The 56,514-nt window shown below is 68.7% G+C and carries 53 protein-coding genes (1 of these 53 only partly in view); 33 read left to right on the top strand and 20 right to left on the bottom strand.

The features are described from left to right. The 4 genes in view from Q8Q85_07105 to Q8Q85_07090 are tightly spaced (at most 40 nt apart) and all read left to right on the top strand, a layout consistent with a single transcriptional unit that may run on beyond the window. Positions 1-710 carry the 3' portion of an ATP-grasp domain-containing protein gene (locus tag Q8Q85_07105; protein MDP3774022.1) on the top strand. Its footprint begins 535 nt before the window's first position, so the window shows 710 of its 1,245 coding nt (coding positions 536-1,245); its start codon lies off the left edge, out of view; it ends in the stop codon at positions 708-710. Between the two features lie 6 nt (positions 711-716). Beyond that, on the top strand, positions 717-2,129 hold the full coding sequence (locus tag Q8Q85_07100) for a M28 family metallopeptidase (protein MDP3774021.1): 1,413 nt from the start codon (positions 717-719) through the stop codon (positions 2,127-2,129). A gap of 40 nt (positions 2,130-2,169) precedes the next feature. After that, a complete protein-coding gene (gene rsgA / locus Q8Q85_07095) occupies positions 2,170-3,252 on the top strand; it encodes a ribosome small subunit-dependent GTPase A (GenBank protein MDP3774020.1) in 1,083 nt (360 codons plus the stop codon). Positions 3,253-3,280: 28 nt separating this feature from the next. Beyond that, positions 3,281-4,453, top strand: a complete 1,173-nt coding sequence (locus Q8Q85_07090; protein MDP3774019.1) for an MFS transporter — start codon at positions 3,281-3,283, stop codon at positions 4,451-4,453. 117 nt (positions 4,454-4,570) lie between these two features. Here Q8Q85_07090 and Q8Q85_07085 read toward each other — a convergent pair whose 3' ends face one another. From Q8Q85_07085 to Q8Q85_07060, 6 genes are all read right to left on the bottom strand, one after another. Next, the gene (locus Q8Q85_07085) at positions 4,571-5,023 is read right to left on the bottom strand and encodes a S1 RNA-binding domain-containing protein (GenBank protein MDP3774018.1); all 453 of its coding nucleotides are present in this window, start codon (positions 5,021-5,023) and stop codon (positions 4,571-4,573) included. After that, entirely contained in the window at positions 5,020-5,436 is a 417-nt protein-coding gene (locus tag Q8Q85_07080) for a hypothetical protein (protein ID MDP3774017.1), read from the bottom strand. Before Q8Q85_07080 ends, Q8Q85_07085 begins: the two co-directional genes overlap by 4 nt. Positions 5,437-5,629: 193 nt before the next feature. Continuing rightward, a complete protein-coding gene (locus Q8Q85_07075; protein MDP3774016.1) occupies positions 5,630-6,328 on the bottom strand; it encodes a hypothetical protein in 699 nt (232 codons plus the stop codon). A gap of 165 nt (positions 6,329-6,493) precedes the next feature. Then, positions 6,494-6,928, bottom strand: coding sequence for a hypothetical protein (locus Q8Q85_07070; GenBank protein MDP3774015.1), 435 nt, complete (start codon positions 6,926-6,928; stop codon positions 6,494-6,496). Positions 6,929-7,297: 369 nt separating this feature from the next. Beyond that, a complete protein-coding gene (locus Q8Q85_07065) occupies positions 7,298-7,735 on the bottom strand; it encodes a nuclear transport factor 2 family protein (GenBank protein ID MDP3774014.1) in 438 nt (145 codons plus the stop codon). After that, positions 7,732-8,841 (bottom strand): NAD(P)H-dependent oxidoreductase, encoded by a 1,110-nt coding sequence (locus tag Q8Q85_07060; protein MDP3774013.1) that lies wholly within the window; start codon positions 8,839-8,841, stop codon positions 7,732-7,734. The genes Q8Q85_07065 and Q8Q85_07060 overlap by 4 nt, the downstream gene beginning before the upstream one ends. 98 nt (positions 8,842-8,939) lie before the next feature. On the opposite strand from Q8Q85_07060, the gene egtD reads away from it, so the two are divergent. From egtD to Q8Q85_07020, 8 genes are all read left to right on the top strand, one after another. After that, positions 8,940-9,935, top strand: a complete 996-nt coding sequence (egtD, locus tag Q8Q85_07055) for an L-histidine N(alpha)-methyltransferase (GenBank protein MDP3774012.1) — start codon at positions 8,940-8,942, stop codon at positions 9,933-9,935. Further along, positions 9,932-11,269, top strand: coding sequence for an SUMF1/EgtB/PvdO family nonheme iron enzyme (locus tag Q8Q85_07050; GenBank protein MDP3774011.1), 1,338 nt, complete (start codon positions 9,932-9,934; stop codon positions 11,267-11,269). Before egtD ends, Q8Q85_07050 begins: the two co-directional genes overlap by 4 nt. Further along, complete coding sequence (locus Q8Q85_07045) at positions 11,253-12,011, top strand: ATP-binding cassette domain-containing protein (GenBank protein ID MDP3774010.1); 759 nt, start codon at positions 11,253-11,255, stop codon at positions 12,009-12,011. Before Q8Q85_07050 ends, Q8Q85_07045 begins: the two co-directional genes overlap by 17 nt. Further along, entirely contained in the window at positions 12,008-12,649 is a 642-nt protein-coding gene (locus tag Q8Q85_07040) for an ABC transporter permease (GenBank protein MDP3774009.1), read from the top strand. Before Q8Q85_07045 ends, Q8Q85_07040 begins: the two co-directional genes overlap by 4 nt. 122 nt (positions 12,650-12,771) lie before the next feature. Further along, positions 12,772-13,632, top strand: coding sequence for a glycine betaine ABC transporter substrate-binding protein (locus Q8Q85_07035; GenBank protein ID MDP3774008.1), 861 nt, complete (start codon positions 12,772-12,774; stop codon positions 13,630-13,632). Between the two features lie 86 nt (positions 13,633-13,718). Continuing rightward, the gene (locus Q8Q85_07030) at positions 13,719-15,836 is read left to right on the top strand and encodes a xanthine dehydrogenase family protein molybdopterin-binding subunit (GenBank protein MDP3774007.1); all 2,118 of its coding nucleotides are present in this window, start codon (positions 13,719-13,721) and stop codon (positions 15,834-15,836) included. Beyond that, positions 15,833-16,291 carry a (2Fe-2S)-binding protein gene (locus Q8Q85_07025; GenBank protein MDP3774006.1) on the top strand — a complete coding sequence of 153 codons (459 nt, stop codon included), beginning with the start codon at positions 15,833-15,835 and terminating at the stop codon, positions 16,289-16,291. The genes Q8Q85_07030 and Q8Q85_07025 overlap by 4 nt, the downstream gene beginning before the upstream one ends. Further along, on the top strand, positions 16,288-17,127 hold the full coding sequence (locus Q8Q85_07020; protein MDP3774005.1) for a xanthine dehydrogenase family protein subunit M: 840 nt from the start codon (positions 16,288-16,290) through the stop codon (positions 17,125-17,127). The genes Q8Q85_07025 and Q8Q85_07020 overlap by 4 nt, the downstream gene beginning before the upstream one ends. A gap of 3 nt (positions 17,128-17,130) precedes the next feature. Here Q8Q85_07020 and Q8Q85_07015 read toward each other — a convergent pair whose 3' ends face one another. Beyond that, positions 17,131-17,703, bottom strand: a complete 573-nt coding sequence (locus Q8Q85_07015; GenBank protein MDP3774004.1) for a nucleoside deaminase — start codon at positions 17,701-17,703, stop codon at positions 17,131-17,133. Positions 17,704-17,970: 267 nt separating this feature from the next. Between Q8Q85_07015 and Q8Q85_07010 the strand changes: the two genes are divergently transcribed. Both Q8Q85_07010 and Q8Q85_07005 read left to right on the top strand, forming a co-directional pair. Then, positions 17,971-20,772, top strand: a complete 2,802-nt coding sequence (locus Q8Q85_07010; GenBank protein MDP3774003.1) for a multifunctional oxoglutarate decarboxylase/oxoglutarate dehydrogenase thiamine pyrophosphate-binding subunit/dihydrolipoyllysine-residue succinyltransferase subunit — start codon at positions 17,971-17,973, stop codon at positions 20,770-20,772. A gap of 37 nt (positions 20,773-20,809) precedes the next feature. Next, the gene (locus tag Q8Q85_07005; protein ID MDP3774002.1) at positions 20,810-22,111 is read left to right on the top strand and encodes an ectonucleotide pyrophosphatase/phosphodiesterase; all 1,302 of its coding nucleotides are present in this window, start codon (positions 20,810-20,812) and stop codon (positions 22,109-22,111) included. 100 nt (positions 22,112-22,211) lie between these two features. Here the strand turns inward: Q8Q85_07005 and Q8Q85_07000 are convergent, their stop codons facing one another. Beyond that, positions 22,212-23,105 (bottom strand): hypothetical protein, encoded by an 894-nt coding sequence (locus Q8Q85_07000; protein ID MDP3774001.1) that lies wholly within the window; start codon positions 23,103-23,105, stop codon positions 22,212-22,214. Positions 23,106-23,298: 193 nt separating this feature from the next. On the opposite strand from Q8Q85_07000, the gene Q8Q85_06995 reads away from it, so the two are divergent. The 3 genes from Q8Q85_06995 to Q8Q85_06985 all read left to right on the top strand — a co-directional run bounded on the left by Q8Q85_06995 (position 23,299) and on the right by Q8Q85_06985 (position 25,477). Beyond that, the gene (locus Q8Q85_06995) at positions 23,299-23,874 is read left to right on the top strand and encodes a hypothetical protein (protein MDP3774000.1); all 576 of its coding nucleotides are present in this window, start codon (positions 23,299-23,301) and stop codon (positions 23,872-23,874) included. Positions 23,875-24,365: 491 nt separating this feature from the next. Beyond that, positions 24,366-24,659, top strand: a complete 294-nt coding sequence (locus Q8Q85_06990) for a hypothetical protein (GenBank protein MDP3773999.1) — start codon at positions 24,366-24,368, stop codon at positions 24,657-24,659. Positions 24,660-25,234: 575 nt separating this feature from the next. Continuing rightward, positions 25,235-25,477, top strand: coding sequence for a type II toxin-antitoxin system Phd/YefM family antitoxin (locus Q8Q85_06985; GenBank protein MDP3773998.1), 243 nt, complete (start codon positions 25,235-25,237; stop codon positions 25,475-25,477). A 61-nt stretch (positions 25,478-25,538) separates the two neighbouring features. Here Q8Q85_06985 and Q8Q85_06980 read toward each other — a convergent pair whose 3' ends face one another. From Q8Q85_06980 to Q8Q85_06970, 3 genes are read right to left on the bottom strand one after another with little or no spacing between them, the layout of a single operon-like run. Next, complete coding sequence (locus tag Q8Q85_06980; protein MDP3773997.1) at positions 25,539-26,276, bottom strand: di-trans,poly-cis-decaprenylcistransferase; 738 nt, start codon at positions 26,274-26,276, stop codon at positions 25,539-25,541. 39 nt (positions 26,277-26,315) lie between these two features. Next, positions 26,316-26,711, bottom strand: a complete 396-nt coding sequence (locus Q8Q85_06975; GenBank protein MDP3773996.1) for a transcriptional regulator — start codon at positions 26,709-26,711, stop codon at positions 26,316-26,318. Then, positions 26,704-27,318: a hypothetical protein gene (locus tag Q8Q85_06970; protein ID MDP3773995.1), complete on the bottom strand. Its 615-nt coding sequence runs from the start codon at positions 27,316-27,318 to the stop codon at positions 26,704-26,706. The genes Q8Q85_06975 and Q8Q85_06970 overlap by 8 nt, the downstream gene beginning before the upstream one ends. Before the next feature lie 252 nt (positions 27,319-27,570). Here Q8Q85_06970 and Q8Q85_06965 point away from each other — a divergent pair, with 252 nt between their 5' ends. Genes Q8Q85_06965 through Q8Q85_06950 form a run of 4 tightly spaced genes read left to right on the top strand, consistent with a single transcriptional unit; the run spans position 27,571 to position 32,011 of the window. Further along, complete coding sequence (locus Q8Q85_06965) at positions 27,571-29,475, top strand: EAL domain-containing protein (protein MDP3773994.1); 1,905 nt, start codon at positions 27,571-27,573, stop codon at positions 29,473-29,475. Between the two features lie 54 nt (positions 29,476-29,529). Continuing rightward, positions 29,530-30,408: a hypothetical protein gene (locus Q8Q85_06960; protein ID MDP3773993.1), complete on the top strand. Its 879-nt coding sequence runs from the start codon at positions 29,530-29,532 to the stop codon at positions 30,406-30,408. Beyond that, on the top strand, positions 30,405-31,115 hold the full coding sequence (locus tag Q8Q85_06955) for a VTT domain-containing protein (GenBank protein ID MDP3773992.1): 711 nt from the start codon (positions 30,405-30,407) through the stop codon (positions 31,113-31,115). Before Q8Q85_06960 ends, Q8Q85_06955 begins: the two co-directional genes overlap by 4 nt. Positions 31,116-31,129: 14 nt before the next feature. After that, complete coding sequence (locus Q8Q85_06950) at positions 31,130-32,011, top strand: alpha/beta fold hydrolase (GenBank protein MDP3773991.1); 882 nt, start codon at positions 31,130-31,132, stop codon at positions 32,009-32,011. A gap of 2 nt (positions 32,012-32,013) precedes the next feature. Here Q8Q85_06950 and Q8Q85_06945 read toward each other — a convergent pair whose 3' ends face one another. The 3 genes from Q8Q85_06945 to Q8Q85_06935 are packed head-to-tail and all read right to left on the bottom strand — an operon-like array spanning position 32,014 to position 35,008. Further along, positions 32,014-33,420 carry an NAD(P)(+) transhydrogenase (Re/Si-specific) subunit beta gene (locus Q8Q85_06945; protein ID MDP3773990.1) on the bottom strand — a complete coding sequence of 469 codons (1,407 nt, stop codon included), beginning with the start codon at positions 33,418-33,420 and terminating at the stop codon, positions 32,014-32,016. After that, the gene (locus tag Q8Q85_06940) at positions 33,417-33,830 is read right to left on the bottom strand and encodes an NAD(P) transhydrogenase subunit alpha (protein ID MDP3773989.1); all 414 of its coding nucleotides are present in this window, start codon (positions 33,828-33,830) and stop codon (positions 33,417-33,419) included. Before Q8Q85_06940 ends, Q8Q85_06945 begins: the two co-directional genes overlap by 4 nt. A 20-nt stretch (positions 33,831-33,850) precedes the next feature. Continuing rightward, entirely contained in the window at positions 33,851-35,008 is a 1,158-nt protein-coding gene (locus tag Q8Q85_06935) for a Re/Si-specific NAD(P)(+) transhydrogenase subunit alpha (protein ID MDP3773988.1), read from the bottom strand. A 307-nt stretch (positions 35,009-35,315) separates the two neighbouring features. Here Q8Q85_06935 and Q8Q85_06930 point away from each other — a divergent pair, with 307 nt between their 5' ends. The 3 genes from Q8Q85_06930 to Q8Q85_06920 all read left to right on the top strand — a co-directional run bounded on the left by Q8Q85_06930 (position 35,316) and on the right by Q8Q85_06920 (position 38,535). Further along, positions 35,316-37,667, top strand: coding sequence for a S9 family peptidase (locus tag Q8Q85_06930; GenBank protein ID MDP3773987.1), 2,352 nt, complete (start codon positions 35,316-35,318; stop codon positions 37,665-37,667). Between the two features lie 89 nt (positions 37,668-37,756). Further along, positions 37,757-37,960: a hypothetical protein gene (locus Q8Q85_06925; protein ID MDP3773986.1), complete on the top strand. Its 204-nt coding sequence runs from the start codon at positions 37,757-37,759 to the stop codon at positions 37,958-37,960. 95 nt (positions 37,961-38,055) lie between these two features. Beyond that, positions 38,056-38,535, top strand: coding sequence for an NINE protein (locus Q8Q85_06920; GenBank protein ID MDP3773985.1), 480 nt, complete (start codon positions 38,056-38,058; stop codon positions 38,533-38,535). 51 nt (positions 38,536-38,586) lie between these two features. On the opposite strand, the gene Q8Q85_06915 is transcribed toward Q8Q85_06920, so the two are convergent. Next, complete coding sequence (locus tag Q8Q85_06915) at positions 38,587-41,160, bottom strand: ABC transporter permease (protein MDP3773984.1); 2,574 nt, start codon at positions 41,158-41,160, stop codon at positions 38,587-38,589. Further along, positions 41,157-41,852 carry an ABC transporter ATP-binding protein gene (locus tag Q8Q85_06910; protein ID MDP3773983.1) on the bottom strand — a complete coding sequence of 232 codons (696 nt, stop codon included), beginning with the start codon at positions 41,850-41,852 and terminating at the stop codon, positions 41,157-41,159. The genes Q8Q85_06915 and Q8Q85_06910 overlap by 4 nt, the downstream gene beginning before the upstream one ends. On the opposite strand from Q8Q85_06910, the gene Q8Q85_06905 reads away from it, so the two are divergent. The 4 genes from Q8Q85_06905 to Q8Q85_06890 all read left to right on the top strand — a co-directional run bounded on the left by Q8Q85_06905 (position 41,851) and on the right by Q8Q85_06890 (position 45,266). Then, complete coding sequence (locus Q8Q85_06905) at positions 41,851-42,615, top strand: arylesterase (GenBank protein ID MDP3773982.1); 765 nt, start codon at positions 41,851-41,853, stop codon at positions 42,613-42,615. The two genes, Q8Q85_06910 and Q8Q85_06905, sit on opposite strands and share 2 nt — an antisense overlap. Before the next feature lie 96 nt (positions 42,616-42,711). Next, the gene (locus Q8Q85_06900) at positions 42,712-43,536 is read left to right on the top strand and encodes a cyclase family protein (protein MDP3773981.1); all 825 of its coding nucleotides are present in this window, start codon (positions 42,712-42,714) and stop codon (positions 43,534-43,536) included. Between the two features lie 67 nt (positions 43,537-43,603). Continuing rightward, complete coding sequence (locus Q8Q85_06895) at positions 43,604-44,866, top strand: Glu/Leu/Phe/Val dehydrogenase (GenBank protein ID MDP3773980.1); 1,263 nt, start codon at positions 43,604-43,606, stop codon at positions 44,864-44,866. A 70-nt stretch (positions 44,867-44,936) separates the two neighbouring features. Continuing rightward, complete coding sequence (locus Q8Q85_06890) at positions 44,937-45,266, top strand: DUF971 domain-containing protein (protein ID MDP3773979.1); 330 nt, start codon at positions 44,937-44,939, stop codon at positions 45,264-45,266. 18 nt (positions 45,267-45,284) lie between these two features. Here the strand turns inward: Q8Q85_06890 and Q8Q85_06885 are convergent, their stop codons facing one another. From Q8Q85_06885 to Q8Q85_06875, 3 genes are all read right to left on the bottom strand, one after another. Next, positions 45,285-45,779, bottom strand: coding sequence for a hypothetical protein (locus Q8Q85_06885; protein ID MDP3773978.1), 495 nt, complete (start codon positions 45,777-45,779; stop codon positions 45,285-45,287). Between the two features lie 349 nt (positions 45,780-46,128). Then, positions 46,129-48,957, bottom strand: a complete 2,829-nt coding sequence (locus tag Q8Q85_06880) for an insulinase family protein (GenBank protein MDP3773977.1) — start codon at positions 48,955-48,957, stop codon at positions 46,129-46,131. Between the two features lie 127 nt (positions 48,958-49,084). Further along, positions 49,085-51,043 (bottom strand): M1 family metallopeptidase, encoded by a 1,959-nt coding sequence (locus Q8Q85_06875; protein ID MDP3773976.1) that lies wholly within the window; start codon positions 51,041-51,043, stop codon positions 49,085-49,087. Between the two features lie 84 nt (positions 51,044-51,127). On the opposite strand from Q8Q85_06875, the gene Q8Q85_06870 reads away from it, so the two are divergent. Both Q8Q85_06870 and Q8Q85_06865 read left to right on the top strand, forming a co-directional pair. After that, on the top strand, positions 51,128-52,660 hold the full coding sequence (locus Q8Q85_06870) for a M20/M25/M40 family metallo-hydrolase (protein ID MDP3773975.1): 1,533 nt from the start codon (positions 51,128-51,130) through the stop codon (positions 52,658-52,660). Between the two features lie 29 nt (positions 52,661-52,689). Further along, positions 52,690-54,228 carry a serine hydrolase gene (locus tag Q8Q85_06865; GenBank protein ID MDP3773974.1) on the top strand — a complete coding sequence of 513 codons (1,539 nt, stop codon included), beginning with the start codon at positions 52,690-52,692 and terminating at the stop codon, positions 54,226-54,228. Positions 54,229-54,231: 3 nt separating this feature from the next. Here the strand turns inward: Q8Q85_06865 and Q8Q85_06860 are convergent, their stop codons facing one another. Next, positions 54,232-54,774, bottom strand: a complete 543-nt coding sequence (locus Q8Q85_06860) for a hypothetical protein (protein MDP3773973.1) — start codon at positions 54,772-54,774, stop codon at positions 54,232-54,234. Positions 54,775-54,888: 114 nt separating this feature from the next. Here Q8Q85_06860 and Q8Q85_06855 point away from each other — a divergent pair, with 114 nt between their 5' ends. The 3 genes from Q8Q85_06855 to Q8Q85_06845 are packed head-to-tail and all read left to right on the top strand — an operon-like array spanning position 54,889 to position 56,414. Beyond that, on the top strand, positions 54,889-55,242 hold the full coding sequence (locus Q8Q85_06855) for a VOC family protein (protein MDP3773972.1): 354 nt from the start codon (positions 54,889-54,891) through the stop codon (positions 55,240-55,242). 26 nt (positions 55,243-55,268) lie between these two features. Further along, positions 55,269-55,871, top strand: a complete 603-nt coding sequence (locus Q8Q85_06850) for a hypothetical protein (GenBank protein MDP3773971.1) — start codon at positions 55,269-55,271, stop codon at positions 55,869-55,871. Between the two features lie 57 nt (positions 55,872-55,928). Further along, positions 55,929-56,414, top strand: a complete 486-nt coding sequence (locus tag Q8Q85_06845) for a DinB family protein (GenBank protein ID MDP3773970.1) — start codon at positions 55,929-55,931, stop codon at positions 56,412-56,414. Positions 56,415-56,514: the final 100 nt, after the last annotated feature.

The raw sequence follows: 56,514 nt of genomic DNA, 5'->3' as shown, positions 1-56,514 counted from the left end.
TCCTGGAAGAGCCCGAAGCGGCGGCGTGCGGCGAGCCGGCGCGGCAGATCCTCGTCGAAGAGTTCGTTCCCGGTGGGGAGGTCGCGCTCGAAGGGCTGTTAGCCGAGGGCCGGCTGCGTCTCCTCGCCTTGTTCGACAAGCCCGATCCGCTGGACGGGCCGTTCTTCGAGGAGACGATCTACGTGACTCCGAGCCGATTGCCGGATGCCTCGCAGCGCGCCATCGCTGAATGCGCCGAGCGCGCGGCCTTGGCACTCGGACTCACCAGCGGGCCGATCCACGCCGAGCTGCGCGTCAACGAACGTGGGCCGTGGGTGATCGAGGTCGCCGCGCGCCCGATCGGCGGGCGGTGCGGAGCGGTGCTGCGTTTCGGTGAGGGGAAGGGGTCGTCGTCGCTGGAGGAGCTGCTGCTCCGCCACGCGCTCGGCCTGCCCATCGCGTCGTTCGAGCGGGAGCGCGCGGCGTCGGGGGTCATGATGATCCCGACCCCGAGGGCGGGCGTCCTAACGGAAGTGCGCGGAGTGGACGAGGCGCGCGCCGTGCCAGGCGTGGACGATGTCGTGATCACCGCCCATCGGGGCCAGCGGCTCGTGCCCCTGCCGGAGGGCTCGCGCTACCCGGGATTCATCTTCGCGCGCGGTGACACGCCCGAAGCCGTCACGCGGGCGCTTCGATCGGCGCACGGGACACTGGAATTCGTCGTCGCCTAGGGGACCATGAGACCGCCATTCGCTTTTGCCGCTCTCCTCGCCGGTGCGCTGGCCGCGCCGCACCGGCTCGCCGGGCAGGCCGCCGCGGGCGGACCGATCGCCGACCGCTACCAGGCCGTGGCGGGCCGCATCATCGCCGAAGCGACGCGCGACAGCGCGGCGTGGCAGCGCCTCGCGCGGATGGTGGACACCTTCGGCCATCGCCTCAGCGGCTCGGCGAGCCTGGAGCGCGCCATCGACTGGGTCCTGGCCGAGATGCAGCGTGACGGGTTGCAGAACGTGCGCGGCGAGCCGGTGATGGTGCCGCACTGGGTGCGCGGGAACGAGTCCGCCGAGCTGGTGTCGCCACGGCCGCAGCGCCTGGCGATGCTGGGCCTCGGCGGAAGCGTCGGCACGTCACGCCGCGGCATCACGGGCGAAGTGCTCGTCGTGACCAGCTTCGCCGACCTCACGGCGCGCGCGGCGGAGGCGCGCGGCAAGATCGTCCTCTTCGACGTGCCGTTCACGAACTATGGCGCCACGGTGCGGTACCGGAGCGACGGCCCCAGCGCGGCAGCGCGGGCAGGCGCGGTGGCGTGTCTCATCCGAACGGTCGCCTCCTACTCCATCGGCTCGCCGCACACCGGCGCGCTCCAGTACGACTCCACGGTACAGCGCATCCCCGCGGCGGCGCTGAGCGTCGAGGACGCGATGATGCTGCACCGGATGAGCGATCGCGGCGAGCGAGTCGTCGTCCGTCTCACCATGGAAGCGCGAATGCTCCCGGACGCGCCGTCGCGGAACATCGTGGCGGAGCTGGTGGGGAGCGAGCGTCCCGAGGAAGTAGTGGTACTGGGCGGACACATCGATTCGTGGGACGTGGGGCAGGGGGCGATGGACGACGGCGGAGGCGTGGTCGCCGCGTGGGAGGCGGTGCGGTTGCTTCAGCGCCTGGGCCTCAGGCCGCGCCGGACGGTGCGGATGGTGGGCTGGACCAACGAGGAGAACGGGCTGCGCGGCGGCAACGCCTATCGAGACGCGCACGCCGCGGAGCTCGACAACCACGTTCTCGCGATCGAGGCCGACGGCGGCGTTTTCCGCCCGCTGGGCTACGGCTTCACCGGCTCCGACTCGGCGATGGCGCTAGTGCGGCAGGTGGCGAGCCTGCTCCGGCCCATCGGTGCGGATTCGATCTCCCGCGGCGGAGGCGGCGCCGACATCGGCCCCATCATGCGGCGCGGCGTCCCCGGACTCGGCCTCAACGTGGACGGCACTCGCTACTTCTGGTTCCACCACAGCGACGGCGACACGGTGGACAAGCTCGACCCGCGCGAAATGGCGCAGTGCGTGGCCGCACTCGCGGTGATGGCGTACGTCGTGGCGGACCTGCCGGAGCGGTTGCCGCGGGGGACGGCGCCGGCTCCGGCACCGGCGCGGTAGTACAGGAAGACTACCGGCGGATGATCGGGCGGACGAACTGGTGACGGGACGAGCCGAGCTCGAGCGACTCGGCTGGAGCGAACGATTCGCGGCGCACTTCGCGCCGCACGCCACGGCTGGACGGACCCCCGCGCGCGTCGCCGTGGAGCATCGCAGCGTCTACGAGCTCCTCACCGAGCAGGGCGAAGCCGAAGCCTCGGTAGGCGGGCGCATGCGCCACGCCGCCGGCTCCCGCTCGGACCTGCCCGCGGTCGGCGACTGGGTCGCGTTCTCCCCGTCGTCCGGCGACGGGCCCGGGATCATTGACGCCGTGCTGCCGCGCTCGAGCCTTTTCACCCGCAAGGCCGCGGGACGCGAGCATGGCGACCAGACCATCGCGGCCAATGTCGATGTCGTCTTCATCGTCACTTCGCTCAACGCAGAGCTGAACCTGCGCCGCCTGGAGCGCTACCTCGCGCTGGCCTGGGAAAGCGGTGCGGCCCCGGTCGTGGTCCTGTCGAAGGCAGACCGCATGGTCGATACCGCGCCGATAGTGCGAGAGGTCGAGGCTGTCGCGGTCGGCGCGCAGGTGCACGTGACCAGCGCCAAGACCGGGCTGGGGGTGGACGCGCTGCGCGCGCACCTGCTCCCACACCGCACCGGCGCGCTCCTCGGCTCGTCCGGCGTGGGGAAAAGCACCCTGATCAATGCGCTCGTCGGCTTCGAGCGCCAGGCGACCGGCGAGATCCGCGAGGGGGACGACAAGGGCCGCCACACGACCGCGCGCCGCGAGCTGGTGCTGCTGCCGGGGGGTGGGATACTCATCGATACGCCCGGCATGCGCGAGCTTCAGCTCAGCGGCGCCGGCCCCGGGCTGTTGAGCGCCTTCGACGATGTCGAGTCGCTGGGCGAGCACTGCGCGTTCCGCGACTGCGCGCACGGCCCGGAGCCCGGTTGCGCCGTGAAGGCGGCGCTGGCCGAGGGGCGGATCGCCGCCGACCGGCTCGAGAGCTACCACAAGCTGGTGCGTGAGCTCGCGGCGCGCGCGCGCGGCGAGCACCAGGGCCCTGCCACGGCCGATCGAAAGGAGCGGTCGGCGGGTCGCGCGCTCCACAAGCATGTCAAGAAGAAACGCGATGGGTGAGCCCCCGCTTCCCGCCCCCCCGCCGACGATGAGAGGCCGCCTCGGCGTCATCTTCCTCACGGTCCTGATAGACCTCATCGGATTCGGGATAATCATCCCCATACTGCCGTACTACTCGCAGCGGTTCGGGGCGAACGCGCTGGGGTTCGGCGTGCTGATGGGCGCGTTCTCGGGCATGCAGTTCATCGCGACCGCGCTGCTAGGCCGTTGGTCGGACCGGGTGGGGCGGCGGCCGATCATCCTCGCGACGACCGTCATCAACGCTGCCGGTTACATCATGTTCGCGTTCGCTCCCTCCTTCGGCGTGCTGCTCATCGCGCGGCTGGTCTCCGGCTTCGCGGGCGGCAACATCTCCGCGGCGCAGGCCTACATCGCCGACGTCACCACCAGCGCGGAGCGGTCGAAGGGGATGGGGATGATCGGCGCGGCCTTCGGCATCGGCTTCACGCTCGGGCCGGCGATCGGCGGCATCGCGGGACACTATTGGGGGCACACCGGCCCCGGATTGGTGGCCGCGGGGCTCTCCCTCGGGAACTTCGTGCTGGCCTACCGGATACTCCCGGAGTCGCTCAGGGAAGAGCACCGGACCGCCACCGACTTCTGGCCGTTCAGGCACCTGGCGGAGGCGTTCAGGAACGCTCGATTGCGCCCGCTCCTGATCGTGTGGGCGCTCGCGCCCTTCGCGTTCGCGGGCTACACGGTGGCGCTGCCGTTATTCGCCAACACGACCTTCGGGTGGCACGAGCGGGACCTGGGGTTCCTGTTCACCGTCATCGGGGTCACCGCGGCGCTGGTGCAGGGTTGGCTGTTCGGGCGACTGGTGCGCCTCACCGGTGACCGCGCGCTCTTGATCCTCGGTCTGTTCGGTATGGCGGCCGGCGTCGCCGCGGTGCCGTTCCTGTCTCGGGTGCCCGTGCTCTACGGCTGGACGGTCGTGCTGGCCTTCTCGCAGAGCGTGTTCTCTCCGGCGGCCACCGGCATGGTGTCCGTCCTGGCGGGCCCGGCGGAGCAGGGAACGGTCCTCGGAGTCGCGCAGTCACTCAGCGCTCTGGGGCGCCTGCTCGGCCCTGTTGCGACCGGAGCATCATACGACCGGGCCGGCCCGATGACGGCGTTCGTCGCGGCGGCGGCGGTAATGGCTATTGGCGGCTTGGTCGCGTTCGGCGTGCCGCGAAGCAATCCCGCGCGAGGCAGTGGCTGACTCCCCAATGCTTTGCTTCATGAACCGCTGTTGCACTTCAAACTTGATACTAAACAGCAGCGAGGCGGCACCTAGGTGCGGGCACCTACCGGGCGTGGGTGCCTTCAGTAGGAGGTCCTACTTCTCGAGCACCGCCTTGCGCGAGAGCCTCATCTTCCCGTGCTCGTCGACCTCCAGCACCTTGACCGTGACCGAGTCGCCCTTCTTCACGACGTCTTCGGTCTTCTCGGTGCGGCCGTGCTGGAGCTCCGAGATGTGGACCAGTCCCTCCACCCCGGGCAAGATCTCGACGAACGCCCCGAAGGCCGTCGTCGTCTTCACCTTGCCTTGGTAGGTCTTCCCGACCTCCGCCTCCTGTACCTGCGCCTCGACCATCTCGTGGGCCTTGGCGCCCGCCTCGCGGCCAACCACGAGGGCACTGCGGAAGGCGTGGAGCCGACGGGTTTGCTCCAGGATCTGTTGGGCTAGGCTTGCCGAGGTAAAGGAACTGGAGCTCGGGATCTGGGTTGCGAGCGTTTCGATAAGCTCAATTGCATCGATATCGGGTGCCTTTGGAGTGCCGTCCGTCATTGTCTTACCTCCTCAGCAAGGCTCTTAACAGCAGTTGCAAGAGCGTCCTTCGTATCGGTGAGGGCCTTCTTCTCTCTATCGAACACGCGCCGTTCGACCTCCGCAGTAAGTAGTCTACCGCCGCCGATTCCCGTGAGCAATGCCGCGAACAGCTCAGAGACTCGAAGTAGAGGCTGCGGAGCCGCCGGATCGATAGGGCCCATGAGAACTGCCGCGGCCATCGGGCCGTATAGGCCCCAGAAGACGAGAGCCGCTATGCCCCCTATGAGCACGTTCCCGACCCAGCCAGGCCTGTAGACCCGCGCTTCGGGATCGGTGTACGGCAAGCGCAACTCGCCAGCAATCGCCGCATTGGTAATGCCACCGATACACCCGGCAACGAAGATGATTAGGAGAATGAGCCACGCGGTCATGGTGCCGCCTAGGTGCGTGTGAGTAACCGCTGCTGCCTAACAGAGTGGTTTTAACCTGTGAGCCGGCGTCGTGGCCGCGCCGGTGCGCGGTTCCTGAACCACTTACCGCCTGGTCGCCGGCGCGGCCAGCCGGCTCCGCAGGTTCAAATCCTAACTAGGCGGCCCACCCGGAGACTGGCCTCAGGGCATCGATTCAAGACGGCGCTCGAAGTCTTGCAGATTTCCCGTTTGCGGGGTCGAATATCGTGACCCAGACGCCGCCTTCGGCCGCGACCTCTGAGGACACGCGTAATCCAGCCGCAGCGAGGGCCCGCATGAGAACATGGGGCTCGAGCTCACCAACGCGAAAGACGTTCGTCTCGTAGCTTAAGCCCTGCTGGTGAATCTGTACGAGCACCCCAGGGCGTGCGTCGTTCTGCCCGGAAGGAGAAGGTAACCCGACAACGATCTCGACAAGCAACTCGTCGTTCGCTACACCTGGGTAATCCTGCTGAAAGACTCGCGACAGAACTGCGAGACCGGTCGGGAACTCGCCAACGCCTGTGCCGGAAAAAGTGACCGTATCGGCCACTCGGCTAGAGAGAGAAGATTGCTCACCAATAAGCACCGCGAGCGCCGAGAGGAGCGCAAGGAACTGCTCGTCCTGCTTGCCCTGAACTGATGATAGGGCAGCGGACTCGAGCCGACTTCGTAGCTCGGCTTCCTCCTCCATCAAGCGAGCGCGGCTCCGATCCGCAGCTTGGTCGAGCAATGCAAGCACAACAGCTACTATGAGAGAAACGACTGAAATCGCCGCGCCTATCGCCGTCAATCGGCTGGGAAGGCTCCAGTTACGCCATTGGGACGATGAAGGCAAGTAGCGCACAATCCTTCTCCAGTCAATCGCGTCCAACGGACAGTCCTCGATCTCTAGCGGGCCGCCTAACGCGCCGGATAACCCGTGGGTGGAGCCGGCACGCGCGTTGCCACGGCGAAACGGGAATCGACTCCGCCATCGGGTTCGTCCGGAAGTTAGGCCGCATACCGCTCGAGTGCCTTTCCGACCCTGATGAGTTGCTCATAAGATAATGCGACGTTCGCGGCAAACCAGGCGTCGTCCATTCAGGGCGCTCGCCACCACTGTCACTGTCCCGGCGGACGGTTTGTCGAACTTCACGATCATCAAGGTCGCCGTGTCGTCGGCTGAGCCAGCGACACGTCCGTGAGCCAGCAGATCGCGAACGTCTACCACTGCGGGGTCGACGCATAGTGAGGTGTCGCGCGGGCGGACGTCGTCGTTGAATTTCCTGACGAGAGTGCCGAGGGTGTCGTAGTTCGAGAATTCGTCAGCGTTGATTACGTCGCCGACGACGAGATCCCAATACGAATGCGACTGTTGCTTCGCCGGTCTCGGTTTCTCCCCAATCTTGAGCAGATAGACGCGAAGAACCGCCTCCAGGGATTGGAGGTTGCCAACAAGCTTCCCCAGTTTCAGTGCGTGGTCTGTCGCCATGCCTGGCTAACCAGGTCTTTACTAGCAATTGGGCTTCACGTCCAAAACCACAACCGCTGCGAAGCTCGCGTGATAGCTCGGCCCCGTAGCCGAGTTAGCCTGCAAGACTCGCGATGATATGCAGCGGCCGGCGCCGGCGCCACCGTTCCCCCGGGCCGGTCGCAGCGACGCCGTTCAAGGTGCGCTCACGCCACCAACCGGGCAAGCCGGCCCGCCCACCCGGCGCCTATCCGCTTAGGCATAGGCGCGTCGCGCGTGCGGCGCCATCGGTGGTCGAGCGTGAGGCGCGCCCTGGCGGACTACTACGTCGCGATGCGGCACGCCCTCATGCTCGCCGAACGGCCAATGGCCATCGGCCAACGGCCGCTCTCAGCGCCCCGCGAACTTCGGCAGCTGACCGCGGTGCCGCTTCAGAAACTCCTCGTACAAGTGCGAGTCGGTGTAGTCGCGCATTTCGCAGATCTTTTCTCCGCGGAACCGGATCGCGGCGCAGGTCCGCTGGTCCATCACGTCGGACGGCGCGCTCTTGAGCCAGCTGCGCTCGCGGATCTCGACGATCACCCGGTCCTCGGCATCGTACCACGAGCGCTCGAGGTCCTCATACCCCCAGTCGGCCGCACCCAGTCCGGGTTCGCGCTGGTCGAAGGCGCGCAGCACCGCCTCCTTGCCACGCCACTCGCCGCCGATCGGCGGTGCGCCCGCGACCCAGTACACGACGTCGTCGGTGAGGTAGCCCGCTACCTCGTCCATTCGCCCCGCGAAAAGCGCCTTCTCGTACGCCTTCGCTACCCGCATGCGCTCGGTCATGTCGTCGCCGCCTCTCTCGCCACCAACGATTGTGCTTTCCGGCCCGCGCGCTCCATCGGCTTGCCCATCTCTGCGCGGTGGCGGTCCACGATCCCCCAGAAGTCGATCGCGCGCCCCGCCAGCTCACGCGCGGCGGTGCGGAGCGCTTCGCTCGCCTTCACCTGCCGCACGTTGGTCTGCATGTCCTCGGCGTCCCATCCGCGCGAATGGGCGATGAATGGGAAGGGCGGGAAGACGAAGCCCAGCTCCGACCAGAAGGTCATCATCCCGCCCGCCACCGCCTGGATGTTGTCCTGCCCGCCGGTGATGATGAACGACGCGACCTTGTTCCCGATCAGGACGTTGTTGTGGATGGTGATCTGGTTCTGGATGCAGTTCATGCGCTCGATCATCTTGAAGTACAGCGACGAGGCGCTGCCCCACCGGATCGGCGTCGCGATGAGCACCACGTCGGCCCAGTGCACCAGGCCCTCGTACACTACGGTGAGCTGGTCATCGGGGTCGCGCTCGGTGATCGCGCACGGCCAGGTACAGGCGCGCGCCGCTTTCGAGTAGTTCCCCTCGCAGGGACGGAACTTCAGCTCGTTCAAGCGCACCAGCTTCGTCTCGGCGCCCCGCTCGCGGGCCAGGTCCAGGGCGTGGCCGAGCAGCGAGTCCGATGTGGAGTAACGCGGATTGGCGTCGTCCATCGCGGTGGTGGAGATGCCCAGTACCCGGGCCGGCGCGCCGGCCGGCTTTTGGTGCCCCTCGAGGAGGTGTGACGGCTTGTGCTTGACGAGCTTGCGGGGCATCACGGGCGGCGTGGCGACGTAGACGCCGTCCTCTCGGTCCTCTACCTCGAAGACCGGCACCTGCTCCTCGTCGTAGCCCTCGGGTCCCTTGCCGGTGATGACGCTGTACTCCCAGCCGTGCCACGGGCACATCACGAACTCGCCGCGAACCTGCCCCTCGCACAGCGGTCCGCCCTGGTGGTTGCAGCTGTTGCCGATCGCCCGGAACCGTTCCTCGTGGAAGAAGACCGCGATCTGGTGGCGCTCCAGCTTGACCGTGAACGGGACGCGCGCCAGCAACTCGGACTTGCCGCCGAGGAGATGCCATGCGGGCATATGGGGCTCCTTCCTTGACAAGGAACTTCTTGGGGGGAGAATACGTTTTATTACTGGTCCCCGCATCTACCGCTCCGATTCGCCATAACGGAGATCACATGGCAGAGGTTCCCGCACCGGTCGAGGCGGCTCGGCGGAACGGAGCGCGGACGGAGCGCATGGCGGCGGAGGTCCGCGCCGGCCTCATGGCGCCGCGGCCCTGGCTCCCCAGCAAGTACTTCTACGACGACCGCGGGAGCCGGCTCTTCGAGGCCATCACGGCGCTCCCCGAGTACTACCAGACGCGCACCGAAGAGCGCCTGCTGGAGACCATCGCCGCCGAGGTCGTCGAACGAGTGCGACCCTCGGAGATCGTGGAGCTCGGTTCAGGCGCCGGCCGCAAGATCGGCCTGCTGCTGGATTCGATGACGCGCGCGAAGCGGCAGGCACGCTGCCGGCTGTTCGACATCAACGCGTCGTTCGTGGCCGAGTCGGTGCGCCGCCTGGCGGCGCGCTATCCGGCGGTGGACGTCCGCGGCTTGGTGGGAGACTTCACCGAAGATCTGTCGGCCTTAGGGCCCGGCGGCGGGCGCCTCGCGGTCCTCTTCGCGGGCACTATCGGGAACCTGCATCCCGATGAGGTCCCGGCTTTCCTCTCGCGGGTCAGCGCGCAGCTGGCGCCGGGCGACGGGTTCCTGGTCGGCGTGGACCTGGTGAAGGACCCGGTGCGCCTCGAGGCCGCGTACAACGACACGGCGGGCGTCACCGCCGAGTTCAACCGCAACATCCTGCGGCACCTCAACACCGAGCTGGGCTCTGACTTCGATCCTGACGCGTTCGCGCACGTCGCCTTCTACGACCGCCGGCGCGCGTGGATCGAGATGAGGCTCGCGGCCACGCGCGTCTCGCACGTCCGCATTCCCGCTGCGGGCCTCGTCCTCGACTTCGCGCCCGGCGACGAGATCCGAACCGAGATCAGCTGCAAGTACACGGCTGAGTCGTTCGCGGCGCTGCTGGCCGGCACGGGGCTGGCGATCGAGCGGTGGTACACGGACCCGGAACACCTCTTCGCGCTGGGGCTGCTCCGCCGCATGGCGAACGGGGCGGCGGCATGACGGCCGTGCTCGCGTCCGACACCTCCCTCCGCGAGCGGCTCGAGGCCGCATGGGAGCGCTCCGACAGTATCTTCGCATTGCTCACCGACCAGGCACTGCTCGCGCGGCCGATCGCCCTCCGACAGCCATTCATTTTCTACGTGGGCCATCTCCCCGCGTTCGGATGGAACCAGGTGTGGCGCGGGGTGCTCGGCCGCGAGCCCTTCGACCCGGCCTTCGACGCGCTGTTCCAGCGCGGAATCGATCCCGTGGGAGTGGATGCCTACGAGCCCGCTAACCCCGCCGACTGGCCCCCGCCGGCGCAGGTGCTGGCGTACCGCGACCGGGTGCGTGACGCGATACGTGCCGCGTTCGGCGACGTGGCGGCGCTCGAGGGGCGGGACGTGCTCGCCGACCGCGGGCGGATCTGGCAGATCGTGATCGAGCATGAACTGATGCACCATGAGACTCTCCTCTACATGATCCAGCAGCTGCCACCGGCGCTGAAGCTGAAGCCGCGCGATCTCCCGGCGTACCGGACCCAAGGGGCGGCAGCCAACGGCGACGTCCCGGTCCCAGGCGGTGCGGTGACGCTCGGCGCCGACTTCGAGCGGACTCAGTTCGGCTGGGACAACGAGTTCCCCGAGCACCACACGCGCGTCGCGTCGCTGACCATGGACCGAACGCCGGTACGAAACACCGAGTACCTCGAATTCATGGAAGCGGGCGGGTACGAGCGCGCGGAGCTCTGGGCCGAAGACGACTGGGCGTGGCGGTTGCGCGTGGGGCACGATCATCCGACGTTCTGGGTCCGGGGCGGCGCAGGATGGCGCTACCGCACCCTCTTCGACGAGCTGCCGCTGGATCAGGTCGCCGATTGGCCGGTGTACGTGAGCTGGGCGGAGGCGAAAGCGTACGCGCAGTGGAAGGGGGCCGCGCTGCCGACGGAGGCCGAGCTGCACCGCGCGGCGTATGGAACGCAGGACGGAGGCTCGCGCGCCTATCCGTGGGGAGACACCGCGCCTGCCCCGGAGCACGGGAACTTCGGTTTTCGAAACTGGGCGCCGACGCCGGTGGGCGCGCACCCGGCGGGCGCGAGCGCCTGGGGCGTGCTCGACCTCGTCGGTAACGGGTGGGAGTGGACGGAGAGCCGGTTCGGGCCGTTCCCCGGATTCAAGGCCTATGCGCGCACCTACGCCGGGTACTCGGCCGATTTCTTCGACGACCAGCACTACGTGATGCTCGGTGCGTCGTACGCGACCGACCCGGCACTGGTGCGCCGCAGCTTCCGCAACTGGTTCCAGCCGCACTATCCATACGTGTTCGCCAAGTTCCGGTGTGTGCGCCGCGCCTGAGGGGGCCGTAGCAGAACCCGTCGTCTCGCTGCGGGGCGTCGCCGTCCGGCTGGGCGGGCACGACGCCGTGCGCGACCTCACGCTCGACGTCCGCCGGGGGGAGACCCTCGTCCTGTTGGGCCGCAGCGGCTCCGGCAAGACCACCACGCTCAAGCTCATCAACGCCCTCCGGAGGCCGACGGCCGGCGACGTGCTCGTCGAAGGCCGGTCCACCCGCGACTGGGAGCCTCACCGGCTGCGGCGGCGCATCGGCTACGTGATCCAGGAAACCGGGCTCTTCCCGCACTTCACGGTGGAGCGCAACGTCGGCCTGGTGCCGGCGCTTGAACGGTGGGAGCCCGCGCGGACCCGCGGGCGAGTGCGGGAGATGCTAACGCTCGTGGGACTCGACGCCGATCGCTACTCGGCGCGGTTCCCGCACGAGTTGTCCGGCGGCCAGCGGCAGCGGGTGGGAATCGCCCGGGCTCTCGCCGCCGACCCGCCGCTCCTGCTGCTCGACGAACCGTTCGGCGCCCTCGATCCGCTCACCCGTGCCGAGCTTCAGCGGGAATTCGCGGACCTCGCGGGGCGACTCGGCAAGACGATGGTGTTCGTGACGCACGACGTGCGCGAGGCGGTCCGCCTCGGCTCGCGGCTCGCGCTGTTCGCCGAGGGCCGCGTCGTGTTCCTCGGGACGCCACCCGAATTCCGCGGCGCCGAGCATCCGGAGGCGCGGGCCTTCGCCGCGGTGCTCGCGTCGTGAGCCTGCTCGACTTCCTCTCCCGGAACCGCGCGGAGGTGCTGCACCTCGCCGGCCAGCACCTGCTCATCGTGGTCGCCGCGACCGGCGCCGCCGTCCTGGTGGGCGTGCCGCTCGGAGTGCTGCTGGCCAGGCGGCCCTCGCTGAGCGGCCCGGTGCTGGGCGCCGCCAACGTCCTCCAGACGATCCCGAGCCTCGCGCTGTTCGGCTTCCTCATCCCCCTGCCTTTCCTGGGAGGGATCGGCGCGCGGACGGCGATCGTTGCGCTGATCGTCTACGCGCTCCTGCCGATCATCCGCAATACCTACACGGGGATCCGCGGCATCGATCCGGCGGTGCGCGAGGCCGCGCTCGGCATGGGGATGACCGATATGGAGATCCTCCGCCAGGTGGAGATGCCGCTCGCGATGGGCGTCATCATGGCCGGGATCCGGGTGGCCACGGTCGTGGGGATCGGAATCGCCACGATCGCGGCGGCGGTGGGCGCCGGCGGTCTGGGCGTGTACATCTTCCGCGGGGTGGCCATGGTGAACGACACGCTCATACTTGCCGGGGCGCTGCCGGCGGCGCTGATGGCGCTGGTCGCGGATTTCGTATTGGGGCGCTTGGAGAAGGTGTTGACGCCGAGAGGGATGAGGTGACCTACAAGGTGATGAGGTGATAGGTATAGGTGATAGGTGATGAGGTGATAGGTGATAATAGGTGATAGGTGATCATAGGTGATAGGTGATAGTTGATAATAGTTGATGAGGTGATGGGGGTCATGATGCGAAGGTCGGTACTGGTGGCGCTCGTCGTGGTCTCGGCATGTGGGTGGGGCGGCGACCGCATCGTGGTGGGATCGAAGAATTTCACCGAGTCGGACATCCTGGGCGAGATCGTCGCGCAGCAGATCGAGCGGCGTACGGCGCTCACTGTCGAGCGGCGGTTCCACCTGGGCGGGACGTTCGTGTGCCATCAGGCACTCACGGCCGGCCAGATCGACCTGTACGTCGAGTACAGCGGCACTGCGCTCGTTGCGATCCTCGAGCAGCCCGTCATCACGGACCCCGACACGGCGTTCGCGAAGGTCCGCGGCCTCTACTCGCGGCGATTCGGTGCCGACTGGCTCCCGCCGCTCGGCTTCAACAACACCTTCGCGATGATAGTCCGGGCGAACGATGCGGCTGGGATCAGCACGGTTTCCCAGGCGGCGCTGCGGCCAAGGCCGTGGCGCGGCGGCTTCGGCTACGAATTCATGGAGCGCGCCGACGGGTTCGCCGGCCTCCAGAGAGCATACGGCCTCCCGTTCGCAGGCCCACCGCGGGTGATGGACCTCGGACTGACGTATCGCGCCCTCGCCGACAGCCAGGTCGACATGATCGCCGGGAACTCCACCGACGGGCAGATCGAGGCGCTGCACCTCGTGGCACTGGAGGACGACCGGCACTACTTCCCACCCTACCAGGCCGCGCCGGTCGTACGAGTCGAGACGCTGCGGCGCCATCCCGAGGTCGGCGCCGCGCTGCGGGAGCTGGCGGGCCGGATCGACGACGCCACGATGCGGCGGCTCAACTACCTCGCGGACGTGCGGCACCGGGACATAGTGGCGGTGGCGCGCGAGTTCCTGGCCACACTCCCCTGAAGGCCGAGGGCCCGCTAGCCGCTTCGGTTTCTTGCCGCCCGTCCAGAGGCGCCACATCTTTGCGCATCCCAACCCGAGGGCGGTCCGTGTCCGTTGTCGGTCAGAGCGTTCCCCGGAAGGACGGCCCCGCGAAGGTCGCCGGCTCCGCCAAGTACGTGGACGACATCACGTTCCCGGGCATGCTCCACGGGCGCACCATCCGCGCCACCATCCCCTGCGGCCGCATCCGCGGGATCCGCCTCGACTTCGATATCACCGGCTTCACCATCGTGGACCACCGCGACATCCCCGGGCACAACTCCGTGGTCTCGGTGGAGGACGACCAGCCCTGTCTGGTCGAGCGCGAAGTGCGCCACTCCGGCGAGGCGATCCTGCTGTTGGCACACCCGGACCGCGAGAAGCTGCTGGGAGCGAAGGTCCAGATCGACTACGAGCCGGCAACGCCCCTCTTCGACCCTCAACTTTCGACCACCGACCACAAGCGCATCGTGATCGAGAAGGGCGACCTGGCGAAGGGCTTCGCCAAGGCCGATCTGGTCGTCGAAGGCGAGTACCGCACCGGCCACCAGGAACACGTGTACATCGAAACGAACGGCTTCATCGCCGTGCCGGAAGGCGGCGGGGTCACGGTGCACGGCTCGCTCCAGTGCCCCTACTACGTGCACCAGGCGCTCACTCACCTGCTCGGCATGCCTAACGACAAGGTGCGGGTGATCCAGACCGAGCCCGGCGGCGGGTTCGGAGGCAAAGAGGAGTACCCGTCCATGATCGCCGGGCACGCGGCGCTGCTCGCGCTCAAGGCAGGGCGCCCCGTGAAGATCGTGTACGACCGCGCCGAAGACATGTGGGCCACCACCAAACGCCACCCCTCGATCGTGCGGCACCGGACCGGCGTCATGAAGGATGGGCGCATCGTGGCGATGGAAGTGGACGTCCTGCTGGACGGCGGCGCCTACGTGACCTTGAGCCCGGTCGTGCTCTCGCGCGGGTGCATCCACGCCGCCGGCCCGTACCGCTGCCCCAACGTGCGCATCGAGGGCCGGGCGGTGTTCACCAACACCAACCCGAACGGCGCGTTCCGCGGCTTCGGCGCGCCGCAGACCCAGTTCGCGGTGGAGGTGCACATGGACCGCATCGCCGAGCAGCTCGGGATGGACGCGGTGCGGCTCAGAGAGATCAACGCGCTCCGCCCCGGCGACACGTCGGCCACCGGTCAGACGATGCGGAATGACTGCAGCGCGCTCATGGTCCTGAAGGAGGCGGTGAAGCGCTCGGGCTATCGCCGCAAGCGGCGCGCGTGGCAGGGGACCAACCGGGGGATCGGACTGGCGCTCTTCTACCACGGCTGCGGCTTCACGGGTTCCGGCGAAACGCGCCTCGCGTCGAAGTGCTCCCTGGCGACCACCGAACACGGCGTGCTGATCCTGGTCGCGAGCACCGAGATCGGCCAGGGCACGCGGACGATGCACGCGCAGATCGTGGCCGACACGCTCGGCATCCCGTACGAACTCGTGGACGTGGCCGTACCGGACACCGCGATCGTCCCCGACAGCGGTCCCACTGTCGCCTCGCGCACCTGCATGGTGGTGGGCCGGATCCTGGAGCGCTGCGCCAAGGAGATGAAGGAGCAACTGGGCGGCCTCCAGCCGGCCGAGCATTTCCGGCGGCATGGTCCGATGTTGATCACCAAGCAGTACGAACCGCCGCCGGGTATCGCCTGGAACGAAACGACCTACCGTGGCGACGCCTACGCCACGTACTCGTGGGCCTGCGACGTCGCCGAAGTGGAGTTGGACCCGGTCACGTACGAAGTGAAGACGAAGCGGATGACGATCGTGCACGAGTTCGGCCGGCCCATCCATCCGGTGATGGCCCGCGGCCAGATCGAGGGCGGCACGGCCCAGGGCGTGGGCTTCGCCGTGCTGGAACACGTGGTGATGAAGGACGGAGCGATGGCGAACGCGCAGCTCACGAACTATACGATCCCCACCACGCTCGACACCCCGCGCATGGACGTCGTGATGCTGGAGAACCCGTACCCCCATGGTCCTTTCGGCGCCAAGGGAGTGGGCGAGCTCCCGATGGACGGCCCCGCGCCGGCGATCGTCAACGCCGTCCGGCACATCGGCCTCGACCTCCGCGAGGTCCCGGCGATACCCGAGAAGGTCATGGAGGCAGCCGCCGCGAGGGGATCGGCCGCATGAAGCTGGTCCTCAACGGCGCGCCGGTGGACGTCGCCGCACCGCCGATGAAGCGGCTGCTCGACGTGCTGCGCGAGGAGTGCGGGCTCACCGGAACGAAGGAAGGGTGCGGCGAAGGGGAGTGCGGGGCCTGCACGGTGCTGGTTGACGGCGAGCCGGTGTGCTCGTGCCTCGTGCCGTTCGCGCAGGTGCGAGAGTGCGAGGTTCGGACGATCGAGGACCTCCAGGGCGCCCATCCGCTCCAGGAAGCCTTCATCCGCGAGGGCGGGGCGCAGTGCGGCATGTGCACGCCGGGGATGATCATGGCGGCGCTCGCCCTGGGCCCCAAGCCTTCGCTCGAGAAGATCCGCGTCGGGCTGGCCGGGAACCTGTGCCGCTGCACCGGCTACGAGGCGATCTACCGCGCGGTCCTGACGGCCGGGAACGGACGCCCCGCGCCCGAGGGTACGAGCGCGTGAGGACCGCGATCTCCGCCCTCGAGCTCCTCGAGCCGAAGACGCTCGGCACCGCGCTCAAGCTGCTTCGCACCAAGGGCCCGCTCGTGCCCGTCGCCGGCTGCACCGACGTCTACGTCAACCTCAACTTCGGCACGTTGCCGGCGACGCGCTTCCTCGACCTCTCGCGGCTGGGCCCGCTTCGGCGCATCCGCGAGACGGGGGACCTGCTCTCGATCGGAGCGCTCGCGACGTACACCGACATCATCCGCTCGCGCCTGGTGCGACGCCGGCTCCCGATGCTGGTGGCGGCAGCGCGCGAAGTGGGCGGCGTGCAGGTCCAGAACCGCGGCACTCTGGGAGGGAACATCGCCAACGCGTCGCCAGCGGGGGACCCGCTGCCGGTGCTGGCGGCCGCCGAGGCGAGCGTGGTCCTGGCGAGCGTGGACGGGGAGAGGCGGGTGCCGTTCACCGCGTTCTACACCGGCTACCGCACGAGCGTGATGCGACCGGACGAGTTGATCGTGGCGGTGGAGGTCCCGCCCGTAGAGGGGGCGCAGTGGTTTAGGAAAGTAGGTACGCGTGTGGCGCAGGCGATCTCGAAGGTCGTGATGGCGGCGGTGCGCGCGGACCGGCCGCGCATCGCGCTGGGAAGCGTGGCGCCGACCGTGGTGAGGCTATCGAAGACCGAAGCGGCGCTCGCGGCCGGTGGCTCACTCGACGACGCGAAGCGCGCGCTGCGCAGCGAGGTCCGCCCCATCGACGACATGCGGTCCACGGCGGCCTATCGCCTCAAGGTCAGCGAGAACCTCCTGGAGCAGTTCTGGCGCGAAACGGCGGGCTCCGCAGCGCAGGCCTAAGGCTCAAGCGTTGTAGATCTTCCCGCTTCGCCGGCGGTAAAGCTCTATCACCTCGCGCGCCTCGTCGCGACACACGCCGTGCACGATCGTGATGCCGCGATCTTCCAGGTAACGGTACGATTCGGGAAAGACGGGTCCTTCCTCGAAGTTGAGCCGAGTGGCGTCTTCCCGCGCCGCGCCGCACACCATCCGCTTGACTCCGCTCCACAGCGTCGCGCCGAGGCACATGGCGCACGGCTCGCACGAGGTGACCAGCTCATGGGCCGGCATTCCGGGCGCCCCGAGCGTGAACGAGCCCAGGCGCCGCTGCGCCATCATGAAGGCGACCATCTCGCCGTGCAGGGTGCAGTTGTTGAGGCGCACCACACTGTTCATGCCGACGGCGACGAGACGTCCGGTGTCGCGCTCGAATATCGCCGCGCCGAAGGGGCCGCCCGTGTCGCGCACGACGTTCTCGCGCGCGAGGGCGACGGCGAGGCGCATCTTTTCCTGGTCGGTCGCGTAGCGCCGGTCCCACTCCACGACGTCGTCCACCCACGCGGGGTAGTCGATGCGGATCGGGTCGGGGCCCGTCACCACATCACGCCCCCGAGCCCCGATACCGGCACACCGGTGCGCCCGCGGCGGCATTCCTCCTCGCCGAACGCGAGCCGCGACTTGAGGACGGTTCCCTTGACCTGCTGCAAGACGGACGCCTCCGCGCTGGACGCCAGAGAGACTAGCCGCGGCGGTCTGGCGGCGCCAGCCGCGAGCCCGGCGCCGCCGGCCGCCGGCGGGGACGCGTAGGGCGCACCGACCCTGTATCTTTCAGCCCAACGCTCCGACAACGAAAGAGATCCCACCGTGTTTTCCGACGTTTTCCGCACGATGAACGCGGGCTACGCACAGGCGATGTACGAGCAGTACCTGCGCGATCCCGCTTCGGTTGATGAGGCGTGGCGGCAGCTGTTCGAGAACGGGACCAGCGGGCTCGAGCCCCTCGCCCCGGTCGCCGCATCGCCCGCGCCCGACGCGTCGCTGGGAGTGGCACCGGAAGGTCCGGCTCCCGCCTCCCGGCTCCCGGCATCTCCCGACGACCTCGGCCATGCGGCGGCTGCCTTCGCCCTGATCCGGGCGCACCGCATCCACGGCCACAGCGCGGCGCGCCTCGACCCGCTCGGAGCCGAGCCCCGTGGCGACCCGGCGCTCGATCCCGAGCCGCTCGGCCTCACGCCGGAGGTCATGGCGCGCATCCCGGCCGACGTGCTGCGCGTCTACATCCCTGGCGCGCGGACGCTCGCCGACGCGTACCCCGCTATGCAGGCCACCTACTGCGGCACCATCGCCTACGAGATCGAGCACATCGCGAGTCATGAGGAGCGCGGGTGGCTGCGGCGCACCATCGAGACCGGCGCGCATCGCACGCCGCTCGCGCCCGACGAGAAGCGGCGGCTCCTCGGCCGGCTCACGGCGGTGGAAACGCTCGAGCGGTTCCTCCACCAGGCCTATCTCGGCCAGAAGCGGTTCTCCATCGAGGGGCTCGACGTGACCGTGCCGATGCTCGACCTGCTGATCGAGCTGGCGGGCGAAGCGGGCGCGCGCGACGTCGTGATCGGGATGGCCCACCGCGGCCGGCTCAACGTCCTCGCGCACGTCGTCAACCTTCCTTATGAGACGATCTTCGCGGAGTTCGAGGGCGGGCACGGAAACGAGCTGACGCCCGAGGGCGGAACGGGGGACGTGAAGTACCATCACGGCGCGGAGGGCACGTACGCCACCGCGTCGGGCCGGAACGTGACCGTGACCCTGGTGCCGAACCCGAGCCACCTTGAGGCGGTGAACCCGGTCGTCGAGGGGCGGGCTCGCGCGGAGCAGACCCGCCGTGCCGCGCCCGGGGCGGAGCACGACCCGTCCGTCGCGGTGCCCGTGCTCCTTCACGGCGACGCCGCGTTCGCGGGGCAGGGGGTGGTCGCCGAGACGTTCAACCTGGCGCGGCTGCGCGGCTACACGACCGGCGGCACGATCCACCTTCTCACCAACAACCAGGTGGGCTTCACCACCGATCCGTCGGAGGCGCGCTCGACGGACTACTCGAGCGACCTCGCGAAGGGGTTCGACGCGCCCATCGTCCACGTCAACGCCGACGACCCCGAGGCCTGTCTCGCCGCCGTGCGCCTGGCCCACCTGTACCGCGAACAGTTCCGCGGCGACGTCGTGATCGACGTCATCGGCTACCGGCGCCACGGCCACAACGAGGGCGACGAGCCGGCGTACACGCAGCCGGTCATGTACGAGCGCATCCGCCGCCACCCGACCGTTCGACAGCTCTACGCGGATCAGCTGGTGCGCGAGGGAGTGATCGCCGCTGCGCGTGGAGACGCCGAGTCCGAGGCCGCGTACGGCCGCCTCGCCGGCATCCAGCAGGTGGTCAAGTCGCGGCTCGCCAACGAGGCGCGTGACACCGAGCCGCCGTTGCGGCGTCCCTCGCTGCTCGAACCGGAAACGGCCGTCGCGGAAGACGTACTGCGGATGCTCAACGATCAGCTCCTCGCCGTCCCCGACGGGTTTTCGGTCAGTCCCAAGCTCCAGAAGCAGCTGGAGCGGCGCCGCGAGACGATCGGAGCGGACGGCGGGATCGAATGGGCCCACTCCGAATCTCTGGCGATCGCGTCGCTCCTGGTCGAAGGGATTCCGGTCAGGTTCACGGGCCAGGACACGGAGCGAGGCACGTTCAGCCAGCGCCACCTCGTGCTGCACGACACGAGAACCGGGCTGCGCTGGGCGCCGATCCAGCACCTGCCCGGCGCGAAGGCCGCCCTGGAACTGCACAACAGCCCGCTGTCGGAGTACGCGTGCCTCGGCTTCGAGTACGGTTACGCCGTCGCGGCGCCCGAGGCACTGGTGCTGTGGGAGGCGCAGTTCGGCGATTTCGTCAACGGCGCCGAGGTGATCGTGGACCAGTTCATTTTCGGCGGCCTGGCGAAATGGGGGATGACGTCGCGGCTCACGCTGTTGCTGCCGCACGGCTACGAAGGTCAGGGGCCCGAGCACTCGAGTGCCCGGGTCGAGCGGTTCGTCGCGCTGGGCGCGGAAGGCAACATCCGGGTCGCCAACTGCACTACGCCGGCGCAGTACTTCCATCTGCTCCGCCGGCAGGCGCGCCACCTGGAGATGCGTCCGCTGGTGATCTTCACGCCGAAGAGCCTGCTCAGGCTTCCGGCGGCGACGTCACGGCTCGAGGAGCTGGCGGCCGGCCGCTTCCGCCCCGTGCTCGACGACGCTGAGGCGGCGGGACGGCGCGAGACCGTCACGCGGTTGCTGCTGTGCAGCGGCAAGGTCTACTACGACCTCGCAGGCTCGCCGGCGCGCGCGCAGAGCCCGCACGTCGCGGTGGGCCGGGTGGAGCAGCTCTACCCCTTGCCCCTCGTCGAGCTCGCCGAGCTATTCGGCCGGTATCCGAACCTCAGGGACATCGTCTGGGTGCAGGAAGAGCCGCGCAACATGGGCGCGCGGAAGTTCCTGGTGCCCAAGGTGCGCGACTTGGTGCCGGGGACCGTGACCCTGAAAGAGGTGTCGCGGCCCGAGCGCGCCAGCACCGCGGAAGGCTATCCGGCGGCGCACCAGGCGGAGCAGGCGAGGATCGTGAAGGAGGCGTACGGAGGGTAAGAGAGGCTCACGTCACATCGGCCGCAGCGCATCGCGGATGATATCATCGTTGGGGTCGCCGAAGGGGGCCAACGTGGGTCTGGGGCGGGACCGTGTCAAACGGACGTGGATCGCGATCGCGATACTGGTGGGCACTGTGGTCGCCTGCGCCGGCCCGCGCCAGACGCGCGCGGCGCAGGGTGAGCGGCTCGCGCCCACCGTCATCCTGATCTCGCTCGACGGTTTCCGCTGGGACTACTTCGGCCGCACGCCGACGCCAAACCTCGATCGGCTGATGGCGCGCGGAGTGCGCGCACGCTGGATGGTGCCGGTCGTCCCGACGGTCACGTTCCCCAACCACTACTCCATGGTCACCGGGCTCTACCCCGAGCATCACGGCATCGTCGGGAACCGCATGGTGGATCCGGCCGACGGCGCCCGGTTCCTGTACTCGGACTCCTCGAGCGCGTGGCAGACCCGCTGGTGGGGCGGCGAGCCGCTGTGGAACACCGCCACCCGGCAAGGGAGGCGGAGTGCGGCCTACTTCTGGCCGGGCAGCGACGTGGAGATCGCGGGCCTGCGTCCCACTTACTGGAAGAAGTTCGACGGGCGGGTACCGGGAGGGGAGCGCGTCGCCGAAGTGCTGCGCTGGCTCGATCTCCCCGACTTTCAGAGGCCCGCATTCCTCACGCTCTACTTCAGCGAGGTGGACCACTTCGGTCACGAGAACGGCCCGGAGTCACCGGAAACGCTGAGGGCCGTGCGCACGGTGGACAGTCTCGTCGGGCTCCTGGTGAGCGGATTGGAGGCCCGCGGGCTGAGCGACATGGTCAACCTGATCGTGGTGTCCGACCACGGAATGGCCCAGACCAGCCCGGAGCGCGTGGTGTTCCTCGACGACTCTTTCGATCCGGCCGCCGTGGACCAGGTCAGTCTCGGTCCCTTCGTGTCACTCAGGTCCCGGACCGCCCCCGCGGAACCGCTGGCCCGCGCGCTGGCCAACGCCGGGCCGCACGTCCGGTTCTACCGTCGCGCCGAAACGCCCGCACGGTGGCACTACCGGGACAACCCCCGGATCACCGACGTGGTGGGTGTGGCGGAGGACGGCTGGACCTTCACGACCCGGGATTGGTACGCCCGCAACCGCCGGCGGCTCCAGGGCGGATCTCACGGTTACGACAACGCCGACCCGGCCATGCGCGCCATCTTCATCGCGGCAGGCCCGGCGTTCCAGCGCGGGCTCGTCGTCGAGCCGTTCCAGAACGTCCACGTCTATGAGCTGATTTGTGCGGTGCTCGGGCTTCGCCCGGCGCCGAATGATGGGAGTCTGGATTCGGTGAGAGTGATGTTGAGAAGGTGAGGCGTGATGGGTGATGGGTGATATGTGAGAGGTGATGAGTGATGGGGAATGCGCATCGTGCCCCATCACTCATCACGCATCACTCCTCACCCATCACTCATCACTCGATCCTGAATGGTACAGCCCAGATGTTAGCCCGATAGTCATCACTGGTCGCTGTGGTGAACGTCCCCGCATCGAGCGCGTCAACCGCGAAGCGGGCGCGGCCACCCAACCTTACCACCCACGTCCTGACGAAAGCGCCGTTCGGTGTGGGCAGCATCCGCTCGCGCCGCCACCGCTGCGTCGAGTCCGCACGGTCGATGTGCAGGTAGACGAACGTCGCCGGGAAGTTGTCGCCGCCCGTCGTGTTCGTGACCTCGGCGGCCACCCGCACCGTGTCGCCCAGCGCGAGCCGGGGGACCTGGTTGTTCACCCGGTAGAGCGCCTGCGGGTCGGTGATGTCGATCTTCACCTGGCCGTTCACCGACACCGTCACTCGGGTGATGCGCACGGTTCGGTCCACTTCGCTCGTCGCACGGTACTCCTGCGGCGACAGGGCGACCAGCTGCCACTTGAGGGAGTCGCCTGCCACAACTGAATCCCTCGGCACTCTCACCAGGACCGCGCGCTGGACCAACGTCTCGTTCAGCGGCTTGGTAGTAGCCGCCGCCGTGCTGTCGGCCCCCAGGCGGAGGAAGAAGGTGCCCTGGAAGCTGCGGCTGATGGTGGCGCGGGCCGTGTCGCCGGTGACGACCACGTCGCGGACCACTCGGACCGGCCGCCCACGGCGACGGCCCCAGAAGCGGGGTGCGCGAACCGTGTCCGTCGCGGGCGAGAGGTCGAGGCCGAGGTTGAACGCCGAGACCGAGAAGTCCGCCACGGCGCCCAACTCGCCGAAGTCCTCGTCGGCCAGGCCGGATGCGTCCATCGCCGCCTGGACCTCCAGCTGTTCCTGAGAGGTGGTGCTCCCCGGACCCGTGTTGTCGCTGCAGGCCCAGAGTGCCAACGCCATGCCCAGGAACGGAAACGCCAGTCTCCTGCCCATACGTGAACCCCTTTCGAAATGTGCCCGAGTGATGACTCCGAGCGATTAGACCGTACCCAGGCCGGGGCGTTAAGGGTGTGACCAGTGTCACGTCAGCCTTGACGCTTCCCGGGCCTGGCATCAAGCTTGGCCGGTCCCGCACCCAATCCGGAGGCTTCCAATGACGTACGTCGGGTTCATCGGCGTCCTGTGGGCACCCATCCTGTTGTCGGCGTTCCTGGCGTTCGTTGCCTCGGCGCTGGCCTGGACCGTGATGCCGCACCACAAGAGCGAATGGTTGGGGCTCCCGGGACAGGACGGCGTGATGGATGCGCTCAAGAAGAGCGCCCCGGCGGCCGGTCAGTACATGATCCCGTGGGTCGAGGATCCCAAGGAGCGCCGGTCGCCTGAGGCCATGAAGCGGTGGGCGGAAGGGCCGTCCGGGACGGTGACGATCTGGCCCAGGGGACCGATGAACATGGGCAAGATGATGGGCCAGCAGTTCGTCTTCTTCCTCATCGTCTCGATCTTCGTCGCATACGTGGCGCGGCACTCCGGGCTGGACAGCGGGGCCGACTACCTCGCGGTATTTCGGGTGATCGGCACGGTGGCGGTCATGTCCTATGTCTTCGGGACGGTGCCGGAGTCGATCTGGTTCGGGCGGCCGTGGAGGAGCTTCTGGCTCGGCGCCGTGGACGGCGTGGCTTACGGGCTGCTGACGGCAGGGTGCTTCGGCTGGCTCTGGCCGAGGGCATAGCCCGGTCCTGGTTCTAGTGCGTCGCCGCTGGCCGGCCGGCTGGCGGGTTGGGGCGGGGCGTCGTATTGTTGCGGGCCGAGTTATACGCCGGTTTGTCGCATAAGCACGGCGTAGGCCGAGCTATCACGCGAACGTCGCCCCGGACTGGAAGACAAGTAGGGTAAACTACAAGTTAGGCGTCACAGAGGAAGCCACCCGAACGGACATGGTCCCGGCCATGCGGTCTCGGATCTGCGTCACTTGCCAGCCGGCAGTCCGCCCACCAGATTGAGCCCATGGCACCCAAACTCATGGATTTCAGCCACCTGTCTGTCCCGGAGCGCCTCCAGCTCGTGGAGGATCTCTGGGATAGCATCGACGACGAGCAAATCCCAGTCCCCGAGTGGCATCTCCAAGAGCTCGAGCGGCGACTGGCAGACTACCGCGCTCACCCTGAAGCAGGCATTCCTTGGGAACAGGTACGCGAGCGGCTGTACAAGCTCATCAGGTAAATGCCCACCCTTCTGATCCGGGCAGCGGCCGAAACGGACATGCTGCTCGCTGCCGAGTGGTACGAAACCCGCGCTGCGGGGCTAGGCACCGAGTTCTTGCGTGCTGTCGATGTCTGCTTCGGCCTCATTCAACGCATGCCTCAGGGCTATCAACTGGTCGCCCCAGATGCACGCCGCGCAAGGTTGCGCCGCTTTCCGTTCTCCGTCTACTACGTGCCGACACCGGGGCGCATTGCGATTCTAGCAGTTCTGCATGCGCGTCGGGATCCGCGCGAGTGGCAGAGTCGCCTGTAACGCCTAACTACGGGTGAGCCTGTGTGAAAACGCCACTTTGGCAGCAGTGGCAGCGTTGTAAATCAACAACTTAGGGGTGCTCAGAACGGTGTTTTCGCACAGGCTCGGGTTGTAGCTGACGAGGCCGGCTGGCCGCGCTGGCATGTTGGGTTCGCGAGCTGTGGCGGCGTAACGCGGGGCCAGCGCGGCCAACGCGCCGGCCCGCAGCTAAACCCTGTTCGTTAGGCTGCCCCGTTCGCCGGCTCCCCTTGCCCGGCCATCCTAGTGTAGCTATCTTCTGGCCAGAATGGCGTACGAGGTCATCCTCGCCCCAACTGCGGTGGCTCAGTACCGAGCGCTCAAGGCCAACCTGCGGGCGGTCGTGCGGGATGCCATGGACCGGCACTTGTCCCACCAGCCCACGCGCGTTAGCAAGAGTCGCATCAAGCGCCTCCGCGGACTGGCGCAGCCGCAGTTTCGATTGCGCGTCGGGGATATACGAGTGTTTTACGACGTCGGGGAGAAGCGGGTCGAGGTTCTCGCCATCGTGACGAAGGCGCAGGCGGAGACCTGGCTAAAAGAGGAGGGAACGCCCGATGAAGAAGGTGGCGCTGGCGCGAGTTAAGGACGATTTCTCTCGGTATCTGCGACAGGCGGCAGGAGAGGAGATCGTGATTACGAAGCACGGGCGCCCGGCTGGCGTGCTGATCGGATTCGACACCGAGGAGGCCTGGTTCGAGTACCGCTTGGAACACCATCCCGAGTTCCTCGAGCAGGTCGCTGGGGCACGAGAGGCGCTGCGGCGCGGCCGCGGTGTCCGTCTGGCTGACCTCGCGTGAAATGGGGTAGCCTAACACGTGCGAGCGCTGTGGTTCGGGCCGGCGGCGACATGGTCGCTCATCATCCCGCCGCGAACCTCCCTATCCCGCCGAAGCGACGCTCGCGCCCGCTGAACTCATCGAGCGCGGCGGCGAGGTCCGCGGCCGTGTAGTCGGGCCACATCTTCCTGCTGAACGTCAGCTCCGCGTAGGCGCACTCCCACAGCAGGAAGTCGCTGAGCCGCTGCTCGGCGCCGGTGCGGATCAGGAGGTCCACGTCCGCCGCGGGCTCGAAGGCGTGCGTCGCGTCTCCCAGTAATCGCGCGAACGACTCGCGGGTGAGCGGGGGAGTTCCAGCGCCGTTGCCGGCGCGGGCCTCCTCCACGGCGCGGGCCGTCGCGCCGATGATCGCGTCGCGCGCGGAGTAGTCGATGGCGATGCGCAGGTGCAGCGCGCGCCCCGCCGCGGTCGCCGCTTCCGTCGCGCTGATCGCCCGGCGCACTTCGGGCGGGATGCGGTCGCGCCGGCCGATGACGGAGAGGCGGATGCCGTTGGCGACGAACGTAGCCGTCTCCGACCTCAGGTACTTGAGGAAGAGCAGCATCAGGGCGGTGACTTCGCCGGGCGGTCGGCTCCAATTGTCGCCGGAGAACGCGTACAGCGTGAGCGTGGTGATCCCGAGGTCCGGCGCGGCCTCCACGATCCGCCGCACCGCCTTCGCCCCGGCGTGATGGCCGAGGGCGCGCGGGCGGCCGCGATGGGTGGCCCAGCGGCCGTTGCCATCCATGATGATGGCGACGTGTAAAGCGCTTTGTGTCACAAAGCTACTCCTCAAAAAAAGAGCGGTGGCCGATTACGCTCAGCCTTCGCGGGTGGCGCGGATCAGCGCCTCCATGTGGTCGAGGTAGCGCTCGAGGGCACGGCGTCCAGCCGCCGTGAGACGGTACTCGGTCTTGGGGAGCCGCCCGTCGAACCGCTTCGTGCAGCTGATGTACAGCGCGTCTTCCAGCTTGCGCGCGTGCACGCTGAGGTTGCCGTCGGTGGTCTTCATGAGGCGCTTGAGGTCGTTGAAGCTCAGCGATTCGTTCACGGCGAGCGCGCTCACGATGCCGAGGCGCATGCGCTCGTGGATGAGCCGGTCGAGCCCCTGCGACGCCTGCTGGGCGGCCCGGCCCCGCTCCGCCTTGAGGACCGCGCCCTCGGGGGGCCGGGAGCGGGAGTTCCGGTCGCTTGGCACCGCGCTGCCCCTAGCCACCGTGCCTCCGCGCGATGACGAGGCCAAACGCGATCTGGAGGACGCCGAAGCCCAGGGCCATCGGCGCGTCGCGCCAGGCGGTGGGCACGAACAGCGCGAGGGCGCCCAGCAGCATGAAGCAGAGCCCCATCACCGGCACCACGCGCACCGAGAAGGCGCCGCCGGTCACCACGCCCGCGCCGTAGCAGAGGAGCCAGACTCCCGGCATGGCAGGGAAGAGCCCATGCCGCGCCAGCGAGGCGGTGAGCAGTGCGCCGACGACGACCGGCGGCGCGAACGCCAGCGCGAACTTCCGTCCCGGCCCGGAGAGCAGGGGAGAGTCCACCGCGCGCGACTTCCGCGCCAGAGCCCACCCCGCGATGGCGCAAGCGAGCACCGCTTCCGCGAGCCAGGTGCTGAGCCAGGCGCGGTCACTGGCCTGCCGCGAGGCGATCGCCGCGGCCCCCAGGGCCGTGACCCCCATGACCACACCGCCCCATCCCGGGACCGCGGTGAAGACGCTGGCCTGCTCCATGGTGCCGCGGATGTAGCGGAGGTTGTCCATCGCGCGCTCGGAGAGCGCGGGTGATTCGAGCGCATCGGGCCGGTGGGCCGGAGCGGTTGCCATGGCCCCAACGTAGCGAGCGCTGAGGATGTCGTCAAGTACTTTGCATTACAAAGTCCGGCGCCGACTCTTGACTCCGGTGGCGGCTTTCATAGCTTGGCGATGCGCCCGCATACCGGCGCACCCCCCACGAGCCGACCGGACAATGAGCGAACTTCGCGGTCGAAGGTCGAGACGGTCGTCCTCCGCGCTGCCGCGGCGGGTGCGTCCACCCGGGCGCGCCCGCCTCCCTTGAACGTCCTCCAATTGGTAGCCGTGGCAATCGGGCTGGTCGCCCTTTTGCGGTGCGTGCTGCTGGTATTGCGGCTTCGCGACTGGCGAATCGGGATCCTGGGCGCGCTCGTCCTCCTCCTGCTTGCGCACACCCTGAGCGAGGCGCCGAGCTGGTGGTCGCTCCCTGTCAGCGTGCTCGTCCTCGCGTCGGTGCTGGTGGTGCAGCGGGTGATCAGCGACCACCGGCGCGTCGCGGCGGAGCTGGGGCGGGAGCGGGCGCACCTCGACCAACTGGTGGAGAACGCGCCCGAGGCGATCGTCCTCCTCGACAACGACGACGTCGTCCAGCGGGTGAACGCCTACTTCACGCGGATGTTCGGGTACACGCCGGAGGAGGCCGTGGGCCGGCGGATCAACGACCTGATCGCGCCGGCGCATCTCGCCGAGGAGGCCGCGTCGCTGACCCGCAGAGTGACCGAAGGCGAGACCGTCAGCTACGAGACGGTGCGGCAGCGCAAGGACGGCCGCCTGGTGGACGTCTCGATCCTCGGCACTCCCATCGTGGGTCCCATGGGGCGGATGGCCGTCTACGGCATCTACCGCGATATCACCGAGCGCAAGGCGGCCGAGGAGCAGCTCCTCCACCTTGCGATCCGTGACGAGCTGACCGGGCTGGCCAATCGCGCGCTGTTCCGCGACCTGGTGGCGCGGTCCATCGGCCGCGGGAAACGGCGGGAGGATTACGCCTACGCGGTAGTGGTGCTCGACATCGACCGATTCAAGCTGGTCAACGAGAGCCTCGGCTACTCCACGGGAGACCAGTTGTTGACGGCGATCGCGCGTCGCCTCGAGCGTTGCGTCCGGCCCGGCGACACCGCGGCCCGCCTGGGCGGCGACGAGTTCGCCCTCTTCCTCGACGACATCCACGACGTCGGCGACGCCATCCGCGTGGCCGACCGTATCGAGAACGAGCTGAAGCAGCCGTTCGTCCTGGGCACGCAGGAGGTGTTCGGGAGCGCCAGTATCGGGATCGCGCTCTCGGTGGCGGGCTACGACCGGCCCGAGGACTTCCTGCGCGACGCCGACCTGGCGATGTACCGCGCCAAGGAGCAGGGCGGGGCGCGCCACGAGGTCTTCCAGGTTGAGATGCATAAGCACGCCGTGGCAATGCTGCAGCTGGAGACGGACCTCCGGCGAGCGCTCGAGCGCGACGAGTTCCTCCTCCACTACCAGCCGATAGTCTCGATGAGGTCGGGCAAGATCGTCGGTTTCGAGGCGCTGGCGCGCTGGCAGCACCCGCAGCGGGGCCTGGTGCAACCGGCCTCGTTCATCCCGGTGGCGGAGCAGACCGGTATGATAGTCCCCCTGGGGCTGTGGGTGCTCCGCGAGGCATGCCGCCAGATCAAGGTCTGGCAGCAGCTGGCCGGCCCTGAGCATCCCCTCGCCATGAGCGTCAACCTCTCCGCCAAGCAGCTGCTCCAGCCGGACTTGGTAGACCAGATCGCGCTCATCCTGAAGGAGACCGGTCTCGACGCGCACACGCTCCAGCTCGAGATCACGGAGAGCGTCATCGTCGAGAACGCCGAGTCGGCGGTGTCGATGCTGGCTCGCCTCCGCGCGCTCAACGTGCAGCTCCACATGGACGACTTCGGCACCGGGTACTCCTCCCTCAGCTACCTCCACCGCTTCCAGATCGACACTCTCAAGATCGACCGCTCGTTCGTGAGCAACCTGGGCCTGCGCGGCGAGAACTCGGAGATCATCCGGACGATCGTGACGCTGGCGCGCAACCTCGGCATCGACGTGATCGCGGAAGGAGTCGAGACCGAGGAGCAGCTCGCGCTGCTCCGCGCGATCGGGTGCGCCCACGTCCAGGGATTCCTCTTCTCGGAGCCCATCCCCGGAGACGCCGCCATCGCCCTGCTCGGGAGCGCGCGCATCTCTTGATTCCGGCTTGACCCCTCGCTGAAAGCTTGGACCCACTCGAACCGGGGTGGGTCCATGTCATGGTTCCTCGCAGCCTCCACCAGCTTTGGGGTGGTCCCCGCGGCCCTGATCGGCGCGGCGAGCGGACTCCATGTCGCCACCTGGGGGATGTACAAGGACGCCTTGTACGAAGGGTTCAGCGCGCGGAAGTACTGCCGGAGCGTGATCGTCGGCGCAGGGTCCGCGGTCTTGATCCAGTTGCTGATGCGCTTCGATCCCGGCACGCCTGGGGACGCCGTCCTGCTCTTCGGGCTTGCCTACGTTCTCGAGCGCGCCCTCGTCGAGTGGCACAAGACGTTCATCCGCGAAGAGGACCAGTCGAAGTACTTCATCCCTATGCAGTTCGCGGTGGTCGGCAGGGTCGTATCGAGCCGGCGGGTCCGCGCGGCAGCCGGGATCGGCTGCGCCGCGGCGGTCGCGCTCGTGGTCCTGGGGCTGGGGTGGCTGGAGCCGGCCGGGACGGCGGTCTTCCCGCTGGGCATGGTGTTGGTGGTCGGCAGCATCGGCGGCTGGATCTCGGCCTTCGGCGGCGCGTGGAAGGACGCTCCCAAGGAGGGATTCCAGCTCCTGAAGTTCTTCCGTAGTCCGGCGCTCGCGACGGCGTACGGTCTGGTGCTGTCGTCGTTCACGACCAGCTATCTCGCCGTCGCCTTCGGCGCCCTCGGCCTAACGATCGCGACGATCGAGACGCACAAGAAGTTCGGTTCGCCGCTGGAGGCCCCGGGCAAGTTCACCGGCAAGCCGATGCGCTTCCCGGAAATGCTGGGGGTGCGGCGCCGGTTCGTGCCGGTCTTCGCCGCCCTCTGGATCGCGCTGCTGGCAACGCTGCTGGCGGCGCTCTTCGACGCGCCGGGCGGGCTGCTGGCCTCGATCGCGCGGGCGGAGGTCCCGTGACCGCCGTCGGGTCGTCGGTCCGGGCCGTGCCGGTCGCCGCGATGCGGGTCCCGGCGATCCTGGCCCAGCGTCTTGGGAACCGTGAGTGGGACGCGGCCCTGCGTGCCACTGCCGTGGTGGGGCTGGTGGCGATACCGATCGTACAGTGGGTGCCGCAGGCGGCCCCGCTGATACCGCTGGCGCTGACGACGCTGTGGATGCGTGGTCCCCTCTCCGCCTTCATCCCGGCGGGGCTCGAGCCGGTCCTGATGCTCTATGGCCGGCTCTATCCCGCGTGGCTCGTGACGCTCGTGGCGGCGGCCGCGAGCGCCTACGCCGAGATCCTGTCGCTCCACCTGGTGCGCGGCGTGATGGACCTGCGCGCGCTCGGGAGGGTGCGCCTGGGGGTGAACGGCTCGCGGCTGATGCGGCTCTTCCAGCGCTGGCCCGCACTCGCGGTCGCGGTGGCCGCGGTCTCGCCCATCCCCGACTGGATCACCCGCACGCTTGCGGCGGTCTCGCGCTACCCGGCGGCGCGCTACGTGGCGGCTGATACGCTGGGCCGACTCCCCAAGCTCTTCATCCCGGCCGCGCTGGGCGCCGTCCTGAACGTCCCCGACGGCTGGTTGCTCGGCCTGTCGGCGGGGTCGGTGGTGTTCGGAGCAGGGGCCGGCACCTGGAAGTGGTGGCATTCGAAGCGGCGTGCGCGGCGCGTCGTCACCAGCTGAGCAAGGAGGCTGCGATGCTGCCCTTCATGCTCGCCGTCGCCCTCGGTGTCGCACCGATCCAGCGAGTGGAGGTGGCGCTGGCGGAAACACTCCTGGTGACGGCGCACGGCGACGGCGCCCCCGTCGTCCTGGTCCCGGGGCTATTCGGCTCGGCATACGGGTGGCGCAAGGTGGTGTCGTTGCTCGCGGCGTCGGGACGTCGCACGATCGTGATCGAGCCCCTCGCGATAGGAGGCTCCGCGCGTCCGCGCGGTGCGGACTACTCGCTCACGGCTCAGGCCGACCGCATCGCCACGGTCCTCGACATCCTGGGGGTGCGTGAGGCGGTGGTGGTCGCGCACTCGACGGCGGGCGGGATGGTGTTCCGGATGGCCGTGCGCCGCCCCGAGCTGGTGCGCGCGGTCGTCTCGCTCGACGGAGGGCCGTCGGAGACCGCGGCGACGCCGGGGTTCCGCCGCGCAATGTCCTTCGCGCCGCTCATTCGAATGGTGGGCAGCGCCGGGCTGCGCGGGCGCGTCCGTTCGTCGCTGGTGCGCGCGTCGGGTGACCCGGCGTGGGTGACCGACGAGGCCATCGCGCGTTACACGGAGGGCGCGACCGCGGACTTCGGCGCGACGCTCCTGGCATTCATGGCGATGGCGGGGTCGCACGAGCCGATGGCTCTGGCGCCTCGCCTCGCCGAGGTGCGGTGTCCGGTGTTCCTGCTGGTGGGGGAGGCGCCGCACGGCGGCCGCGTGAGCGAACGCGAGATTGCTCTCCTCAGGCACGAGGTGGTCGGGTTCACGCTCGAAATGGTCCCGGGCGCGGGGCACTACCTCCAGGAGGAGCGGCCCGATGTCGTGGCGGCGGCAGTGGAGCGGGCGTTGGGGACGGTGGCCACGGTGGCGCGGCGGTGATGCTAGTGGCCGCCTGAGTCGCCGAACTGTTTCACCAGGTCGCCGATGACCTTCTTAGCGTCTCCGAACAGCATCCAGGTCTTGTCCGAGAAATACAGCTCGTTGTCGATGCCGGCGAAGCCCGGGTTCTTGCTCCGCTTGATCGCGTAGACCGTCCGGGCCTTGTCCGCGTCGATGATCGGCATGCCGTAGATCGGGCTCGTCTTGTCGTACCGTGCCACCGGGTTCACCACGTCGTTCGCGCCGACCACCAGCGCCACGTCACACTGCGGCATGTCGGTGTTGATGTCGCTCATCTCGGACAGGTCCGTGTACGGGATGTCCGCTTCCGCGAGCAGCACGTTCATGTGGCCCGGCATGCGTCCGGCCACCGGGTGGATGGCGAACTTCACCGTGATGCCGCGCTTCTTGAGCTGGTCGTACAGCTCCCGGATCTTGTGCTGCGCCTGCGCGACCGCCATCCCGTAGCCGGGGATGATGACGACCAGGTTGGCCTGCTCCAGGACCTGCGCGGCACCCTCGATCGTTTCCGGTTTGTAGACCTTGCCTTCGCCGAGCTGTTTAGCCTGCTGCACCTGGCCGAACGCGCCGAACAGCACGTTGACGAACGAGCGGTTCATCGCCTTGCACATGATGATCGACAGGATGAGACCGCTCGAGCCGTCGAGCGCGCCGGCCGTGATCAGCAGCTTGTTGTCGAGCACGAACCCCATCGCCACCGCCGAGAGGCCGGCGTACGCGTTGAGGATCGAGATCACCGTCGGCATGTCCGCGCCGCCGATGGGGATGACCAGGAGCACGCCGAACAGCAGCGACATCCCGATCACCACGGGGAACAGCTGGGGCGCCCAGGTGGCCGTCGGCTCGGCGATCAGCATCACGCCGATGACCGCGGCGATCAGCAGCAGCCCGATGTTCATGACGTTCTGGCCCCGGTACGTCACCGGGCGCTGCGGGATCCACTTCACTTCCTGGAGCTTGCCGGCGGCCATGAGGCTGCCGGTGAAGGTCAGGAAGCCCAGGATGATCTCGGCGATGATCGCCGTCATCTTGAAGGTCGTGAGGTTCTCCGGGCCCTCGCTGTACCACAGGTAGTACTCGGCGGTGCCCACGAGGCCGGCGGCGAGGCCGCCGAACGCGTGCGACAGGGCCGTCCGCTGGGGCACGGCCGTCAGCGGCACCATGGACAGCGGAATGCCGACGGCCACGCCGGCCAAGATGGCGATGATGATCCAGCCGTGATGCACCACGACGGACTGGCCCCAGGTGGCCAGCACCGCGAGCGCCATCGCCGCCACGCCGGCGTAGACCGCGCGCCGCGCGGTCTTCGGGTCGTTCATCCAGTGAAGCGAGAAGACGAACAGCGCGGCCGCGACGAGGTACGTCAGCTGTACGAGGGACGCGTTCACTTGCCTGCTCCCTCACGCGGCGTCTTGAACATCTTGAGCATGCGGTCGGTGATCAGGAACCCGCTCACGATGTTCGTCATGGACGCGAACAGCGCGACCGCGCCCATGAAGCGGATGATCGGCGGGTGGTCGGACCCCGTGACGATGATCGACCCCACGACGGCGATCGCCGAGATCGCGTTCGTGATGGACATGAGCGGGGTATGCAGCAGCCGGGACACGCGGCGGATCACGCCGATCCCGATGAACGTGGCCAGCAGGAACACGAACACCATGGACCAGTAGTCGAACGCCTGCTCCGGGTGCGCGGTGGTCGCCGCGTCCTGGGCAGCCGCCGCCACCGGCAGGCCGACCAGCAGCGTCGTCACGAACGGCGGCAGCAGCCGCAGGAGGATGAAGCGTCGAGCCATCGTGCTGCTTCTCCTTTCGCTCACACCTTGGCGAGCGCTTCCTTGGTGCGGGCGTGCACCACCTGGCCCGCGTGGGTGATCAGGGCTCCCTGCTGGATGTCGTCCGCCGGGTCGAGCTGGAACGCCTGCTCCCTGGTGAACTCCTGTACGAAGGCGGTGAGGTTCCGGGAGAATAGCGTGCTGGCGTGGGTCGGCATGGCGGCCGGCACGTTGAGCGGCGCCAGGATCTTCACGCCGTCCTCGACCACCGTCTCGCCCGGGCGTGACAGCTCACAGTTGCCGCCGCCGTCGGCCGCCAGGTCCACGATGACCGAGCCCGGCCGCATGCCCCGCACCATGTCCCGCGTGATCAGCCGGGGCGCGAAGACGCCACCGATCAGCGCGGTCGTGATGACGACGTCCGCCGCCGCGCACTGCTCCCTGAGCAACTCACGCTGGCGCGCCTTGTCCTCGTCCGTCAGCTCCTTGGCATAGCCGCCGCCGGCGGCCGCGCTTGCGCCGAGATCGATGCCGACGTACTTCGCGCCGACACTCTCGATCTGCTCTTTCACTTCCGGTCGCACGTCGGTCCCGGTCACGTTGGCCCCGAGCCGCCGGGCGGTCGCGATCGCCTGAAGCCCGGCGACCGCCGCCCCTACCACGAAGACCCTGGCCGGCGGCACCATGCCGGCCGCCGTCATCAGCATGGGGAAGTACTTCGGCAGCTCGGCGGCCGCCAGCAGCACCCCGCGATACCCGGCGATGCTGGCCATTGACGACAGCGTGTCCATGGATTGCGCGCGAGTGGTTCGCGGGATGGCGTCGGTCGAGAAGGCGGTGATCCCGCGCGCCGCGAGGGCGCGTACGACGTCGAGGTTGCGTAGCGGCATGAGCGAGCCCAGCAGTACCGCGCCCGGCCGCATCCACTCCACCTCGTTACGCCCCCCCCCCGGCGCCCCGCCCACCGGCGGGGCGTTCACCCGCAGCACGACATCGGCCTTGGAAAGGAGTGCGGCGGGGTCGCCTTCTACCGCAACCCCCACCTCACGGTAGGCGTTGTCCGGCAGGTAGGCTCCGTCGCCCGCCCCGGATTCGATCGCCACCGCGTACCCCGCCTGGATCAGCTTCTTGCACGACTCCGGAACCAACGCCACGCGGCGTTCGCCGAGTGCAGTCTCCCTGGGAACCGATATCAGCACTGGAACTCCTGGGTCCTGGATGATGTGGCGAGGAAGAATCGCTCCGCGAAGCTCCAGCGCACATGAAACGACCTTGAAGGAATCCTTAACCTCAGGCGACCGGCGATGATACCCAGCGTGGTTCCGCCGGGCAAGGCAAGCTGCCCGGCGGGCGCGCGAGGGGGGACGGGCCGCCCGGCCTGAGGCGCAGGGCGACCGGGGGGCGCCGGCATCGCGAGCGAGCTATCTTACGACGTCACGCGGTCGCCGCCGGTCGGCGACGAGCACCGTCGCGCACTCCCCTGATCAGCGGAGTCCAGACACTGGTATGAACGCTCGCATCGTTGTGGCGGTCTGTGGCGTTTGGTCCCGCCGCCCGCCGCTGGTGCGCCTCGCGGGCGCACTGCTGGTCGCCGTCGCGCTGGAGCTTGCCACGCCGCTCTCGGCGCAGCAACCCGCCGCGGCAGACCCCGCGCCGCTCACCACCGACCGGATCTTCGCGGGCGCCGAATTCCGGAGCGCGCCCTTCGGCCCGGCGCGCTGGCTCGCCGGTGGCACCGCGTACACCACGCTCGAGCGGGGCGCCGAGACGCGGCGCGGGCGCGACATCGTCCGGTACGACGCGGCGACCGGCGGGCGCGACACCCTGGTCCCCGCAGCGCGGCTGGTCGCGCCCGGTGATACGGTGCCGCTCGAGATCGAGGACTACGCCTGGTCAGGCGACGGCCGGAGGCTGCTCGTGTTCACCAGGGGGCAGCCGGTCTGGCGCACCAACGACCGCGGCGACTACTGGGTGCTGGATCTCGACTCATGGCGCCTGCGCAAGCTGGGCGGCCCCGCGGCGCGCCCCTCCACCCTGATGTTCGCGAAGTTCTCCCCCGACGGCGGGCGCGTGGGTTACGTGCGGGAGCACAACCTCTACGTCGAGGACCTCGCGGCCGGCCGCGTCACGCAGCTCACCCGCGACGGGTCGGTTACCCTGGTCAACGGCAGCTTCGACTGGGTCTATGAGGAAGAGCTGGGGCTCCACGACGGCTGGCGCTGGAGCCCGGATGGCCGGTGGATCGCGTACTGGCAGCTGGACATCACCGGGGTGCGAAACTTCGACCTCATCAACGACACCGACTCGCTCTATTCGTTCGCCGTGCCGGTGCAGTACCCCAAGGCCGGTGAGACGAACTCCGCGGCGCGCGTGGGGGTGGTGAGCGCAGCGGGCGGCGCGACGCGCTGGATGCAGGTCCCCGGAGACGCGCTCAACAACTACATCGCGCGCATGGAATGGGCGCCCGCCCCGGGCGGGGCCGCTGTGTCCGAGCTGATGATCCAGCATCTGAACCGGCTCCAGAACACGGTGCACGTGATGATGGCCGACGCGCGGACCGGCGCGGTGCGGACCATCTTCACCGACCAGGACAGCGCTTGGGTGGAGACCTACGATAGCCCGACCTTCGTCAACGACGGGCGCGACTTCATCTGGCAGAGCGAGCGCGATGGATGGGACCACCTCTGGCTCGTCTCGCGCGAAACGGGGCAGGCCCGGCTCCTCACGCCCGGCGCTTTCGATGTGTTCGGATACCGGGGCGTGGACGATTCGGGCGGCTGGGTCTACTACATCGCCTCGCCCGACGACATCGCGCAGCGGTTTCTCTATCGCGCGCGCCTCGACGGCAGCGGCGTGCCGGAGCGGCTCTCTCCCGCCGCGCAGGCCGGCTCGCACGGGTACAACGCGGCTCCCGGCTTCCGGTTCGCCATCCACACCTTTTCGAGCTTCGACACGCCACCCGTCACGGATCTGGTGCGGCTTCCGGACCATCAGGTATTGCGGACGCTGGTGGACAACGCGCAGCTCCGCGCGCGGGTGGCGTCCCTGAGGCGCGGCAGGTCGGAGTTCCGGACGGTGGACATCGGCGGAGGGACGGAGCTCGACGCGTGGTTCATCCGGCCGCCCGATTTCGACCCGTCGCGGCGTTATCCGGTGTTCATCAGCATCTACGGCGGACCGGGCTCGCAGACCGTGCTCGACAGCTGGGGGGGCAACAATTACCTCTGGTACCAGTTGCTGGCGCAACGTGGGTACATAGTCGCGAGCGTGGACAACCGCGGCACCAACGGGCACGGCCGCGCCTGGCGCAAGATCATCTACCGCCAGCTCGGCGTGGTCGAGACCGAGGACCAGGGCGCCGCGGCAAGGGCGATCGGACGTTGGTCGTTCATCGATTCGACCCGCATCGGCATCTACGGGCACAGCTACGGCGGGTTCATGGCCCTGAACTGCATCCTCCAAAACCCCGGTGTCTACAGTGCCGCGATCTCAGCGGCGCCCGTCACCCACTGGAAGTTCTACGACACGATCTACACCGAGCGCTACAACGGGCTCCCGAGAGACAACTCCGTGGGATACGACCGCGGCTCGCCGCTCACCTACGCGTCCAATCTGCGCGGGAGCCTCCTCATCGTCCACGGCTCAGGCGACGACAATGTCCATTACCAGAACACCGAGACGATGGTGAACGCGCTAGTCCGGGCGCAGCGGCCGTTCCAGCTGATGGTCTACCCGAACCGGAACCACGGCATCGCCAGCGACGGCGCGGCACTCCACCGGTTCGACCTGTACACCCGCTTCCTCGCGGAGCACCTCCCACCGGGGCCGGCCGGGGCCGCCGGCGGGATGATCCCGTGACCTGCAACCCGGCCGGGTGTTCCTGCGTAGGGGGACGCACCGACGCACCGACGCACAGGGTGCGGAAAACCTGAGCCGGAGACGTGTTCATGTTGAAACCGATAGCGATGCTTGCCGCCACGGGCGTGGTGGGGTTGGTGCTGATCAAGCTGGCCGGCCTGGTGTTCTTCCCGCTCCTGGGCGTGCTGATCGGCTTCCTGTTGTGGGCGCTGAAGTTCGCGCTCATCGCCGGCCTGATCTGGTGGGGTTTCCATCTGTTCAAGCGGTGGAGTGAGAAGGGCTCGGAGGCGTGACGGAAGGGTGTAGGGTATAGCGGGTAGGGTGTAGGCGGTACGGGTGCTTTCTACACCCTACCCCCTCTAAACCCCACACCCTTATCTTTTCAGACGTGAAGGACAAGAACACCGCCTACATCCTCTGGGCCGCGAGCTTCCTCGGGGTTTGCGGCCTTCAGCGCATCTACGCGGGGAAGCTCGGCACCGGGCTCCTTTACCTCTTCACGCTCGGACTCTTCGGCGTCGGCCAGTTCATCGACCTGTTCCTCATCCCAGGGATGATCGAGGACGCCAACAACCGCCTCCTGATCCAGGGTCTTGGCCAGCAGGCGCTGGCGGCCGGTGGTGTGGCGGGGGCGTTGCCTGCCGGAGGCCGGCGCGCGCCTCGGACGACGGAGGAGTTCGAAGTGTCGCTGGTGACGGCGGCGGAGAAGAACGGCGGCAAGCTGACGGTCGCCGAGGCGGTGGCCGCGACGGGCCGCGGCTTCAAGGAAGTGCAGCGCCAGCTCAACGAGATGGCGGTGAACGGCTTCGTGGAGACGGACTCGGACGACAACGGGGACCTGTACTACCGCTTCCCGGGGCTCTCCTAGCCTGCCCCGCGCGCGCCACCACCCAACACCCTACACCCTACACCCCCGTTCCTAGACATCCCTCAGCACCTCCATGGCGGTCCTCCGGAATACCTCTCGGCTGGCCGTCATCCCCACGACCGTCACGAGCAGGGTGGTGACTCCGAAGACCGCGAACATCGCGGGGGCGGGGACGGAGAAGCGCAGCTCGAGCACGTAGTGCGTGAAGGCCCACCCCCCCCCACTCGCCAGGCCGATCCCGACCAGTGCGGCCAGGGCCCCGAGCGCCAGGTACTCGGCGAGGAAGATGCGCTCGATCTGGAGGCGAGTGGCGCCCAGGGCCTTGAGCAGCGCGCCCTCACGGATGCGCTCGAGCCGTCCCGCGGCGACGGCGCCCAGCAGCACCAGCGCGCCGGTGCCCAGGCTCAGCACCGCCATGAAGCGGATCGCGAGGGCGACGCGGCTCAGGATCCGCTCCACCGTGCGCTGGAGGAGCGCCACGTCGTAGCTGGTGACGTTGGGGAACCGCTCGCTGACGGCACGCTGGAGCCGGGCCCGCGCCCCAGCGTCGTCCATCCGCGTGAGGACCACGTACGACCGGGGCGCTCGCTCGAGCGCCGCCGTGCTCAGGACCGCGAAGAAGTTGGTCTCGAAGCGCGCCCAGTCCACCTCCCGCAGCCCCACCACCCGGGTCTGGACCGTCACGCCGCTGACGTCCCAAGTGATCGCATCGCCGACGCCGACGTGGAGGTCGGTGGCGAGGTCGGTGGAGAGCGAGACGGGGAAGGGCATTCCCGGCGCGGCCTCGCCGCGGCCGGTCCACCAAGCGCCGCGCACCAGTCTTTCGGATGCCACACCGCTGTCGCGGTAGGTCGAGCGGTACTCGCGCCGCAGCGTCCACGACCGGGGCGCCGCACGGGAAGTGTCCTTGAGCAGGTCTTCCTTCGACCGGCCGTTGACCGCCGCGATCTTCATCGGCACGATGGGCACGACCTGGAGCAGCGGGGCGCCGGCGTCGCGCACCAGGCTCCTCACGCCCGAGTCCTGGTCGTTCTGAATGTCGATGAAGACGAGGTTAGGGCGGCCGTGCACCGCGGCGGTGCTGGCGCGCACGAAGCTCATGAGGTTGGCCTGCACCAGGTAAAGCGCCGACAGCAGTCCCACGCCGAAGCCGAGCGCGATCACGACGCTTTGGGTCTGGTTGCGCGGCCGGTGGAGGTTGGCGAGCCCCTGGCGGACGACGTATGGCCAGCTGGCGCGGAACCGCGGCCCGCGGGTGACGCGGCGGGCGAGCGCGACCGCGCCGCGCGCGGACAGTGCGAGGATCCCCACGGAGAGCCCGATGGCGACCGCGAACCCCAGCCCGACCCGAGGTTCGTCGTTGCGGTACATGCATAGCGCGAGCACGCCGATGGCGACCAAGCCCTGGGCCGCAAGGCGCCATGGATCCCGCGCGCGCACCGGGGCGGTCTCATAGGCACGGCGGATCGCCTGGAGCGGGGACACCAGGCGCACTTCAAGGAGCGGGCGCAGCGCGAAGAGCACGGCGACCGCGACCCCGACCCCGATCCCGCCGAGTACGACGTCCGGCTCCAGGCGGAACCGCACGTTCGCCGGGAGGAGGTCCCGGAGCAGCCACGGGAGCATGAGTTGCGTACCGACCCCGAGGCCGGCCCCCGCGGTCGCGGCGATGAGGCCGAGCACGGCGGCCTGGGTGAGGTAGACCGCGAAGACCAGCGGCCGGCCGGCGCCCAGGCAGCGGAGCGTCGCGACGGTATCGATCTTGCCGGCGACGAACGCGCCGACGCCGCTCGCCACGCCGATGCCGCCCAGGAGTAGCGCGATCAGCCCCACGAACTGTAGAAAGGTCGAGAGGTTGTCGAGGACGCCCGTGATCTCGGACTGGGTTTCGTCCGCGGTCTGCGCACCGACGCGCTCGCGGTTGAAGAGCGCGCGATGGCGGATGATCAGGCGTCGCACGTCCCGCGGGTCGGCGAATTTGATCAGGGCGTGGTTCCGCACCCGGCTGCCGAAGACGATCAGGCGGGTGGCGGGGACGTGTCGGATGGGGATGTAGACCTGCGTGCCGAAGGCGTTCAGTCCGCCGGTGACATGGCCTGGCACCTCGGAAACGACGCCGGCGATCGGGAACTGAGCGCTGCCGATCTCGAGCGTGTCACCGACGTGCGCGTTCAGCGCGACCAGGAGGCTGGTGTCCACGATCGCCACGCGCGCGGTGTCGAGCGCGCGCCAGCGGCCCGCGGGGCTCGTCACGACGTCACCGTAGAACGGGAAGCCCGGGCCCACCGCTCGGACGTCGACGAGGCGGATCCCTTCGGTGCGCCTCACGTACGCCATGGACGAGAAACTGGATCGGCGCGCGACGCGCGCGCCGGCGCGGGTAACGGAGTCGAGGACGGCCTCGAGGTTCCGCGAGAACGGCCGGCTGCTGCCCAGCTCGAGGTCGGCGCCGAGGAGCTCGCGCGCCTGGGAGCGCACTCCGCGCTCGAGGTTCGCCGTGAACGAGCCGATGGCCACGAGTGCGCCGACGCCGAGCGAGATGGCGGAGGCGAAGAGGAGGAGTCGGCGGCGCGAGGCACGGCTCTCGCGCCAGGCGAGCGCGAGCACGAAGCGGAGTTTCCTCACCGCGACCCGGCTGGCACGACCGCGCCGTCCCTGAGGTGCAGGGTGGTCTTCGCGCGGGCCGCGAGGTCGGCGTCGTGGGTGACGAGGACCAGCGTGGTGCCCCGCTCGCGGTTCAACTCGACGAGCAGCTCGATGACCCGCGAGCCGGTGGCGGCGTCGAGGTTGCCGGTCGGCTCGTCGGCGAAGAGGATGCGGGGCTGGTTGGCGAAGGCGCGGGCGATGGCGACGCGCTGCTGCTCGCCGCCGGAGAGCTGGGCGGGGTAGTGGTGCTCACGGCCGCCGAGCCCGACCCGCTCGAGCAAGTCGCGCGCCCGCTCGGAAGCGCCGTTCCTGCGCGCAGGTGCGTCGGCGCGTCTGCTCCCCAGCTCTATCGGGACCTGGACGTTCTCCTGGGCCGTGAGCGTCGGTATCAACTGGAACGTCTGGAAGACGAAGCCGACCTTTTCTCCCCGCAATCGTGCCCGCTGGTCCTCTCCGAGCGCGTGGAGGTCCTGGCCATCGAGCCGCACCGTTCCCGAGGACGGCACGTCGAGGCCGGCCAGGAGGCCGAGAAGGGTGGTCTTGCCGCACCCCGAAGGCCCCACGACCGCGAGGAATCCACCGGGCTCGACGGCCAGGCTAACTTCCTTGAGGACGGTGAGCGGCCGGCCGCCGCTCTGGTAGATCTTGGTGAGGTCGTTCGCGATGAGCATGGCCCGAATGATACACGCCTCGGCGATGATGTTCCTCCTGGCGGCGTGCGCGCGGTCGGAGCAAGCTCCCGCGCCCGGGTCGTCGGACGGTACGCCCGGCGCCGTCCCTCGCGCGGGAGGTCTCTCCTCGCGCTTGCCCGCCGATGCCCCGATCCTGCTGTTCCTCGGGACGAGCCTCACCGCCGGTCTCGGCGTCGATCCCGACTCCGCCTATCCCGCGGTCGTCCAGCGCCGTCTCGACAGCCTCGGCCTCGGCTGGCGCGTGGTCAACGCCGGCCTTTCGGGGGAGACGTCCGCGGGCGCACGCCGCCGGCTCGATTGGCTGCTTCAGGGACCGATCCGGGTGCTCGTCATCGAGACGGGCGCCAACGACGGGCTCCGGGGGCAGGGCGTGGACTCGACGCGAGCCAACCTCGAGGCGATCATCGCGCGGGCCCGCGTCTACGACTCCACCATGACGATAGTGCTGGCCGGCATGGAAGTACCCCCGAACCTCGGCCCTCGGTACGCGTCCGCTTTCCGTGCGCTCTTCCGGGACCTCGCGCGGAGCGAGCATTTGCCACTGATCCCGTTCCTGCTCGAAGGGGTGGGCGGGGTGGACTCGCTCAATCAGGCCGATGGGATCCACCCGACGCCGGCGGGGCACCGGATCGTGGCGGAGAATGTGTGGCGGGTGGTGGGGCCGTTGATGGCCGTTCAACATAGAACGAGCTTGAACCTCAGGAGGATTCGGAGAATGGGTGGCGGGTTGTGGGGCCTTTGATGGAGCGCACGGGCCAGCGCGCCAGCGCGTTGGTGCGTTTGCGGGCCGGCGGTCCAGGTAGCGGATTGGCGCGTCGGGTGCTATAACGTGGCGCCTATGGCGACCAACCGACTCGCGATTCCCGTCCTCGCGCCGCTTCTCTTGCTCGGCGCCTGCCAGAAGCCACCGTCGAATGGCGCCGCCGCCCGACAGGTGTTCGGGAACGGCATGCAGTGGATCGACCTCACCCACTCCTTCTCCAGCCAGACCATCTACTGGCCGACTGCCAAGCCGTTCACGCTCGAGGTGGTGGCGGCGGGTCAGACGCCGGGTGGGTACTACTACTCGGCGAACAACTTTTCCGCCGCGGAGCATGGCGGGACCCACCTCGACGCCCCGATCCATTTCGCCGAGGGACGCCGAGCGGCTGATGCCATCCCGGTCCGGCAGCTCATCGGTCCGGCGGCCGTGGTGGACGTGCGGGATTCGGCCGGGTGGAACCCCGACTACCTCGTGTCGGTGAAGGATCTTCAGCGCTGGGAGGCCGGGTATGGGCGCATCGAGGACGGCGCCATCGTCCTCCTCAGGACCGGGTGGGCGCAATACTGGAACGAACGGCGCCGTTACCTCGGCACCCCCAAGACCGGACCCGCGGCCGTGCCGGAGCTGCACTTCCCGGGCCTCGATCCCGACGCCGCGCGCTGGCTGGTCCGCGAGCGCCACATCTCGGCGATAGGCCTCGACACGCCAAGCATCGACCGCGGCCAGTCGCGAGACTACCAGAGTCACCGCATCCTGTTCGCGGCCGACATCCCCGCCTTCGAGAACCTCGGCACGCTCGACGCTCTGCCGCACATCGGCGCGTACGTCATCGCGCTGCCGATGAAGATCGGCGGGGGCAGCGGGGCGCCGCTCCGCATCATCGCGGCCGTTCCGCGCTAGCCAGCCTGGCGCTTCGCTCCCCGGCGGGATAGTCTCTCCGCTCCCCTCGGAGCGGCGGGAGCGTTTCATGGAAGACCTCAACCCCTTCCACATCGCCCAGGAGCAATTCACGCGCGCCGCACGGCACGTGCGGGCGAGCGAAGGCCTGCTGGAAAACCTGCGCCGGCCGGAGCGCACGATCCGCATCGACTTCCCCGTCAAGATGGACGATGGCTCGATGCGCGTCTTCACCGGCTACCGGGTGCAGCACAACAACGCCCGTGGCCCGTTCAAGGGTGGTATCCGCTATCACCCGGACGTCACTGAGGACGAGGTGAAGGCGCTGGCGGCGTGGATGACGTGGAAGACCGCCGTGATGGACATCCCCTTCGGGGGTGCGAAGGGCGGGGTGGTGTGCGACGGCAAGCGCCTTTCCGTGGACGAGAAGCGCGGCATCACCCGCCGGTTCGTCACCCAGATCGGCAACGCAATCGGCCCGACGGTGGACATCCCCGCGCCCGACGTCTACACCGACGCCACCACCATGGCGTGGATCTTCGACACTTACGACATGATGCACAAAGGCCAGAACAACCTGCCGGTCGTGACGGGCAAGCCGCTCGAACTGGGGGGCTCTCACGGCCGGGCCACCGCCACGGCGCGGGGCTGCATCTTCTGCGTCGAGGAGGCGATCGGGCGCGGGCTGGTGGACGGGGTGCGCGCGCTCTCGGGCGCGCGCGTCGCAGTGCAAGGGTTCGGCAACGCCGGCTCGTTCGCGGCGATCATCGCGCACCAGGGGGGGGCGAAGATCGTCGCCGCGAGCGACTCGAGCGGCGGCGTCGCGTCGCCCGGGGGATTCGACCCGGCGGCGCTGCTCGCGCACAAGGCGAAAACCGGGAGTGTGGCCGGCTTCCCCGGCACGTCGCCCGTCAGCAACGCGGAGCTGCTCGAGCTGGAGTGTGACGTCTTGATCCCCGCCGCGCTCGAGAACCAGATCACGTCGCAGAACGCCGAGAAGGTCCGCGCCAGGCTGGTCGCCGAGGCCGCCAACGGGCCGACCACGCCCGCCGCCGACGAGATCCTGCAGCGCCGTGGCATCCCGGTCGTGCCCGACATCCTCGCCAACGGCGGCGGCGTGACGGTGTCGTACTACGAGTGGGTGCAGAACATCCAGGACGAGCAGTGGGACGCGGAGACGGTGGACGGCAAGCTGAAGAAGAAGATGGTGAGCGCCTTCCACCGGGTCTTCGACGTGGCCAAGGAGAAGAAGGTGGACGCGCGCACCGCCGCATACGTCGTGGCGCTGGACCGGGTGGCGCATGTCACGGAGCTGAGGGGGATCTGGCCATAGAAGACAGACGCACAGGCGCCCAGACGCACAGGCGCACAGGCGCACAGACGCGCAGACGCACAGGAGAAACGTGAAGCCGATCCCGGTGCCCTACGTCGTCAAGCGCATCGACGACGGGGCGAAGATCGAGATCCAGTGGGAGGAGCGCGGGCACGTCGCGACGTATGAGGCGCGGGCGCTGCGCCTCGCCTGTCAGTGCGCCGCGTGCGTGGAGGAGATGACCCGCCGCCCGATCCTCGATCCGGGCTCCGTTGCGCCGGGGGTGCGCGCGCTCGCGATCAAGCTGGTCGGAGCTTACGCGATGCACGTCCAGTGGAGCGACGGGCACTCGTCCGGCATCTACCCGTGGGAGCGGTTGCTCGAGACCTGTCCCTGCCCGGACTGCATGGCCAAGCGGTAGGGACCCGAGCGACGCGTCTCAGGCATTGAGTTTGAGCTCGAGCTTGAAGTGCAGCTTGGGGTGGCGCCGGTAGAGGAACATGCCCATTGACGCCGCCGCGACGCCGTTGCCCACGAGCAGCGCGGGCCAACTCACGTCCTGAAGTACGCGCTGGACGAACGCGAGCGCGAACACCAGGTAGCTGAACTCGTAGAACACGAAGAGGGCGAAGAAGGCGATCAGGAAGACCGCCGGCTCGCGCTCGAGCATCGCGACCACGTGGGCCAGGATTATCCCGGCCACGATGAAGACCATGACGTGGAAGACCGTGTAGCCCAGGATCATCGGGACGGTGCCTCCGGGCATGGTGGCCGCGTCGGCGGCGCGGAGGCCGCGGAAGAGGCCGGCGCCGAGCGCCGCCGGAGTGCGGAAGGGTTGTCCCGCCGTCAAGTCCACGATCAGGAACCACAAAGCGAGTGCGGCCGCACCGACGATACCGCAGAAGATGCCTTCCCGGATCGGCTTCGCGTTCATGTCCCACCTGGCCTGTCGGGTATGCTGACGATAGTGGGGCCGGAAGCGAGGTCCGTCAAGCCGAAAGGCCCGGATGTCCGAGCACGATCTCTACGACGAACTCCAACTCACAAGGTACTGGACTGGTTCGCAGGGCAGGACCGCGGCTCGGCCCCGCTGGGTGGCGGGGCTCTTCGTTTGTCAGCCCAACCAGCGCGTAGTCAGCCGCTGCACACCCCTCCACCGTAGCGGGGTCATGCGGCCCACCACGCGAGCCCAGAGCGCATTGCGCTGCCCGCTCAACCACATTCTTGCTACGGCCGCCAACCGAGGCGCCGAGGCGTGATGCGCCCGCAGTCAAGCCGCCCGCTCACTGGTGCGGGGCCTCCGGGAGCAGCGTCAGGTGGACGTAGTTGTCGGTCCTGATGTAGCGCCGGGCCGCATCGCGGATCGCCGCCGCGGTGAGGCCGCTCACCAGCGTGTCGTAGGTCAACACGATGCGCGGGTCGTCGCCATACTGATAGGCGCTGCCCAGCACGCTCAACCAGAAGGCGTTCTGACGCAAGCCGGTCTCGCGCTGGCGCCGCTGCGTCTCCTTCACCCTCTCGAGCTCGGCCGCGCTCGGGCCGGAGTCGCTGATCGCCTGGATTTCCGCGAACACCACCCGGGTCAGCTCCTCGACCCGTTCGGGCGCACTGCCGAACCGGATCGTGACCCCATATCGCTGCGGCGCGTCCCGGCCGCCGCCGGCGTTCGCGCTGACGCTGTAGGTGCCGCCGAGCGCCTCCCGCAGGCGATCGAGCAGGCGCAGCTGTAGCACCTCACCTAACGACCCCAGCACGTACTGGTTGACCCTGCTCCACTCAAACGGTCCCGTGAAGGAGAGGAACGTCTGGCTCTGCGGCTCGACGCCGCGGCGCACCACCCTGTCCACGACGCCGGTCGGCGGGCGGATGCCCTCGTCCCGACCCGCTTCGTGCCGGTTGATCGAGGGAAGCCCGCCTAGATATCGCTGCACCAGAGGCCGCAGCGAATCAACCGAGAAGTTGCCGACGATGAAAAACGTGAAGTCGCTCGCGTCGGCGTACCGCTCTCGGTAGAACGTCATCGCGCGATCCAGGTCGATCTCGTCCAGCACGGCCGCGTTAAGCGGCCGGGCCCGGACGTGGTGCTGACTCATCGTGACACCGATAGTGTCCTGGAACGCCGCTTGGGGACTCGCTCCCCGGTTCGCGAGCTGAGCCTGGAAGGTCTGGCGAAATGCGACGAACGCCGCGCTGTCGCGCCGCGGGGCTGTGAAGCGGAGATAGACGAGCTGGAGCATCGTCTCGACGTCCCTCGGTGAGGCTGAGCCGCTCATGCCCTCGGTCCGGGACCCGACGAAGGGGTTGGCGGACGCGATCTTGCCTGTGAGGATCCTGCCAAGGTCGATCGCGCTGAACTCGCCAGTTCCGCCGGCGCCGACGGCCGTCGTCGCAAAGGACGCAGACACATAGTTCGAGTCGGCGGCGAGCGACGTCCCGCCGGGACTGCTGGCGGAGAGCAGGATCTGGTCGGCCTGGAAGTCGGTCGGCTTGAGCACCACCCGCACCCCGTTCGCCAGTCTCCACTCGGTGACGCCGATCTCGGGAATGCGGCGCTCGGAGACGATCGCCGCGGGCGCCGGCAGGTGCGCCACGAGCGGGGCGGAGGAGGTCGAGTCGTGGTACGGCTCGATCGTCTGCGCCCGCACGGCGCCGAACACCGCCAGGAGCTGGGCCTCCGTCGGGATCGACGTGCCCTCCTGCTCTGGTGCGTTGACGAGGACGACGCGATTCCGGTCCACCAGCCACTCGCGGGCCAGCCGGTTCACTTCCTCGAGCGTGACCCCGGGCAGGAACTGCTGGTGCATGCGATACTCGACTTCGGCGCCGGTCATGTCCTCGCCCTGGAGAATATGGCGGATGCACTCGGCGGCGTGGGAGGCCGACTGACGCCGCTCGCGCTCGGCATAGATCTGCTCGTAACCGCGCAACACATCGGTCTTCTCCCGCTCCAGCTCCGTGGCGGTGAAGCCGTACCGCGCCACCCGCTCCGTCTCGGTGAGCGCCGCCTCCAGCCCGCGCAGGACGCCGCCACTCCTCACCCCGGCGACCAGCGTGTACGCGTCGGCCGACCGGACGAAGTAACCACGTCCCGAGCCGGCGAACGCGAACGGTGCGTCGGGCCGCTGCACGATCTCCGAGTAGCGCGCGTTGAGCATGGCGCTGAACAGGCGCTCCACGATCCTCTGCCGGTAGGAGCCGACCGTGGACTGGTTGCGCACCGGAAGCAGGTGGTAGACGGCCACGGTGGAGTTGGTCGCTTCGCGGTCCGTGGCGATCGCGACGTAGGTCGAGTCGTGAGGGGGAACTGGGAAGACCGTCCGCGCACTGGGCGAGGCGGGCCGCGGCAAGCGTGAGAAGCGGTCACGGATCAGCCGCTCGACCGCGGCCTTGTCGAAGTCTCCCACCGCGACCACGGCCATGAGGTCCGGCCGGTACCAGTCGCGGTAGAAGCGGCGCAGCGGCTCATGAGGAAAGGTCCGCAGGTAGTCCGCGTCGCCGATCGGGATCCGCTCGGCGTAACGGGATCCACGCAACAGAATGGGGAATTGCCGGTCCTGCATCCGTGCCCCCGCGCCGCGCCGGAGCCGCCACTCCTCGATGACGACACCGCGCTCGCTTTCGACTTCCGCCGAATCGAACAGCTGCCCGTGCGCCCAGTCACCCAGGATCTCGATCCCCTGCTCGAGAAACCTCCCCGTGTCGGTGGGCACGGTGAGCATGTATACGGTCTCGTCGAAACTGGTGTAGGCGTTCAGGTCGGCCCCGAAGCGCATGCCGATGGACTGGAGGTAGTGGATCAGGGCCTGCTTGGGGAAGTGTTCCGTCCCGTTGAACGCCATGTGCTCCACCATGTGCGCCAGCCCGCGCTGGTCATCGGCCTCGAGCACCGAGCCGGCGTTGACCACCAGGCGGAGCTCCGCGCGCTTCTCCGGCCTCTGGTTGACCCGGATGTAGTAACGCAGACCGTTGTCCAGCGTCCCGACCGTGTACAGCGAGTCCACCGGCAGCGGTCGAGCCAGGTCCGCGGCACCGGCGGCCTGGGCAACCAGCGAACGCACCGGGGAGGCGAGCAGCAGCCCCGGCAGGAACAGGATCAGCGAGCGGCGCAGCATGGGGACTCCGTTATGCTCGGGGTGGCGGTGGCGAGATGGCGACGACCACCATAACAATACAGGCCGGAGCACGGGTCGGCCAGCGCGCTTGCCAAGCCCGCAGCGGCTCGGGGTCGCGTCCAGCGACCTACCGCGGTCGTCCCCAGACGTTGTTCCGCCGGTCCGCATCCGGGTAGACCCTTCGCGGATCCAGCTCCGCGCCGACGAGTCGCCTACCGCGCGTATCCACGTTCATCACAAAGCGTGAGCCGAGATTCCAGATCTCCACCGGCAGCCGCCGCGTTTCGCTCGTGCCGTCCTCGTAGAAGAGCTTCAGCTCCGCGGGCATCACCATCTCACGGCGGTTCGACAGCACGATGCGGACGGCGCCGCTGAGCGGCCCGGCCGCCGCGCGTCCCGCGCGCGCGTTGGGGCCTGTCGGTGCGGGCGCCGGGCCGAGGACGGAGTCGATGGCCTGGTCGAGCCTCGCCGTCGTAAACACCCACCCGCGCCAATACCAGTCAAGGTCCCGCCCGCTCACGTTCTCCATCGTTCGAAAGAAATCCGCCGGCTGCGGGTGCCGGTACGCCCAGCGCCTGACGTACTCGCGGAATGCCCGGTCGAACCCCTCGGGGCCGAGCACTTCCTCACGCAGGAGCCGCATCATCAGCGCCGGCTTCTGGTACCCGTTCCAGTACAGCGTGCGCACCTCCGTGGGCGCCGTGATCAGCGGTTGCTCGTCGCCCGGCCGCGCGTTGACGGGGTACGCGGTGAGCGGCCCGTTCATGACCGAATCGGCGTAGGGCGTTCCGCGGAAGTAGTCGGCGGCGGCGTACAGGTCGATGAAGGTGTTGAACCCTTCGTCCATCCACGGGTACCGGCGTTCATCGTTCCCGACCATCATCGGGAACCACTGGTGCCCGAGCTCGTGCATCAGCACCCAATGAAGCCCGGTGCGGCTCGTGTCGTTCGGGACGAAGGTGATCATCGGGTACTCCATCCCCTGGATCGGTCCCTCGACGGTCGAGAACTGCGGCCACGGGTAGGTCGCCCACCGCTCGGAGAAGAACTGGATGGTGTGCCGCGCCATCCGGATCGCCTCCTCCCACCGCGCGGCCTGCGGGCGGTAGAAGGTCTGGACCAGGATCCCGTTCCACGTCGTGGCGTCCCAGCGGAAGTTGGGTGCACAGGCGAAGGCGACGTCGCGCACGTTGGAGGCCCGGAAGTGCCAGGTGATCGTCCCGGAATTCGTGGGGCGCGTCCGCGCCGGGTTCCCGGCTTCGTCCCCGGTGATGATCGAGACCGGCTCGCGGCCGCTCTGCGCCTGGAGCAGTCTCACGCGCTGCCGTTCCGTCAGCACCTCACCAGGATTCTCGAGCGTGCCGGTCGCCGCCACGATGAAGCTCGCGGGCACCGTCAGCCGCACGTCGAAGTCCCCGTACTCGAGGTAGAATTCACCGGCGCCGATGTACGGCAGCGTGTTCCACCCGTTCACGTCGTCGTACACGGCGAAGCGCGGGTACCACTGCGCGATCTCGTAGAGGCGGCCATCGCGGCCCATGCGCCCCGCGCCCATCTCCGGTATGGGGAATCGCCAGGCCAGATCGAGCGTGATCGCCTCGCCGGATGCGAGGGGGGACGGAAGGTCCACGCGCAGCATGGTGTCCCACAGGTAGCGGGGTAGCGCGCGGCCGTTCGCTTCAAGCCGATCGATCGTGAATCCGCCTATGAAGCCGGCTCCGGTCATGTTGAACGGGACGCCCGCGAAGACCAGCGGCGGCGGGGCGGTGAGCTGGTTGATGCTCCCCTCGGCAAAGATGTTCTGGTCGAGTTGGAGCCAGAGGAACTGGAGCGCGTCGGGCGAGTTGTTCTCGTAATGCAATCGTCCGGTGGCGCGGATCTCGTTGCGCACGGTGTCGAGCGTCGCTTCGATGGCGTAGTCGGCGCGGTTCTGCCAGTAGGCGTGCCCTGGCGCGCCGCCCGCCGAGCGATAGGCGTTCGGGGCCGGGAGGTCGAGGCGTCGGAATGCCGAGGTGTCGGCTACCTGGGCGCCGGCCATGCCGGCGGCGCCGACGATGAGGAGAACGAAGGTGAAGGCGGATCGCATCGAGTCAGTCCTCCAATTGCGCTGGTTGTCGCGTAGTGCTCAATTGTAACCTCCACGGTCGCTTCTTCCAGGGAGACCCGAACCATGCGCAGTCTGCGTCTTATCGTCATCGCGCTCGCGTGCGCGGCACCCCTCGCCGCGCAGCAGGTCGTGCAGGAGCGCCTCGACATGGCCGCACTGGCGCGCATCCGCGAGGAGGGCCTCAATAACTCGCAGGTGGATTCGCTCGCGGGATACCTCATGGACGTCATCGGCCCGCGACTCACCGCTTCCAGCAACCTGCGCCGCGCCCAGGAGTGGGCCGCGCAGATCTTCCGCAGCTGGGGCATGGCCAACGTGAACATCGAGCCTTGGGACTCGCTCTTCGGCCGGGGCTGGGAGCGCGTGTCGTTCGCGGGCCGCATGGTCGAACCGTATCCGCAGCCGCTGAACGCGGTGGCCCAGGCGTGGACCGGAAGCACGCGCGGCACCGTCACCTGCCCGGTGATGATTGTGACCATCGCCGCCGACTCGAACATGGCGCAGTACAACGGCCGCCTGCGCGGCGCCTGCATCATGCGCGCCGCTCCGCGCGCCATCACGCCGGAGTGGACCCCGTCGGCCCGGCGCTCCGACGCGGACTCGCTAATCGCGATCGCCAACCGGCCCAGCGCGCCCCCACAGCAGCAGCAGAACCCGCAGCAGCAGCAGAATTTCCGGCAGCAGCAGGCCTTCAATACCCGGCTCTACGCCTGGTTCCAGCAGCAGGGCGTCGTCGCGGTCCTCAACGGGTCGAACTGGGGCTTTGGCATGCTGCTCACTGGCGGCGGCCCGCAGTCACGCCAGGCGCGGGACAGCGTCAACTTCGAGCCGCTCCCCTCGCTCACGCTGTCGAACGAGCATTACGGCCAGCTGTGGCGTGACGTCCAGCGCAACGTGCCGGTCCGGCTCGAGCTGAACGTGCAGAACCGCTTCACCAACCCGGATCGGCGGGAGTACAACGTGATCGCCGAGATCCCGGGCACCGACCGGGCCGGCGAGGTGGTGATGGTCGGCGCGCACTATGACAGCTGGCACCCCGGCACCGGCGCGACCGACAACGGTGCGGGCTCGGTGGTGATGATGGAGGCGATGCGCATCCTGAAGACGCTCAACCTGCCGATGCGACGCACGGTGCGGATCGCGCTATGGAGCGGGGAAGAGCAGGGGTTGCTGGGCTCGCGCGACTGGGTCCGCAAGCACCGGGCCGACATGGCGAGCATCTCGGCGTACCTGAACGTGGACAACGGCACCGGCCGCCTGCGCGGCGTGTACGCGCAGTCCAACCCGGCCGTCATGCCGATCTTCGAGAACATCCTCTCGCCCTTCCGCGACCTGGGCGTCGTGACCATGACGCCGGGCAACACCGGCGGCACCGACCACCTCTCGTTCGACGCGGCCGGCGTGCCGGGATTCCAGTTCATCCAGGATCCGATGGACTATGACACGCGCACGCACCACTCGAACCTGGACACCTACGAGCGGCTGGTGATGGACGACCTCAAGCAGGCGGCGACGATTGTGGCGTGGTCGGTGTACACGATCGCGAACCGCGACGAGATGATGCCGCGGAAGCCGGCGGCGGGGGCGACCAACTAGGACCGTCGGATGACGGACAGAAGGGAACAGTGAACGGTCAACGCCGTCGCGCCGGTGCGTTCGTCGCTCTGGCACTCGCGCTTCCCCCCTGCGCTGCGGCACAGGCGCGCGGCGCGCGCGACCCGTGGCGGGAGTTCGATGCCTACGTCGCGCAGGCGGTCCGGGACTGGAACACCCCCGGCCTCGCCATCGCCGTGGTCAAGGACGACTCGGTGGTCTTCGCGCGCGGATACGGCGTTCGCGCCCTCGGCACCAGCGACTCGGTCACCACGCACACTCTGTTCGCCAACGCTTCCACCACCAAGGCGTTCACCTCGATGGTGGTGGCCATGCTGATGGACTCGGGAAGGCTCCGGTGGGACCAGCGGGTCGCGGAGTTGGTGCCCGAGCTGGTGATGCGCGACCCGTACGTGACCCAGGAGCTGACGCTCCGTGATCTGCTCACTCACCGGGTCGGCTTCGGGGATCCCGGCTACTTGTGGTATGGGTCCGAGTACGACTACGCGGAGATCGCGCGACACCTGCGGCTGGTCCCGGCGCAGTCGAGCTTCCGGTCGCGGTACGCCTACAACAACGTCACCTACGCCACGGCGGGGGTGATGGCGTCCCGCGCCGCGGGCGCTTCGTGGGACGACCTGGTCCGCACCCGCATCCTCGAGCCGTTAGGCATGACCGAGACCGTGACGCAGGCATCCGGCCTCTCGGGCCGCGCCGACGTCGCCCTGCCGCACGACCTGATAGACGACACCTTGCGCGTCATCGGCAATGCGGGCATCGGGCTCGTCGACCCGATCGCGCCCGCGGGCTCGATGTACTCGAGCGTCCTCGACATGTCGAAGTGGATCAGGTTCCTGCTGGATTCCGGCCGCGTGGGGGGAAGGCGGCTGGTGAGCGAGCCGGCCTTCACCGAGATGTTCCGGCCGCAGACGGTCATCCGTCCCGGGGACTTCTACCCCACGGCGCGACTCACCCGGCCGCATTTCACGGCGTACGGCATGGGGTGGTTCCTCGAGGACTACCGCGGCGAAGGGGTGGCGATGCACACCGGCAGCATCGACGGCACGGTGGCCATAGTGGGGCTCATCCCCGACCGGCGGATCGGGGTGGTCATCTTCGCGAACCGCGACCATGTCGAGCTGCGCCACGCGCTGATGTACCGCGTCTTCGACCAGTTCATCGGCGGAGCGCGGCGCGACTGGAGCGTGGAGATGCGCGCGATGTACGACAGCCTGGCATCGGCCGCCCGGGCGCAGCGGAGACGGGTCGAAGCGGCGCGCGTGCCCGGCACGCGGCCGACGCTACCGCTGGAGCGCTACGCTGGCACCTACTCCGACAGCCTCTACGGGGACCTGACGATACGCATGGAGAACGGTGTGCTGGTAGCGGCGGTCTCGCCGTTCCTCACCGCCGACCTCGAGCACTGGAACTACGACACCTTCCGGTTTCGGTGGCGCAACCGCTGGATCAGCCCGGACCTCGCCACGTTCCGGATCGGGCCGGATGGGCAGGTTGCGGATGTCGTGGTGGACGGCGCCGCGCGACGCAGGGTGGACCGGCGCGGCCCCTAGGACTCAGGGCCGGCGCGGCCGTTGTTCCGCGGGCTGGCGCTCCCGCCGCAATCGCGCCGTCTCCAGTTCGCGCGCCTTCACCTGTTGCGAGTCGCTGAGCAGGGCGAACGCGGCGTCCTGCGCGGTGCGGGCGTTCTCGCGCATCCTGGTCACCAGCTCGCGGACGCGCGCGACCAGGGAATCCGGCAGCTCGAGGCCGTCCAGCGAATTGCCACCCCGCGCCGGCCCTTGGGGACCGCCCATGCCCACCGGCAGGATGGAATCCAGCCGCATCTGGAGCTGACGGTTCTGGCGGAAGAGTCGCATGTTCACCCGCACCAGCTGCATGACGACGGTGTCGGCCAGGCGCAGGCTGTCCCGGTGCTCGAGGAGGAATCCGATCGGGTCCATCGGCGCGGCTCCGGCGAGGAGGGTGCCGGGCCGCGGCTCGGGCGGCTGCTGCGCGGCGAGCACGCCGGGCGCCGCGGCGATGGCGATCAGCAGCCCGACCAGCCGCGGACCAGCGGCAGCGGTTCGAAGCCGGCAACAGGGTTGGAGGCTCCCCATCCCTTGAGCTTATCGACCTGTGACGACTGGTCAAGCCCTGAGCCCGCATTCGAACTTGAGGAGTCGGGCCGGAGGCGGCATTCTCCAGCATCCCATCGCACCAAAGAGGTCGCAATGAGCCAGGCCGAGCACGACCGCCGCGTGGATTACGTCGAGTTCCCCGCGACCGACGTCGTCGCGACGAAGACGTTCTACGAAACGGTCTTCGGCTGGCGCTTCGAGGACTACGGGCCCGATTACCAGAGCTTCCACGACGGGCGGTTGGGCGGCGGCTTCCGCAAGCAGGCGGCGCCCTCGCCTGGCGGGCCGCTCGTCGTCATCTACGCGGTCGATCTCGAGGCGATGGAGAGAAAGGTCCGAAGCGCGGGAGGCACGATCGCACGCGCCACGGTTGCGTTTCCGGGTGGACGGCGGTTCCATTTCACGGATCCCTCAGGCAACGAGCTGGCCGTGTGGACGGACCAGTGATGCACTCACCAGAGAGGTATCGGCACATGATCGCACGTTCTCTCGGCGCGTCCGCGCTCGTCTCGGCTGCGGTCGCCGCATCGGTCGCCGCACCGGCTCGGCCGCAGGCAACTGTCCTGCCCGCCGAACAGCAGATCGCTTCGGCGGTGCTCCCCGCGCCCGCGGACCTGCAGGCCGGCGCGACGGTCTGGGGCTACTCGGCCGACGGCCGCTTCGCGAAGCTCCGCGACGGGTCCAATCACCTGGTCTGCCTCGCGGACAATCCGCGCGAAGAGCGCTTCCACGTGGCGTGTTACCACGACTCGCTCGAGCCGTTCATGGCTCGCGGCCGCGAGCTGCGCGCGCAAGGCCTCGCGCAGCCGGCGGTGGACAGCGCGCGCTTCGCGGACATCACTGCGGGCCGGATCCGCATGCCGTCGCTCGGGAGCCTCTATTCGATGACGGGCCAGAGCGACAGCTACGATCCCGCGACGAACACGATCCGGGGCGCGCGGTCGCTCTTCGTCGTTTACGTGCCCTTCGCCACGGCCGCGTCCACCGGGCTCCAGACGACTCCGGCGCGCGGGACACCGTGGCTGATGGACCCGGGATCGCCCAAGGCGCACTTGATGTTCACGCCGGCGATGTAGGGGAGGGGAAAGTTGAAGAGAGAAAGACGTTGAAGGTTGAGGAGAAAGAGGCGTTGAATGGCGACCGATGAACGCGAATCGCTGATCCGCCGGTACCAAGCCGGTCCGCGCCTCATCCGTGAGGCGCTGGCGAAGGTCCCGCCGGAAGCGATGAAGTGGCGCCCCGCGCCGGGCAAGTGGTCGGTGCACGAAGTCATCTGCCACTGCGCGGACAGCGAGACGGTGTCATCCACGCGCATCAGGTTCCTGGTGGGTGCGGACAACCCCACTATCCTCGGCTACGACCAGGACCGCTGGGCCGCGACGTTCGACTACCACGCGCTTCCGCTCGAGCCGTCGCTCGCGCAGATCGAGGCCGTTCGCGCCTGGACCGCCGAGCTGATCAGGAGTCTCCCCGGGTCGGCCTGGTCGCGCGAGGGTACGCACTCGGAGTCCGGCCGGTACTCCGCGGAGACCTGGCTGGGACTGTATGCGGAGCACTTGGAGGTGCACGCGCGGCAGATCGGGCGGAACGTGGAAGCGTTGATGGCCGCGCGGGCGTAGGCTTCCCTCTTGGGGTCGGTCCATCGGTGGTTCTTGCCAAGGAACTCAGATTGGTATCTATTTGGTGAGTGACAAAACGCTCACCAAGTGAGAATCCTTT

This window comes from Gemmatimonadales bacterium, from assembly GCA_030697825.1.
GTDB lineage: Bacteria > Gemmatimonadota > Gemmatimonadetes > Gemmatimonadales > JACORV01 > JACORV01.
Note: the sequence above shows the minus strand (reverse complement) of the source record. Positions and strands in the feature narration are given on the sequence as shown.

Excerpts from the sequence above, each read along its gene's own strand:
- Q8Q85_06960 (MDP3773993.1), top strand. The coding sequence starts at position 29,530 with ATGTCATGGTTCCTCGCAGCCTCCACCAGCTTTGGGGTGGTCCCCGCG.
- Q8Q85_07085 (MDP3774018.1), bottom strand. The coding sequence starts at position 5,023 with ATGACGGACGGCACTCCAAAGGCACCCGATATCGATGCAATTGAGCTT.
- Q8Q85_06905 (MDP3773982.1), top strand. The coding sequence starts at position 41,851 with ATGGCCCGAATGATACACGCCTCGGCGATGATGTTCCTCCTGGCGGCG.
- Q8Q85_07070 (MDP3774015.1), bottom strand. The coding sequence starts at position 6,928 with ATGGCGACAGACCACGCACTGAAACTGGGGAAGCTTGTTGGCAACCTC.
- egtD (MDP3774012.1), top strand. The coding sequence starts at position 8,940 with ATGGCAGAGGTTCCCGCACCGGTCGAGGCGGCTCGGCGGAACGGAGCG.
- Q8Q85_06895 (MDP3773980.1), top strand. The coding sequence starts at position 43,604 with ATGGAAGACCTCAACCCCTTCCACATCGCCCAGGAGCAATTCACGCGC.
- Q8Q85_06970 (MDP3773995.1), bottom strand. The coding sequence starts at position 27,318 with ATGGCAACCGCTCCGGCCCACCGGCCCGATGCGCTCGAATCACCCGCG.
- Q8Q85_06880 (MDP3773977.1), bottom strand. The coding sequence starts at position 48,957 with ATGCTGCGCCGCTCGCTGATCCTGTTCCTGCCGGGGCTGCTGCTCGCC.
- Q8Q85_06855 (MDP3773972.1), top strand. The coding sequence starts at position 54,889 with ATGAGCCAGGCCGAGCACGACCGCCGCGTGGATTACGTCGAGTTCCCC.
- Q8Q85_06990 (MDP3773999.1), top strand. The coding sequence starts at position 24,366 with ATGCCCACCCTTCTGATCCGGGCAGCGGCCGAAACGGACATGCTGCTC.
- Q8Q85_06885 (MDP3773978.1), bottom strand. The coding sequence starts at position 45,779 with ATGAACGCGAAGCCGATCCGGGAAGGCATCTTCTGCGGTATCGTCGGT.
- Q8Q85_07050 (MDP3774011.1), top strand. The coding sequence starts at position 9,932 with ATGACGGCCGTGCTCGCGTCCGACACCTCCCTCCGCGAGCGGCTCGAG.
- Q8Q85_07090 (MDP3774019.1), top strand. The coding sequence starts at position 3,281 with ATGAGAGGCCGCCTCGGCGTCATCTTCCTCACGGTCCTGATAGACCTC.
- Q8Q85_07060 (MDP3774013.1), bottom strand. The coding sequence starts at position 8,841 with ATGCCCGCATGGCATCTCCTCGGCGGCAAGTCCGAGTTGCTGGCGCGC.
- Q8Q85_06900 (MDP3773981.1), top strand. The coding sequence starts at position 42,712 with ATGGCGACCAACCGACTCGCGATTCCCGTCCTCGCGCCGCTTCTCTTG.
- Q8Q85_07005 (MDP3774002.1), top strand. The coding sequence starts at position 20,810 with ATGATATCATCGTTGGGGTCGCCGAAGGGGGCCAACGTGGGTCTGGGG.
- Q8Q85_06995 (MDP3774000.1), top strand. The coding sequence starts at position 23,299 with ATGACGTACGTCGGGTTCATCGGCGTCCTGTGGGCACCCATCCTGTTG.
- Q8Q85_06985 (MDP3773998.1), top strand. The coding sequence starts at position 25,235 with ATGAAGAAGGTGGCGCTGGCGCGAGTTAAGGACGATTTCTCTCGGTAT.
- Q8Q85_07035 (MDP3774008.1), top strand. The coding sequence starts at position 12,772 with ATGATGCGAAGGTCGGTACTGGTGGCGCTCGTCGTGGTCTCGGCATGT.
- Q8Q85_06930 (MDP3773987.1), top strand. The coding sequence starts at position 35,316 with ATGAACGCTCGCATCGTTGTGGCGGTCTGTGGCGTTTGGTCCCGCCGC.
- Q8Q85_06940 (MDP3773989.1), bottom strand. The coding sequence starts at position 33,830 with ATGGCTCGACGCTTCATCCTCCTGCGGCTGCTGCCGCCGTTCGTGACG.
- Q8Q85_06870 (MDP3773975.1), top strand. The coding sequence starts at position 51,128 with ATGCGCAGTCTGCGTCTTATCGTCATCGCGCTCGCGTGCGCGGCACCC.
- Q8Q85_07100 (MDP3774021.1), top strand. The coding sequence starts at position 717 with ATGAGACCGCCATTCGCTTTTGCCGCTCTCCTCGCCGGTGCGCTGGCC.
- Q8Q85_07025 (MDP3774006.1), top strand. The coding sequence starts at position 15,833 with ATGAAGCTGGTCCTCAACGGCGCGCCGGTGGACGTCGCCGCACCGCCG.
- Q8Q85_06850 (MDP3773971.1), top strand. The coding sequence starts at position 55,269 with ATGATCGCACGTTCTCTCGGCGCGTCCGCGCTCGTCTCGGCTGCGGTC.
- Q8Q85_06860 (MDP3773973.1), bottom strand. The coding sequence starts at position 54,774 with ATGGGGAGCCTCCAACCCTGTTGCCGGCTTCGAACCGCTGCCGCTGGT.
- Q8Q85_06910 (MDP3773983.1), bottom strand. The coding sequence starts at position 41,852 with ATGCTCATCGCGAACGACCTCACCAAGATCTACCAGAGCGGCGGCCGG.
- Q8Q85_06925 (MDP3773986.1), top strand. The coding sequence starts at position 37,757 with ATGTTGAAACCGATAGCGATGCTTGCCGCCACGGGCGTGGTGGGGTTG.
- Q8Q85_06845 (MDP3773970.1), top strand. The coding sequence starts at position 55,929 with ATGGCGACCGATGAACGCGAATCGCTGATCCGCCGGTACCAAGCCGGT.
- Q8Q85_07000 (MDP3774001.1), bottom strand. The coding sequence starts at position 23,105 with ATGGCGTTGGCACTCTGGGCCTGCAGCGACAACACGGGTCCGGGGAGC.
- Q8Q85_06950 (MDP3773991.1), top strand. The coding sequence starts at position 31,130 with ATGCTGCCCTTCATGCTCGCCGTCGCCCTCGGTGTCGCACCGATCCAG.
- Q8Q85_07065 (MDP3774014.1), bottom strand. The coding sequence starts at position 7,735 with ATGACCGAGCGCATGCGGGTAGCGAAGGCGTACGAGAAGGCGCTTTTC.
- Q8Q85_06875 (MDP3773976.1), bottom strand. The coding sequence starts at position 51,043 with ATGCGATCCGCCTTCACCTTCGTTCTCCTCATCGTCGGCGCCGCCGGC.
- Q8Q85_07080 (MDP3774017.1), bottom strand. The coding sequence starts at position 5,436 with ATGACCGCGTGGCTCATTCTCCTAATCATCTTCGTTGCCGGGTGTATC.